This is a genomic window from Ottowia flava, from assembly GCF_008017535.1.
Classification (GTDB): domain Bacteria; phylum Pseudomonadota; class Gammaproteobacteria; order Burkholderiales; family Burkholderiaceae_C; genus Ottowia; species Ottowia flava.
In genome coordinates, this window is the sequence record NZ_VRUA01000003.1 from 277,137 (window position 1) to 332,407 (window position 55,271).

Here is a 55,271-nt window from a genome sequence, read left to right on the forward strand (position 1 = left end):
GTGGCCACCTACAACATCCACAAGGGCGTGCAGGGCATGGGCCCCACGCGCCGCCTGGAAATCCACAACCTGGCCCTGGCGGTCGAAACGCTCGACGCCGACATCGTGTGCCTGCAGGAAGTGCGCCGCATGAACCGGCGCGAAGCGACCTATTTCACCGGCTGGCCCGAGCAGCCGCAGGCCGAGTTTCTGGCGCCTGAAGGCTACGAAGCGGTCTACCACACCAACGCCATCACGCGCGACGGCGAACACGGCAACGCGCTGCTGTCGCGCTGGCCGATCGTGCGGCACTGCCACGAGGACATGTCCGACCACCGCTTCGAGCAGCGCGGCCTGCTGCACGTTGAGCTGCAGGTGGCCGGGGTCAACGTGCACGCCATCGTGGTGCACTTCGGCCTGCTGCCGGCCAGCCGCGTGCGTCAGGCGGTGCACCTGCGCCGCTACATCGCGCGCGAGGTGCCGCTGGGCGCGCCGCTGGTGGTGGCGGGCGACTTCAACGACTGGGGCACGCGCGTGCGCAAGTTGCTGCGTGTTGACTCGCTGCACGCCTTCGAGGGTCCGCGCACGCTGACCTACCCCTCGCGCTTTCCGGTGGCGCAGCTCGACCACATCTACGCGCGCGATCTGCAGCCGCTCAGCCTGGCGGCGCCGCGCGGGCGGGTGTGGAGCCGCATGTCCGACCACCTGCCGCTGATCGCCGAGTTCAAGATGCACGGCGCGCTCTCTGAATCGCGCTTCTGATGCTATTTAAATCGTAGCTGATTGCGCAGGTGGCTGTAGCGCCAGTGCCTTTTTTGTTTGTAAACAATGCTGCTACCATCGCGGGACACCATGAAGCCCGAACCCGACTTGCCCCCACCCGACGCCGCTGACGAAGGCACGCCCGTGTCCGTGAAGATCCGCGAGCGCCTGCAGGCGGCCAAGCGGCGCTTCAATGCCAACGACAACATCGCCGAATTCATCCAGCCGGGCGAGCTGGAGGCGCTGCTGGACGAAGTCACGGACAAGATGCAGGGCGTGCTCGACAGCATGGTGATCGACACCGAGGGCGACCACAACACCGCCAACACCGCGCGGCGCGTGGCCAAGATGTACGTCAACGAGGTGTTCAACGGCCGCTACGTGCAAAGCCCGACGATCACCGAATTCCCCAACGCCGAACGCCTGAACGAGCTGATGATCGTCGGCCCGATCACCGTGCGTTCGGCCTGCAGCCACCATTTCTGCCCCGTGATGGGCAAGCTGTGGATCGGCGTGCTGCCCAACGAGCACACCAACGTCATCGGCCTGTCGAAGTACGCGCGCCTGGCCGAATGGATCATGGGCCGCCCCCAGATCCAGGAAGAGGCGGTGGTGCAGCTGGCCGACCTGATCCAGTCCAAGACCAAGCCCGACGGCCTGGCCATCGTCATGGAAGCCACGCACTTCTGCATGGCTTGGCGCGGCGTGAAGGACGTGGACAGCAAGATGATCAACTCGGTCATGCGCGGCGTGTTCCTGAAGGACATGAACCTGCGCCGCGAGTTTCTTTCCCTGATCCCGCAGAAGAACTGACCATGCTCGTCCGCCTGCTCTACGCCAGCCGCGCCGTCGACCCTTCACCGGCGGTGGTCAACAGCATCCTGGCCTCCGCGCGCCAGCACAACCAGCAGACCGGCATCACCGGCGTGCTGGCCTACGGCGGTGGCGTGTTCATGCAGGCCATCGAAGGTGGCCGCCAGGCCGTGAGCGACCTGTACGGCACCATCCAGCGCGACCCGCGCCACAAGGACGTGGCGCTGCTGCACTTCGAGGAAATCCAGGAGCGCCGTTTTGGCGGCTGGACCATGGGCCTCGTCGACGTCGGTCGCGTCAACGCCAGCGTGCTGCTGAAATACTCTGAGCGCGCCGTGCTCGACCCCTACGCGGTGTCGGGCAAGGTGTCTCTGGCGTTGCTCGACGAACTGGCGGCCACCGCCAGCATCGCCTGCCATCCCTGATCGGCGCCTGGGTCATCGGCGGCCGTGCCAGGCTGTGCCGCATCAAATTGGCCTTTGACCCTACAGCAGTCTGCGCGACCAGCTCCTGATTTGATAGTTGTCAGCCGTCAGATCGCCGCGGCAGCCAAGTCTGCCGGCTCGCGCCGCGCGGCCAGCTCGATGGCGCGCAGGGCGGCCAGCCCTTCGTTTTCCGTGCGGTAGACCTGCACCTTCGGGTGGGGCGCCAACGCGCCCGCGGCCAGCAGCACCTTTTCGACCGGCAGCTTGATGCCCACCAGGTGCAGCACCACGTCGCGCTGCTGCAGTTGCGACATCAAGCGCAAGAAGACCTCGACCCCGGTCGCGTCGATGCGGTTGATCGACTGCGCGAACAGGAACACGTGGCGCGTGTGCGGGTGCTCGGTCAAATACTCGATCACGTTGCGCTCGAACTGGCCGGCGGCGGCGAAGTCCAGCGCGGCGTCCATGCGCAACGCGTAGGACTGGGGCGCCAGCGGTGGCAGCTGCCACAGGTGGCGGTCGCGCAGGCTGCCGTCGGGGTGCATGCCCAATTCGATGATGCGCGGGTGCAGGCGCTGGTACAGAAACAGCGACAGCGACATCACCACGCCGGTCAGCACGCCCCAGTACAGCGCTGGCGCGGCCAGGATCGTGACCCCGAACGTGACCGCGGCGATCACCGATTCCACGCGCGACAGCCGCCACAGCCGGCGGAATTCGCGCGGCTTGAGCAGGCCGATGACCGCCGCCACCACGATCGCCGCCAGCACGGACTGCGGCACCGGGCGCAGCACCGGCGTGAAGAACAGCAGCGCCAGCAGCACCACCAGGGTCGAGAAGATCGTCGCCCAGCCGGTCTGCGCACCCGCGTACAGGTTGAGCGCCGAGCGCGAGAACGACGAGCTGGTGGCGAAAGCGCCGGAAAAGCCTGAGGCGATCTTGGCCAGGCCCTGGCCGACCAGGTCCTGGTCCTGGTCCCAGCGCTCGCCCTTGCGTTCGCTGTCGACCTTGGCGGACGAGGCGGTCTCGAGGAAGCTGACCAGCGTGATCACCAGCACCGGCAGGACCAGCTGGCCCAGCGTGTCCCAGCCGATCCAGCCCGGCACGTACAGGCTGGGCAGGCCGCTGGGCAGCGTGCCTACCACCTTGCCGCCATGCGCTTCAAAGCCCGCGAAGTGGCTAATGGCGGCCGTGGCCAGAACGATCACCAACACCGTCGGGAAACCGGGTCGCCAGCGCCGCGCGCCCATCAGCAGCGCCAGCGTGGCCACACCGAACACGGCCGATGCCCAGTCGAACGATGGCGTGTGTAGCATGAAGCGCCAGCCGCCGCCGAAGCCCAACAGCGACGGGATCTGCGAGGTGATGATCAGCACCGCCGCGGCCTGGGTGAAAGCCATCAGCACCGGCGCGTTGACCAGGTTCAGCAGCCAGCCAAAGCGCGCCCAACCCAGCACGACCTGCAGCAGGCCGGTCAGCAGCGCCAGCCACACGGCCAGTTGGATCCACTCGGCGCTGCCGGGCTGCGCCATGCCGGTCAGCGAGGCGCTGATCAGCAGCGCCGTGAGGGCCGTCGGCCCGACCGACAGGCGCTGCGACGACGAGAAGAACACCGCCACCAGCGCTGGCACGATGGACGCGTAGATGCCCGTCACCGGTGGCATGCCCGCGAGGTGGGCGTAGGCCACGCTCTGCGGGATCATCATCAGCCCGACGGTGAGGCCGGCCAGCGCCTCGCTGCGCAGCAGCGGGCCGGAAGGGCGAGGATGCGCGAGAAACGGGATGGCGCGGGTGAGTCGGGCAGGCAGCATCAGCGTCCGATGGTAAGCGAGTGCACCGCCTGGCGCGTTAAGGGGGGTGGGTAGCGCCATCGCTCGCTCATCAGTACCATCGCTTGATTCATATGGAGAGGCCTTTTATGCGTACCGTGGCTATCGCTCTGCTGCTGACTCTGCCGGCGCTGGTCAGCGCCCAGGCCATCCGTTGCAAGGACCCGGCCACCGGCCGCACCGTGTACACCGACCAGCCTTGCCATGGTGGGGAACTGGTGGTGCCGGCGCGCACGCCGGCAGAACGTGAGGCCGACGATCTGGCCGCCGAACAGGCGCGCAGCCGTGCTGCCGAACGCCAACTGCAGGCCCAGGACGAACAGCGCCTGCGCCAGGAAGCTGCCCGCCAGGAAGTCGCCAACCGCGCGGCCAACGCCGCCGCCGTGCCGCCGTCGCAGACGCCGCAGTGCCAGCGCGCTATGGCCGACGCCGATTTCCGCGCTCGCAGCAATTCGTCCACGCCCGAGCAGATCCGCACCGCACGCTACAACGCAGCGCTGGCCTGCGGCCAACAGCCGCCGGCGGACGTGGTCGTCGTTCAACCCGAACCTTGGGGTGCCTTCCCGCCGGGGCACAGGCCGCCACACGGGCACCCGGGCGGCTGGGGCCCCGGCAGCGCTTACCCGCCTCCGCCCATCGAGCCACCGCGACCGAGACCGCCCAGCTATGGCGGCGGTACGCTGGACAACCGCCCGATTCCGGTCGCACCGGCCCGCCCGCCTGCAGCGCAGACGCGGACGACGTCCAGTTCGAGCGGTATCGCCGTGCCGCGCGGCGGTGCCGCGGCGCAGCGGGACGAGTAGTCGAGTCAGCGCGCGGTCCATGGCGCTGCGCAGTGGCGCTGAGCGGGAGCGCGGCCGGGTCAGACGGCTCACCGCAGGGCGTCAGCGCTGCGGCATGTCCTTGTAGGAATAGCCCAGGCTGATCGTCGCGTCGGCGGGAATCGGCGGCATGGTCGCTTCCCAGGCTTCCCAGGCGGCGCGCATGGCGGCCAGGCGGTCGGGCTCGCGCGCGGCCAGGTTGGCGCGCTCGCGCTCGTCCTGTGGGATGTTGAACAGGTAGTCGTTGCCGTCCACGCGCAGGTATTTCCAGGGGCCGTCGCGCAGCGCGCGCTGCCCGCGGTGGTTCATGCGCCAGTGCAGCGGGCGGGCGAAGGTGTCGTCTGCGTCGCGCAGCACAGGCAGGAGGGAGACCCCGTCGAGCGGGTAATCGGCATGCGGCTGGCCACCAGCGGCGTCCAGCATAGTGGCGGACCAGTCCATGCTCATGCAGACCTGCTCAGTCACGCCGCCGGGCGGGATAACGGCCGGCCAGTGGGCGATCCACGGCACGCGGATGCCGCCTTCGGTCAGGTCCATCTTGCCGCCGACCAGCGGCCAGTTGTCGGAAAAGCGCTCGCCGCCGTTGTCGCTGGTGAAGACGATCAGGGTGTCGTCCAGCAGGCCATTCGCTTCCAGCGCTTCCACCATCTGGCCAATGCCTTCGTCCATGTGGTGGATCATGCGGTGGTAGGTGTGGATGTTGCCGCCGTGCAGGTGGAACAGGTTGTTCTTGACCTCCTCGGCCAGCGCGGCGTCGTCGCGCGTTTCCCACGGCCAGTGCGGCGCGGTGTAGTGCACGCTCAGAAAAAACGGCGTGCCGGCTTGCGCGCCGGGGGCCATGCGCTGGATGTAGTCGACCGAGCGCTGGCTGATCAGGTCGGTGAGGTAGCCCTCTTCGTGGTGCTCGCCATCGCCCAGGTACAGGTCGTGCGTGCCGTTGTTGCTGCAGTGGGTGAAGTAGTCCACGCCCCCCGAGATCGGGCCGAAGAACTCCTCGTAGCCCGATTTGAGCGGCCCGAACACGGGCGGGTAGCCCAAGTGCCATTTGCCCATCAGCGCCGTGCGGTAGCCCGCGTCTTTCAGCAGCGAAGGCAGCGTGGGGTGCTCGGGCGGCAGGCCCAGCGTGGTGCTGCCCTTGCTCTTGCTGTTGATCGGCTCTTCGGCCGCGCCGCGCAGGCGGTACTGGTAGCGCATGGTGATCAACCCGAACCGCGTGGGCGAGCACACGGGCGAATTGCTGTAGCCCTGCGTCATGCGCAAGCCCTTGGCGGCCAGCCGGTCGAGCACGGGCGAAACGGGACCGAAGCGCGCATCGCGGCCGCCGTAGCAGCCAAGGTCGGCAAAGCCCAGGTCGTCGGCGACGATGTAGATGATGTTCGGTCGTTTGGGATTTTTAGACATTTTTGGCATCTAGCCCTACAGCCATCTGCGTGAGAAGCTATAAAAACAGGAGTAAGTGTTTTACTCGACCTTCATGCCCGTGGCCTTGATGATGCGGCCATAGCGCTCCGACAGGTCGGCCAGGCGCTTGCTGGCGGCGGCGCCGGTCAGGCCCTCGTAGTGCAGGTCCAGCCCTTCCAGGCGCTTGCGCACTTCGGGGCGAGCCAGCGCGTCGCTGAAGGCTTTCTGCAGCGCCTGCACGACCGGCTCGGGCGTGGCGGCCGGCACCATGGCGATGTAGACCACTTCCTGCTCCAGGCCCTTGTGGCCCGCTTCGGCCACGGTCGGCACGTTGGGCGCGAGGGTGGAGCGCTGGCGGCTGGTGACGGCCAGCGCATTGATCTTGCCCGACTTGACGTGCGGCAGCATGCCCGGCGTGGCCAGCACGCCGGCGTCCACTTCACCGGACAGCACCGCCGTGACGGCCGGCGTGTTGCCCTTGTAGGGCACGTGCGTGATCTTCATGCCGGTGGCTTCGTGAAACACCTCGGCCGCCAGATGACCCGGGCTGCCGGAGCCGGCGGAACTGAACGTCACGCCCTTGGTCTTGCCCGCGTTGATCAGGTCGGCCATGGTCTTGAAACCGGTCGACGGGTGCGCGCCCACCAGCAGGCCCGACGAGGCCATGATCAGCAGCGGCTTGAAATCCGCTGGCTTGAACGGCATGCTTTTGTAGATGTGCGGGTTGACCGTGAAGATCGTGTCGATGCCGATCAGCACGGTGTAGCCGTCCGCAGGCGCCTTGGCCACCTGGTCTGTGCCGATGTTGCCCGCGGCGCCCGCCTTGTTCTCGACGATGAAGGGCTGCTTGAGCGTCTGCTGCAGCACATCGGACATCGAGCGCGCGATCATGTCCGACGGACCGCCGGGCGGGAAGCTGTTGACCAGCTTGACGGGCTTGCTGGGGTAGGTCTGCGCGGCGGCGCTCAGGGCAAGCAAGCCGGTGAAGGCGGCGGCGAGCGCGGGGCGAAGCAGGACGCGGGGCGTGATCATGAGAGAGGCTCCGGTGCGAGCGGCACGCGGCCGCTCAAGGGGAAGGGCGAAGCTAAGGCTTCAGGCGGGCGTCAGGGCTGATAGCCCGACTTCTGCACCACCGGGGCCCATTGGGCACGGTAGCGCTTGAGCATGTCGGCGGTCTGGGCTGGACTGCTGACGATCGGCGTGACCTTGGCGTCCATGAACTTGCGCTGCGTGTCCGCGTCCTTCATCACGTCCTGGATGGCGGCGCCCAGGTTTGCGACCCTGTCCTTGGGCATGCTGGCGGGCGCGAACAGGGCGTTCCAGCCGGTGGCGACCAGATCCAGCCCGGCTTCCTTGTAGGTCGGGATGTCCTTGGCGAAGGGCGAACGCTTAGCGCCCGAGGAGGCCAGGATGCGCAGCTTGCCGCCTTCGTGCTGCGGCAGCAGGGTGTCGAGCGTGTCGAAGGCGACCGGCACCTGGCCACCCATAAGGTCGCTGATCAGCGGGCCGGAGCCGCGGTAGCCCACGACTTCACCCTTGATCTGGGCCTTTTCGCCGGTCATGAGAGCGAAGAAGTGCGGCAGGCTGCCGGTCGCGGGAACGCCAAAGTTGGCTTGCTTGGGGTTGCTGCGCAGCCAGGCCAGCAGGTGCTTGAGTTCCTTGACGGGTACGGCGGTTGCCACCGCGAGACCAAATTCGTAGTCGCTGACCTGAGACACCGGCTGGAAGTCCTTGTCGGGGTCGTAACCGTTGTCCTTGAACACCAGCGGGGCCACCACCATGATGGCCGGGTTCGCCAGCAGCAGCACGTTCTGGTCGGCGCCCGCCCCGCGCAACTGCTGCGCGGCCAGGCGGCCGCCGGCGCCGGTCTTGTTCTCGACGATCACGGACTGGCCTAGCTTGGGACCGAGTTTCTCTGCCACGATGCGTGCGGCGCGGTCGCTTGAGCCGCCCGGCGCGTAGGGCACCACGATGCGCAGCGGCCCTTCAGGCTGGGCCTGCACTGCAGGGGTGAGGCCGACGGCCAGGCCGACGGTCAATAGGGCTCGTACGAAGTGGCGTTTTTGCACGGCTTGTTCTCCAATGTTGTATGGGCTCAGAATGGCCAACTGTAGGCATACTGATCGCAATTGACGTTATCAACCGTTCTCCGTACTTACCCTGATGCGTGAACCCTCCTTGAGGCAGCCCAAGACGCTGGACGACATGGTGTTGTATCGGCTCTGGCACCTCAACGCGCGCGCAGGCCGGCTCGTGATGCGCATGTGCGAAGCCGATTTCGGTGTGACGCGACGCGAATGGCGCCTCATGTCCTATCTGGCGCGGCACGATGGCGTGCTGCCCTCTGAACTGGCGGACTACGCTGCCCTGGATCGCGCGCGGACATCGCGCGCCGTGAGCAGCCTGGTGGACAAACACCTTGTGCGGCGCCAGCCGCGGCCGCACAACCGCCGCGAGGTCGTGCTCACGCTGACGGAAACGGGGCGCGATTTGCACGACCGACTCTTGCCGCGTGTCGCGGCGATCAACGGGCAACTCATGTCGGCGCTGAGCGCCCAGGAAGCAGCCACACTGGCCGAACTGCTGCAGCGCCTCAAGAACCAGGCCGACAACATGGCTTCAGAGGCGTTGGGCGCCGCAGCGCACGGACCGGGTCCGGACCGCGCGGTGGATTGAAAGCTTCGTGCCACTCGTCCTTCGGCGCATGAAAAAGCCCCGCCTCGGCGGGGCTTGGCGACCGCGCGATGCGGCCACTCAGGCAGTCGGCATCAGCGACGGCGGCCCAGCAGCATTGCGACCAGCGCACCGGCAGCAGCGGCGATCGCCATGGACTTGAGCGGCTGCTCAGACACGTAGGCGCTGGTGCGATCCGCGTATTCGTTGACTTTGTCGCGCGTCTGATCGGCGGTCTGGGCGCAAGCGGCCTTGCCTCGCGCGGCCATGTCCTGCACACGCGAGGACACGGCGTCAATCGCCGGCTTGATGTCTTCGCGCAGCGTGCGAACCTTGGCATCTGCCTTGTCCAACGCATCGTTGGCGAAGCTGCGCGCCGATTCAACGCCGCGCTCTGCCTTGTCGGCCATGCGTTCGGTCGCATCGACGGCGTCATCCGCCAGTTTGTGGATCGTGTGTTCGGCCTTGCTGGAAGTGGTGTTCATGAGCATTCCTAGGATGGATGGGTCGGGTCGGGGTGCTGGCGCGCGTTTGCCATGAAAGCCGCGCCGCACACCAGCGCTGTCAAGCAGGTTAGCCGAAAAACAGCCGTGCCGCATCGTCCTCAGGCGGGCGTGGATGTCCGCGTTTGGTTGTCGTCGGTGTAGGAATCGGATGACAGGTGCATCTCGTCCATGGCGCTGGCCAGTTCTTCCTGTGGCTTGCGCTGCTGGCGCGGGATGGTTGCAGTAATCCGCGTGCCGCGGCCCGGCGCTGAAGACACATCCAGCCGGCCGCCACAGGCCTCAATACGGTGGCGCATGCCAACCAGGCCATGCGATGCTTGTGGCACGATGGCCGGGTCGAAACCGGTGCCGTCGTCAGACACAGAGACTTCCACGTGGTAGACGTAGTTCTTGAGTGTGACCGACACCCGAGAAGCTTGAGCGTATTTTCCGATGTTCGTCAACGATTCCTGCACCATGCGGTAGATCGTGAGATCGCTCGCCTCGTTGAGGTCGACAGGCTCCAACGCGCTGTCAACCTCGAGGCGCGAGCGTTCTCCGAACTCGCGCAGCAGGATGTCGAGCGAAGCCACCAGGCCCAGGTTGGACAAGGATGAGGGCCGCAGGTCTTCGATGATCCGGCGCTTGAGGGCAATGCCCTGATTCAGCGTTTCAGTCAGGTGCTTGAGGCGGTTGATCAATTCCGGCGCATCGGGTGGCAGGCGCGACTTGAGGCGCGCCACATCCAGTTTGGCCGCCGTCAGCAGCGCCCCCAGTTCGTCGTGCAGTTCACGTGCCAGGTGAGCACGTTCGTCTTCCACCGCCTGCTGGAGGTGGGTGGCCAACTCTGTCAGGCGGGCTGTGCGTTCCTGCACCTGCGATTCCAGTGCATCGCGCTCGGCCTCCAGTGATCGGTTGTATTCCTCGTCGTTGCGCTGCATCTGGCGTGTCTGCTGCGTGTAGAGCACGAAGGCGAACAGCGCGGCCAGAATGCCGGCCGCCAGGCCAAATCGGGTCACGTTCAGGAGCCGGAAGACTTCCTGGCGGCTGCGCTCCACCTGCGACGTCGCAGAGGCGACCAAGCTGGTGCCCAAGGCGCGCGTGCGCTCCATCTCCTCAAGGCCCACGTTGGTGCTGATCACGAAATTGACCGCATCCAGCTTGTTCTGCTCATGCAGGCGAATGGTCAATTCCATTTCGCCAAACTTCTGCGACACCGTCTTGGTCAGCTCAGCTGCCTGCTGCCGCACGCCTTTGTCCAGCGCCACCGCGGCATCGAGTCGACGCACCAGCGACTCGACCTCCTGCTTGGAGCGCCGGTAAGGTCCGAGATAGGCCTTGTCGGAAGTGAGCACGTAGCCGCGTTGCGCCGACTCGGCGAGCGCGAGTTCGCGCAGAAGTGTGTTGACCGTGGTCAACGTCTCGTTGGCAAGGCGCACGGACTGCAATGCGGATGCCGTCTGCACGTGGGCACTCTCGTTGACCAGCAACATGGCGCCCGCGCAGGAGAAGCCCACCACCAAGGCGACCCGCATGCGGCGGCTAAGTTGCGCGAAGGGCGACCCCGTAGGGCGCTTGAAAAGTGTTTTCAATGACATGACAGGTGCGACTAAGATACCCGAACAACGAATACCGTCGCAGCGTTCGCGACACAGTCCATTTCCGGAGGCGTGATGATCAGAGTCGGCATTGTGGATGACCATGCCATTGTTAGATCGGGGCTCAAGCAGTTTTTTTCAGAGCACGTGGATTTGCGCGTCGTCGGCGAAGCCGCCAGCGGGCGTGAGGCGATTGATCTGGTGCGCACGACCGAGATGGATGTGCTTGTCATGGATTTGTCCATGCCCGGCCAGAGCGGCATCGATGCCTTGGCCATGATCAGGGCCAAGGCCCCGGACGTGGGCATATTGATACTTTCTGGGTATCCGGAAGAACATTACGCCATGAACCTGATTCGTCAGGGCGCGAGCGGATACTTGAACAAGGAATGCGACCCCGGCGAAATCGTCGAGGCCATCCGCACCATCGCGCTTGGCAAGCGCTACATCACGCCCACCGTTGCCGAGTTGCTGGCGCAACAACTCAATCGCAAGAACGACGCCTTGCCGCATGAGCATCTGTCGGAGCGCGAGTTTCAGGTGTTCTTGAAACTCGCCAAGGGTCAGACAGCGGGCGACATTGCCGAAGCGTTGTCGCTGTCCGTGAAGACGGTCAGCACTTACCGAACTCGACTGATGGAGAAGATGGCACTGAGCTCCAACAGCGATCTGACCTATTACGCGCTGAAGAACAATCTCATCGACTAAGTTTTGGCGGCGATGCAAGGAAAGATACCGCCGATGACAAGCAAAAAAAAGACGCCCACGGCGTCTTCGTTTAGCTGAAGTCACTTGGCGCGTCAGTGCGATTTGCCCTGAAGCTCGATACAGAAATCGATCAAGGCATCGATGTCGGTCGACTTGTCGAAAACGGCGTCCACGCCCAACTGGTTGCACCGGCTGCGGATGTCAGGGGTTGCGTAATTGGTCAGCACCACGACCTTCTGCTCGGCCTTGCGGTCACGGCAAGCTTGTAGCACGCCCAACCCGCTGCCCTGCTTGAGAAACAGATCCACGATGGCCAGATCCCACTGACCATCATGGCTGGTCAACCAGCCACTACCTTGCTCTTCGGTTTCAGCGAAACCGACTGGGGCGATACCCCCGAGTTCTTCGAGTGTTGCGACAAGGTTCTCGCGGATCGTCGGGTTGTCTTCAACAATGTAGGTTCGCACAGATCGGTTGCCAGGCATTGGGCTCAGTCACAAAGAGTGTCGTGATTGGCCAATGCCCACGACGAGAGTTCTTTGGTGAGAAGTTTAGTTTCCATACCCCGGCGGGCGTGACAGCAAGCGCGGAGCCTGACTGTAGGAATTTGCTTACATCGCGCCCCGGTGCGCTGCGCACACTTCGCATGCCGGCTGCCGAGCAATGCGAACTTCAGTGAACTCGGTGCGGCGTGTGTCGACCATGAGAAGTCGCCCCACCATCGAAGCGCCCATGCCGCTCAACAATTTGAGCGCCTCGGTGGCCTCAAGTGTGCCAACAATGCCCACCAGCGGCGCGAAAACGCCCATCGTCGCGCAACGAACCTCTTCCACCGCCTGCGACGGGGGAAACAGGCAGGCGTAACAGGGCGACGCTGGATGGGTCGGGTCGAAGACGGTCAGCTGTCCATCGAAGCCGATCGCCGAGCCCGACACCAGCGGTGTCCCAGTGCGCACGCAAGCCAGGTTAAGGGCCTGGCGTGCGGCAAAGTTGTCGCTGCAGTCGATCGCCACATCGGCGTCGGCTGCCAGGACCTGCAGCAAGGCGCTGTCGGCGCGATACTGCACGATGTCAACGGTGATCTCCGGATTGATGGCCGCCATGGCCGTGCGGGCGGATTCGACTTTCAGCATCCCCACGCGCGCTTGGGTATGCATGATCTGACGCTGCAGGTTGGTGAGGTCGACGGTGTCGTCGTCCACCAGCGTGATCCGCCCAACACCGGCACTGGCGAGATACAGCGCGACCGGGGAGCCTAGGCCGCCAGCACCCAGAATCAACGCATGTGAGCCCAGCAAGCGTTGCTGGCCCTCGACCCCGAGGTCGTCGAGCAGCACATGCCGAGAGTAGCGAAGCAGTTGCTGGTCGTCCATGGCGTCGGGCCGCCGGGCGCGTTCGGCCACCCGGCTTTCGAAGGCTTACTCGTCTTCTTTCGGCGGTTCCTTGCGCTCGACCAGCGTCGTGCTCGCCTTGACCGGCTGGCCCTTGAGCTTGTTCAGCGCCTGCTGCAACTGGAAGTCCTTGTCGCTGCCGTATTCGGGCAGGCGGCGCTCCGACGCGGGTTTGCGCGACTCTTCTTCCAACCGCTTCAGCGCAGCCTCGCGTTCCTTCTCCAGCGCAGGATCCTTCTTGTCCGGCTCGCTGCCTGCCAGGTGTTTTTCCAGATCTGCCTCGCGCATGCGGAGCACGGCATAGGGGCTGCCCTCGGCGGTGTCGTCGATCATGATGTCGGGCACGATGCCCTTGGCCTGGATCGTCTTGCCGCTGGGCGTGTAGTAGCGCGCGGTGGTGATCTTCAGCGCCGTATCGGGGCCGAGCGGGCGCACGGTCTGCACCGAGCCCTTGCCGAACGTCTGGCTACCCATGACGACGGCACGCTTATGGTCCTGCAGCGCGCCGGCGACGATTTCGCTGGCAGAGGCAGAGCCTTCGTTCACCAGCACGACCATCGGCACGGTCTTGAGGGCAGCCGGCAATCGCTTGAGCGGATCGGCGCCGCGGCGGCGCATGTAATCGTCGGGGCGCGCCTTGTAGATCGCCTTGCTTTCCTCGATCTGGCCGTTGGTCGACACCACGGTCACGCCTTCGGGCAGGAACGCTGCCGATACCGCCACGGCCGCATCCAACAAACCGCCCGGGTCGTTGCGCAGGTCCAGCACGATGCCCTTCACGTTGGGGTTGCGCTTGTAGACGTCTTCCAGCTTGGTGACGAAGTCGTCCACCGTGCGCTCCTGGAACTGCGACAGGCGCAGCCAGACGTAGCCAGGTTCCACCACCTTGACCTTCACCGACTGCGTGCGGATCTCTTCGCGCGTGATGCTGACCGGGAAGGTGCGGTTCTCGTCGCGGCGCAGGATCGTCAGGCGCACCGAAGTACCAGGCTCGCCGCGCATGCGCTTGACGGCTTCATTCAGCGTCAGCCCCTTCACCGGGGTGTCGTCCACACGGGTGATGAGATCGCCCGGCTTCAGGCCGGCGCGGTCGGCGGGCGAGCCTTCAATGGGCGAGACCACGCGCACCAGCCCGTCTTCCTGCGTAATCTCGATGCCTACCCCGACGAATCGACCGGTCGTGCCTTCGCGGAATTCCTTGAAGCTTTTCTTGTCGAAGTACTGCGAATGCGGATCGAGGCTGGACACCATGCCGGAGATGGCGTCGGTGATCAGCTTCTTCTCATCCACCGGCTCGACGTAATCAGACTTGACCATGCCGAACACCGCCGCCAACTGCTGCAACTCTTCCAGAGGCAAGGGCGCCACTGCGCCTCGCGCCACGGTTTGCAGCGACACGGTGGTCAACGCGCCGGCCAGGGCGCCTACAGCTATCCAACCGGCAATTTTGGTTTTTTGACTCATGGTGAAGACTACGTGGGGTCCGAACGCCCAATATACAGGGCGGAGAGCTTTCGGTTGTGCGCAGCGACGGAAGTTCCTTCGGGTAAACGTGGGATGCGACCGTCAGGCTCGGGGCGCGTCAGCCCTTGCCCTGGCTGGCCACAGCCGCTGCCGCCGCGGCGGCGGCAGCGGCGTCGCCCAGGTAATAGTGGCGGATCGGCTTCAGGCTGGCGTCCAGCTCGTACACCAGCGGGATGCCGTTGGGGATGTTCAGGCCGACGATGTCGTCGTCCGAGATGTTGTCTAGGTACTTTACCAGCGCGCGGATGGAATTGCCGTGCGCCGATACGACCAGGCGTTTGCCGGCCAAGATGGCGGGCGCCATCGATTCGTTCCACAGCGGCATCACGCGCGCCACGGTGTCTTTCAGGCATTCGGTCAGCGGCACGTCGGACGGGGTCAGTTTCGCGTAGCGCGGGTCGCCGCGTTCGCTGCGCGGGTCGTTGGGCTCCAGCGGCGGCGGCGGGGTGTCGTAGCTGCGGCGCCAGACCAGCACCTGCTCGTCGCCGTACTGCTTAGCGGTTTCCGCCTTGTTCAGGCCCTGCAGGGCGCCATAGTGGCGCTCGTTCAGGCGCCAGTGCTTGACCACGGGCAGCCACAGGCGGTCCATTTCGTCCAGGGCCAGGTGCAGGGTGCGGATGGCGCGGGTCAGCACGCTGGTGTAGGCGACGTCGAATTCGTAGCCGCCTTCTTTCAGCAGGCGACCGGCCGCGGCGGCTTGGGCGATGCCGGTGGGCGTCAGGTCCACGTCGGTCCAGCCGGTGAAGCGGTTTTCAAGGTTCCACGTGGATTCACCGTGGCGGATCAGGACAAGCTTGTGCATGAAAGGCAGAACTAAAGAGCGAAAGAGCGGGGCGGCGCAGCCGCTGCCGGAAAGGCCATTCGCACCCCCTGGGCGGGACGCAAACCATCCATTTTAGAATCCTTCCCTGTCCTGCGGCCGCCACGGCCGCGTTTGAAGGACCATTCCATCTGTTGAGAGGACGTGTGACGTGAGTTTTCTGTTGGCGAACTGGATGCTGATCCTGGTGGCCCTGGCCTCCGGCAGCATGCTGCTGTGGCCCAAGCTGACGGGGGGCGGCGGCGCCGGCCTGTCGCCGGCGGCGGCGGTGCAACTGATCAACCGCGAGCGCGCGGTGGTGATTGATGTGTGTGAGCCCGCCGAATACGCGGCCGGCCACGTGAACGGGGCGAAGAACATTCCCCTGGGCGAGCTGGAGGCCAAGCTGCCGGGCGCCGTCAAGAATAAGGCCACGCCGGTGGTGCTGGTGTGCGCGTCCGGCATGCGCTCGGGCCGCGCCGTGGCGATCGCGCGCAAGCTGGGCTACGACAAGGCCGAATCCCTGGCCGGCGGCCTGAAAAGCTGGCGCGCAGCCGACCTGCCGGTGGCCAAGGCCTGAGCGGCGCACCGCCGCCGAGCCCCATTAAAGGATGCCCATGCAAACCGTCAAGATGTACGCCACCGGCACCTGCCCTTACTGCATCCGCGCTAAACAGGTGCTGCGCAGCAAGGGCGTGACCGACATTGAAGAGATCCGCGTCGACCTTGACCCCGACCAGCGGGTGAAGATGATGGAAATCACCGGCCGTCGCACCGTGCCGCAGATCTTCATCGGCGCCACCCACGTGGGCGGCCATGACGATCTGGTTGAGCTGGATCAGCAAGGCGGGCTCGATCCGCTGCTGGCCGGCACCGCCTGACATAATCTCCCGCCATCGCCCCGCGACGGCCGCGCCCATTGGCGCCGGCCGCAGTGGCGAACCGCTTTTCCCTCCCTTTTCCCTGAATCGAGAAACCCATGGCTGACCAGGATCCCGTCTTCAACATCCAGCGCGTTTACCTCAAAGGCGCTTCGCTGGAGCAACCCAATTCCCCCGCCATCCTGCTCGAGCAGGAGCAGCCCGCGGTCGACATCAACCTGGGCGTGAACGCCGAGAACGTGGCCGAAGGCGTGTTTGAAGTCACCGTCACCGCCACCGTGCAGACCAAGATCCAGGACAAGACCGTGTTCCTGGTCGAATGCCAGCAAGCCGGCATCTTCGAGATCCGCAACATCCCCGAAGACCAGATGGGCGGCATCATCGGCGTGGCCTGCCCGCAGATCGTCTACCCCTACCTGCGCGGCAACGTGGCCGATTTGATCCAGCGCGGCGGTTTCCCGCCCGTGCATCTGGCCGAAATCAACTTCCAGGCCATGTACCAGCAGCAGCAGGAAGCCGCGGCGCAAGAAGGCGGCGCCGCCCAGCTGACACAATAAATTTAAGCCAAATCGGCCTCTGGCCCTACGCTGATCTGCGCAGGCAGCTATGAAAATCATAGTCATTGGCGCCGGCGCGTGGGGCACGGCAGTGGCCGTTAGCGCCGCGCGCAACCCGGCCGGCCACCAGGTCGTGCTGTGGGCGCGCGACGCCGCCCAGGCCGAAGCCATGGACAGCGCGCGCGAGAACGCGCGCTACCTGCCGGGCATCCCGCTGCCGCGCGAGCTGCAACTGCGTGGCGGCGCGCCCGATCAGGGATTGCAGGACGCCGTGCCGCAGGCCGACCTGGTCATCGTCGCCACACCGGTGGCTGGCCTGCGCGCCACCCTGGAATTGCTGCGCGGCAGCGAAGTGCCCGTCGCCTGGTTGTGCAAGGGCTTTGAAGCCGTGCGCGACACCGGCGCCGCGCACGCCTTTGGCCTGATGCCGCATGAAGTGCAGCGCCAAGCCGCGCCGCACCTGCGCTCGGGCGCCCTGAGCGGCCCCAGCTTCGCGCAGGAAGTGGCGCGCGGCCAGCCCACGGCGCTGGTCGCCGCCAGCCGCGACACCGATGTGCGCCACGCCATGGTCGAGGCGCTGCACGGCCCCACGCTGCGCGTGTATGGCAACGACGACCTGGTCGGCGTGGAAGTCGGCGGGGCCGTCAAGAACGTGCTGGCCATCGCCACCGGCCTGGCCGACGGCCTGAACCTGGGGCTGAACGCCCGCGCCGCCCTCATCACCCGCGGCCTGGCCGAAACCGCACGCCTCGGCGTGGCCCTGGGCGCGCGGCCGGAGACGTTCACCGGCCTATCGGGCCTGGGCGATTTGGTGCTGACGGCGACGGGCGACCTCAGCCGCAACCGCAAGGTCGGCCTGTTGCTGGCGGACGGCCTGTCGCTGGAGCAGGCGGTGCAATCGCTCGGCCACGTCGCCGAAGGCGTGTACTGCGCGCAAACCGTGTGGCAGCGCGCCCAGCACCTGGGCATCGACATGCCGATCACCGAATGCGTGGTCGGCCTGCTGGCGGGCGAACTTAAACCCGTCGAAGCCGTCGCCGCGCTGATGGGGCGCGATCCGAAAGGCGAGTTGCTCTGAAGCCAAGCGGGCAGGGCGGTGGCGCTGCGCTCGGACAGCAAGGGGCAAGTCGACTGCAACTGGGGGCTCCGGCGGCATGAGCAGCCTGGCTCGCAGCGCCATCTGGCCGCCAGCTTAGGTACTGTCTTGTTGAAGTTGAATTGACCAGTCGATGGGTGTCGATTGACGCCGCGACCGCGCGCGCCGCATACTCGTGCTGGGATCAGCGGTTCACCCGCGTGGCGGACCTGCCCCGTTCACAGGAGACACCTCATGCGCTTTCAGCGACTGCTTGCCCTCACCGCCTGCGCCGCAGCCACCCTGCTGGCCGGTTGCGCGGCGTCCTCGTCCGGCGGCGGGGCAGGCAACCCGATGACGTATTTCGTCACTAGCAGCAACCCCGGTCAGGGCGGCAACCTGGGCGGGCTGGCGGGTGCCGACGCGTATTGCCAGAAGTTGGCCAGCAACGCGGGCGCGGGCGGCAAGGCCTGGCGCGCCTACCTCAGCACGCAAGGGCCTCAGGCGGTGAACGCGCGCGACCGCATCGGCAAGGGCCCATGGCTGAACGCCAAGGGCGAGGCGATTGCCACCAGCGTCGATAACCTGCACAGCCCCGGCAACAACCTGAACAAGAAGACCGCGATCACGGAAAAAGGCGACGTGGTCGCCGGCCGCGGCGATGCGGTGAACATGCACGACATCCTGACCGGCTCCACCGCCGAAGGCCGCACCGTGCCGGGATCGGCCGATGCCACCTGCGGCAACTGGACCAGCGCCACCACCGGCTCGGCCATTGTCGGCCACCACGACCGCATCGGCCTGAACGAATCGGCGCCGATGAAGTCGTGGAACCACTCGCACCCCAGCAAGGCCTGCGACATGGCGGCGCTGAAATCGACCGGCGGTGACGGACGCTTTTACTGCTTCGCCGCCAACTGACGGCCAACCGAGTCTGCAAGTAAAAAGAGCTGCCTGCGCACGCCAGATGTGCGCAGGCAGCTCTTGTCTTGGTAGCGGCTTACGCGGCCGATCAGCGCCCCAGCATGCGCGTGAGCGCGCCCATGATGTCGCTTTCGCTGCCCAGGCCGGCCTGCGGGGCCTGGCCGTGCGGGGTCAGCTTGTCGATCAGCTCGGGCAGCACCTGGGCGATGCCGCCGGCGGCTTCACCCTGGCCCACGCCCAGCTTGGCGGCGATGTCGCCGATCACGTTGGGGCCCAGGGCCTGCGTCACCACGTCCGGGCTGACCGGCTGGTTGGCGCCGGCGCCGACCCAGGACTGCGCCGCATTACCGGCGCCGGCCTGCGTGAACTTGTCCAGCAGGCCGCCCAGGCCGCCGTGCTGGCTGTTGTTGGCCAGCATGCCCATCAGCACCGGCGCCAGCGCGGCAACCAGGCCCATGTTGATGCCGCCGCTTTGGCCCGGTTGTTGTTGCTGGCCACCGCCGAGCACGCTGCCCAGCACATTGCCCAGGCCACCCAGACCACCGCCGGGTGCGTTGTTCTGACCTGCCAGTACCGAACCGAGAACCGAATCGAGCAAACCCATGGTGTTGTCCTTTCAGGCGAAAGTGGTTGCGAAACGCGGCGCATTGTGCTGCCGCCGTGCGGCGCGCGACGGGCGAGCCGGCCCAAGGCGGACTTTTGTCGCAAGTGCGTCGGCGCGCAGCGACAGTGGGTGTCGCCGGGCGGCGCGTCGCCGCTCAACCAAGGTGGCGTTCGCGCACCGGTGCCAGCGCCGGGCACGGTTGTCGATTTCAAAGGTTTTTGGGGCTCAGGCCTTACAACGATCTGCGCGGCAAGCTATCAATATCGCAGCAAAAATCGATCGGAATGCCAGGAGGCGTCACCGCGGCCCAGCGGGCCGCCACAGGCCGCGCGTCGCTCACAGCTCCAGGTTGTCGATCAACCGCGTCTGCCCCAGCCGCGCCGCGCCTAGGGCGACCAGCGAGCCGGCACCGTCGCCCGCCTGGGGCGTCAGCAGGTCGGCACGGCGGCGCACGGTGAGGTAGTCCGCCTGCCAGCCGTGCGCGGCCAGCGCCTGCACGGCCGTGGCTTCCAGTGCGGGCAGGTTTTCCGGCAAGGGGCCGCCGGCGGCCAGTGCGTCGTCGGCCAGGCGGCGCAAGGCCTGGGCCAGTTGCAGGGCCTGGGCGCGCTCGGGGGCGCTCAGGTACCCGTTGCGCGACGACAAGGCCAGGCCGTCGGCGGCCCGCAAGGTGTCGATGCCGACCACGTCGATCGGCAGGGCGAACTGGCGGACCATGCGCTGCACCACCATCCACTGCTGGTAGTCCTTCTTGCCGAACATGGCCACGCCCTCGGCCTTGCCGGCGAACACGGCCTGAAACAGCTTCATCACCACCGTGCACACGCCGGTGAAGAAGCCGGGGCGGAATTCGCCCTCCAGCAGGTCGGCCAGGGCCGGGTCGGCCTGCACCTTGAAGGTCTGGGGTTCGGGGTAGAGGTCGCGCTCGCGCGGAGCGAACAGCACGTCGCAGCCGGCCGCTTCGAGCTTGGCCCGGTCGTCGTCGAGGGTGCGCGGGTAGCTGTCGAAGTCTTCGTGCGGCAGGAACTGCAGGCGGTTGACGAAGATGCTGGCGACCGTGACGTCGCCCCGCGCCTTGGCCTGTTCCAGCAGCGCCAGGTGCCCCGCGTGCAGGTTGCCCATGGTGGCAACGAACGCCGGGCGTTGGGTGTGGCGCAGGGCGTGGCGCAGTTCAGCGAGGGTGTGGACCAGTTGCATGAGGGGGTATCAGTCGGTTGTCAGCCAGGGGCTTGATGATGCTTAAAGAAATGGAAGTGGCGGCTCACTAAACTCTGCCCAGTTCCGTTTGATTTCGCGGCCGTCATGGCCGCGGCTGGACCTTGGGGTGCTGCGCGCCCGCGGCGGTGAAGACACCCCGCCATCTTGTCATCTTTCCCGAGTACTTTTGGAGGTCGTTTGAGTACCCTGGCCATTGTCCTTTCCCTCGCGCTGCTGATGTACCTGGCGTACCGCGGCTACACGGTGCTGCTGCTGGCGCCGATCATGGCCGCGCTGGCCGTCATCCTGTCCGGTGATGTGACGCAGATGCTGCCCATCTACACCGAGACCTTCATGCGCGCCCTGGGCAACTACATGTTGGCCTTCTTCCCGATCTTCCTGCTGGGCGCGCTGTTCGGCCAGCTGATGGCCGATTCCGGCGCCGCCACGGCGATCGCCCAGTGGATCGAACGCACCCTGGGCAGCAAGCACGCCATCCTGACGGTGGTGCTGGCCTGCGGCATCTTGACGTACGGCGGCGTGTCGCTGTTCGTGGTGGCGTTTGCCATCTACCCGATCGCGCGTTCGCTCTTTCGCGACGCAGACATCCCCAAGCGCCTGGTGGCGCCGGCCATCGCGCTCGGCTCGTTCACCTTCACCATGACGGCGCTGCCTGGCACGCCGGCGATCCAGAACGCCATTCCCATCCCCTACTTCGGCACCAACACCTTCGCCGCGCCGGGCCTGGGCCTGATCGGCGCCGCGATCATGTTCGCGCTGGGCATCCTGTGGCTGCGTTCGCGCGAGAAGGCGGCGCGCGCGCGCGGCGAGGGCTACGGCCAGCACGACGACGTCGACACCGGCCCGCGCGGCCAGGTGGGCGAGGCCGACATGAGCGGCGACGCCGCCCGCACCATGCCGCTGATGCTGGCGCTGCTGCCGCTGGTGCTGGTGATCGGCATCAACGCCCTGTTCACCTACGGCGTGTTCCCGGGCATGGACTGGGAATTCCTGAAGACGCGCTTTCCCAACCTCGACGCCACCAAGCAGACCGGCATGTGGGCGCTGATCATCGCGCTGGTGATCTCGTGCATCGTGCTGCTGCTGATCAGCATCGGCCGCTGGGCCAACCTGCAGCAGACCATCAACAAGGGTGTGCTGGGCTCGATGCTGCCGATCTTCAACACCGCGTCGGAAGTGGGCTACGGCGCCGTCATCGCCAGCCTGGCCGGCTTTGCCATCATCCGCGACGCGGTGCTGAACGTGTCCAGCAACCCGCTGGTCAGCGAAGCCGTGGCCATGAACGTGCTGGCCGGCATCACCGGCTCGTCCTCGGGCGGTTTGTCGATCGCGCTGCAGACGCTGGGCGCGGACTACCTGCGCATGGCCAACGCCGCCGGCATCAGCCCCGACCTGCTGCACCGCGTGGCCGTCATGTCGGCCGGCGTGTTCGATTCGCTGCCGCACTGCGGCGCCATCATCACGCTGCTGTCGATCTGCAAGCTGACGCACCGCGAGTCCTACGGCAACATCGCCGCCATGACCATCGTCGTGCCGCTGATCGCGCTGTCGGTGGTGATTGCGCTGGGGACGATGTTCGGCTCTTTCTGAGCGTGAAAGCTCGCCGCCGCGGCAATGGCGAATTTCAAGCCAAAACGGACTGAAAGCGGCTTACCGCAGGCGCGGCCAGCTATCAGGTCGATAGTGAATAGGGGCCCGATCGCGCTGCCGGTGCGGGTCTACACAGGTTGAAGCGCCCGCACCAGGTGCACGAGTTCGCTCTGGCGGTGGCAGCCGGTCTTGCGCATCGCGTTGCGCAGGTGCGAGCGCGCGGTGTGCCAGCTCGTGGCTTCCAGGGCGGCGAAATCCTTGACCGTCTTGCCGGCCGCCAGCAGGAGCACCAGGCGCACTTCCGCGGGTGACAGGCCGAGCACGTCGCTCACCAGAGACGCGTCGAGCTTGACGCCGGTGCCGGGCACGGCCACCACGACCAGGGCCATGGGCACCGTCTGGCCGCTCGCCCATGCGTGGCTGGCCTGCAGCGGCAGCACGCTCACGCCGCGCCGCCACGCGCCTTCTGCCACCGTCAAGGCGCCCGCGACCGGAGGCGAGGCGCAGGTGCACCGGATCAGGTGCTCCAGCCGGTCCTGCGTCGGGCGATCGCCACACCGCAGGCGCCCCTGCCGCACGAGCAGGGGACCAAGTTGGTTGAACAACTGCTCCGCTGCGGCGTTGCTGAGGTGAATGCGAGCTTGCGCATCGACGACGGCGACTGCCTGGCGCAAGGTGTCGAGCGCGGCCAGGCCCAGGCTGGCGGTGCGCGACAAGGTGTTCGCCCGCGCCCGCAGCCTGGCCGCGCGGGCGATGTCGGGCATCAACTGCTGAATGACGCGCTTGTCGTCCGCCGAATAGGGCTGGGCATCGCGCGGGCGCATGAAGCTGAGAACGTCGCGTGCGCTGCCTTCGTCGCGCACCACCACGCCTGCGGTGTGCTTGAGGCCGAGCGGCATCAACCAGTCCGCGTAGACGGGGTTGCGCAAGGCCTCCTGCGCAGAGAAATGCTCATGGTCCAGCATGACCCCGTAAGGGGCAACGCGCATCACGGCGGCCAGACGCGGGTCGTTTCCGGCGTGCTGGGTTTCGTACTCGACCATGTGCTGGGCACGCAGACCGAAGTGTTCCAGGTTGCCAAAGCTGTCCGGCGTGGGCGCGCCGCTGACGTCCAGCGTGAAGCCATGAAAGATCTCCGGCCTGCAGGCGTGTGCACATGGCGTCCATGCCCGCATGCCAGGCCTCGGGAGCCATCACCCCGTCGTAGAGCAGGCCGGCGATCGTTTCAGCGTTGTGCGGCATGGGGTTCAGCCGGCGCGAGCCGCGCAGCGCACGGTGGGGGTCAGGTGCCATGGCCGGGCGGCCCGGGGCGACGGTTGTGCGGCGCGGCTCCGTGGCCTGCCGTCGCAGGCCGAACCACCCACCCTGCGTATGCGCATCGTGCCCCCTTATATGTTGTTGGTCTTATTTTAGTAACGATATGTAGATGAATGCACCCAGGGGTAATCCCGATTCGGTTGTGGCGATGAGCCTGCTGCGTGCTGCGAAAGGTGTCCGAAGGCTTGACAGGCGAGGCGCGCAGCCAGAAATCGAAGAAACGGAAGGCAGGGCGGGAGCGGTCAGCTATCAATTTCGTAGTTCTGACGGCAAGCAGGTGCGCGTGGCGCGCACCCCTACGCTGTCAGGAGCGCCCGCACCAGTTGCACCAATTCGGCTTGCCGGTGGCAGCCGGTCTTGCGCAGGGCGTTCTTCAGATGCGTGCGCGCGGTGTGCCAGCTCGTCGCTTCCAGGGTGGCGAAATCCTTGACCGTTTTGCCGGTCGCCAACATCCGTACGAGGCGCGCTTCGGTGAGCGACAGGCCCAGCAGGTCGGCCAGTTGGGCCGCGCTCAGGTGAAGCGCGTCACCCGGCGCGGCGACCGCCACCAGCACCATCGGCATCTGGCGTAGGCTTGCGCAGGCGTGGCTGCCTCGCAGAGGCAACACGCTGACGACGTGGCGCACCGCGCCACCCACGAGCAGGGCGCCCCCCGCCGGCGGCGACGTGCAGGCTGCCTGCACCAGTGCGGCGAGTCGTTCCTGTTCTGCAGGCTCGGGGCACCGAAGCACGCCATGGCGCGTCGATAGGGCGCCGGGTTGCGACAACAAGCGCTCGCCAGCGGCATTGGCGTGGTGGATGCGGCGCTGGCCGTCGACCACGAACACGGCTTGGGGCAGCGTCTGCAGCGCGGCCAGGCCCAGGGCGGCACGGGCACTCAACTCTCCGGCCTGCATGCGCAGCCGCGTTGCGCGGCTCAGGTCGCCCATCAGCCGGTCCATGAGCGCCTTGTCCTGCACGCCGTAGGTTCGCCGGTCCGTAGTGCGAAGAAACCCCAGAAAATCGCTCGTCGCGCCGTTGTTGCGGATCTGCGCCCCGAGCGTATGCCGAAATCCGGACGTACCCAGGTAGTCGCAATAGAAGGCGTTGCGCGACATCGTTCGCGCGGTGATGTGCTCGTGGTCGAGCATGACGCTGCCCACCGGCAGGTGGTTCAAGATACCCATGCGGATGTCGCTGGCGATGAAATGGGCTTCGTACTCGCGCAGCTTGCGCTCGTTCATTTCGCAGCTGGCCTGGTTGTCCACGCTTTGAAGGACGGCGCCAGATGCGTGATCCAGCGTGAAGAAGTGAAAGACAGATGCGCCCAGTTCGCCCCTCAGGGCGTCCAGGGCGGCGTACCAGTCGCCGGGCGAAAGGATGCCGTCGTAGAGCAGCCCGGCAACGTGACCTGATTCCGCTGGCATCTCCTTCTCCCTGAAGTACAGGTGCTATTGGTAACGAAATGCAGGGGCGTGCGAGTAGGTGGATTCCCGGATGTGCCGCGCGCTGATGCCAGGCGAGCGCGCCGCGGATGCACCGGCGGACAGGGGTTTCGGCGTCAGGGAGCGGTCACCACGCGTGCAACGCATCGTCGGGAAAGCTGCCGTCCTTCACGGCGCGCACGTAGGCTTCGATCGCGCCGCGCACGCTGCTCGCGTCCTGCATGAAATTGCGCACGAACTTCGGGTTCTTGCCCAGATTCACGCCCAGCATGTCGTGCATCACCAGCACTTGCCCGGCCGTGCCCTTGCCGGCGCCGATGCCGATGGTGGCGCAGTGCGCCAGCTCGCCCGTCAGTTGCGCCGACAGCGCGGCGGGCACCATCTCCAGCACCAGCATGGCGGCGCCCGCGTCCTGCAATTCCAGCGCGTGGCGGCGCAGCGTATCGGCGGCGGCATCACCGCGGCCTTGCACGCGGTAACCACCCAGCGCGTGCACGGTCTGCGGCGTCAGGCCCAGGTGCGCGCAGACCGGAATGCCGCGCTCGACCAGAAAGCGCACCGTGGGCGCCGTCCAGCCGCCGCCTTCCAACTTGACCATGTGCGCGCCGGCCTGCATCAGCACGGTGGCGGAGCGCAGCGCCTGCTCGGGCGATTCGTGGTAGCTGCCAAAGGGCAGATCGGCGATCAGCCAGGCGGTCCCCTGCACGCGGTGCAGCCCGCGTGCCACGCTTTCGGTGTGGTAGCGCATGGTCTCCAGCGCCACGCCCACCGTGGACGGCAAACCCTGGCACACCATGCCCAGCGAGTCGCCCACCAGCAGGCATTCGACGCCTGCCGCGTCGGCCACGGCGGCGAAGGTGGCGTCGTAAGCCGTCAGCATCGCGATCTTCTCGCCCTCGGCGCGCAACTGTGCCAGCCGCGGCAGGCTGACCGGCTTGCGCTGCGGCAAGGGCGACGCGGGCGGCAAAGTGCCGTAGGGGGAGCCGGGGTTGGCAGGCGTGCTTGAGGTGCTCATCGTGTCTCCTATACGCATTGGGGCGCTAAGCGTTGCGGCTGAGTCTAGGCGGCAAGCGCGGTTGGCGTGGCGCGCGCAGGCGATGTCAAGGCTGTGCAGGCCGGCTTTTTAAGCAAAACTGGCCGCTGGCCCTACAGCAGTATGCGCAGGCGGCTTCTCAAAAGATAGCGCGGGCTACAGTGAGTCGATGTTGTCACGGTGCCCCTGCGGGCCCTACTTCAATGCCAGCAAGGTGCGGATCACGTCGCTGCGCGTGATCACCCCGACCAGCACGTCGCCGCGCAGCACGGCGATGAACTGCACGCTGTGCTGCGCCAGTTCGTGCAGCAGATCGCCCATCGGCGTCGATTCCTGCACGCGCATTTCGGGCTCGCGCATCAGGCTTTCGGCGACCGGCTCGGTTGGCAGCTTGCGGGGGCGCACGCGGCGCCACAGGGACTGGCGCCGGTGCGCTCGGTGGCCTTCCCACAGCCAGTCGAACAGGTCAGCACGCTGCACGCGGCCGATCAGCTCGCCGCGCGCGCCGACCACCGGCAGGCTCTTGACCAAGTGCTCGTGGAAGATGTCGGCCACTTCCTCAAGCGGCGTGTCGCGCCGCACGGTCAGCAATTGGGGCGACATCACCTCGCCACAGCTCACGGCAGCGAAGCGGCGCTTGATGGCTTGTTCCTCAGCTGCAGCCAGCAGTTCGCCCAGGTCTTCGGGGCCCATGTTGTAGGTTTGATCGAAGCGCTCCAGCAGTTGCTCGAGGTCGGCATTCGACAGCGCCAACGCGCCGGCTGATGGCGGCGCCTGTGCAGGGCTGGGCGGGTGCGCCTGGTGCAGGTAGCTGCGGCCCCAGGCCCAGTGGTAGGCGACGCCCGCCAGGACCAGTACCGCCGTCAACACCGCCATGGGCACCAGCAAGTGCCAACCCAGGGGCAGCAACTGCGCGGATGCCAGCACCGTGAGCAAGGCCACTGCGCCGCCTGGCGGATGCAGGGCGCGGCAGGCCAACATGAGCGCAATGGCACCTCCCACCGCCAGCGCGGCCAGCGCTGGCTGCGGCCACTCGGGCAGGCTGCGCAGCAGCACCAGCGTGTAAAGCGCAGACACCGTGTTGCCGACCACGCAGTTCCACGGCTGCGCCAGCGGGCTGTTGGGGACGGCAAACACCAGCACCGCCGTCGCGCCCAGCGGGGCGAACAAAAACAGCGCATGCGGGTAGAGCTGATCAACTGCCACCACCAGCATGCCGGCCAGCGCCAAGCCCAAGGCCGCACCCAATCCGGGCCGCAGCAAGTCGCGCCAAGTAGGGTGCGCTGAAACGGGGCCGAGGCGTTGCCAGAGGGTGAGCACGCGAGACATGTTGGAGCGCGAAGAGGCTGAGTTTTGACTAAGTTGATAGCTGCTTGCGCAGATTCATCAAGGGCTACAAGCCGATTTTTGCTGTAAATCGTCTGGCGTGTTTGAACGCTTCGATCACGTGCGGCTCATCAGGCTTCGGTGCTGGCGCGCGTGTCTATCCACCAAGCCCCGATTGCGTCGATCAGGGGCAATACGCGCTGTCCGGCAGCCGTCAGCGTGTATTCAACATGCGACGGATAGCCAGCGAACGCCGTGCGTTTCACCACGCCCGCCCCTTCCAGCTTACGCAGCTCCAGCGCCAGCATGCGGTGCGAAATGGTGGGGTTGTCGCGCTGTAAGTCGCCAAATCGCTTCGTGCCATTTTTTAGGTAGTACAGCAATAAGGTCGGCCAGCGGCCGCTGAGCAGCACCATCGCTTCTTCGATGGGGCATTCTGATACGGTAGTTTTCACGCGTGGCCTTGTTGGGTTACACAAAAGTGCGTCATTCACAGCAGCGTCGCTTTCGCGCAAAGTCTCGCCGCAACGCCATGTGGCGGTGAATGAAGGAGCATGGATGGAACCGATTTTGATCTATGGTGTGCCGGCGGGCAGCTCAATGGGGCTGGTGGCTGCGTTGGAGTGGCTTGGCCAGCCCTACCGCTTGTCGCGGGTGGACATGCTCGGCGAGATGCGCGAACCCTCCTACGCTCGCGTGAACGCGCGCCACGAAACGCCAGTGCTCATCACCGATGAGGGGCGCTGCCTCACCGAAACCATGGCCATCGCCGCCTGGCTGGAAGCGCGCGATAGCGATCGGCGCATCAGCTACCCTCTCGGCACCGCGGCGGCCGACCGCATGCACCAGATGGCGGCATTCATTAACACCAGCTTCACGGGCGCGTTCGGTCCGCTGTGGGCCGCGCTGGAGATGCAGCCGCCCGAGCCGGCCACGCAGACAGCGCTGCGCCAGTTTGGGCGGGACGCGGTGATCAAGCACCACGACCAGCTCGAGGCGATGCTGACGCCGGGCGACAGATACGTAGCTGGTGACCGCCCCTCGCTGGCGGACGCGCTGCTCATCGGCGTCGCGCGCTGGCTGGAGGTGTTGCAGGTCGCTGAGCGAACCCGCTGGCCACGGCTGAACGCTTTGCGATCACGGCTGAAGGACGACGCGGCGGTACGCTTTGCGCTGGCAGTCGAAAACGGCGAAACCGCTGACGGGAACGGCGCCTTCCAAGGCCATGTACCGCTGGAGGACGTGATCACGCAATTCGGGGCTGCCTCAGGTGTCAATCCATCCGCTTCAAAGCCCTAGAAACCCGGTGTCTGAGGCGCCGCCTCGCGCCGGATGCCCACCTGGGCGGGCGTGGGCTCAATTCGGCGTAAACGCCAGCCGCACGTAAATCGGCGCAAACGCCTCGGCCTGCACGATCTCCACCAGGGTTTCCTTGGCCAGCTCCAGCAGGGCGATCAGCGTCACCACCAGCACGGGCGCGCCCTTGGCCGGATCGAACAGCTCTTCAAACGGGGCGAAGCGGCGGCCTTGCAGCTTTTTCAGCACGATCGACATGTGTTCGCGCACGCTCAGCTCTTCTCGGCTGATCTTGTGGTGCTGCACCAGCTTGGCGCGCTTCAGGATGTCGGCCCAGGCCTGCTGGATGTCGGCCAGCTCCACGTCGGGGAAGCGCGGCTGCAGCGACTGCTCGACGTAGATCTGCGCCTTCAAAAAGTCGCGGCCAAACTGCGGCACGTCGGCCAACTGGCGCGCTGCCAGCTTCATCTGCTCGTATTCCAGCAGCCGGCGCACCAGTTCGGCGCGCGGGTCTTCGGGTTCTTCGCCCTCCGCCGTCTTCTTGGGCGGCAGCAGCATGCGCGACTTGATTTCGATCAGCATCGCCGCCATCAGCAGGTATTCGGCTGCTAACTCCAGGTTTCTGCTGCGAATTTCGTCCACATAGCTCAAATACTGCCGGGTCACGGCGGCCATGGGGATGTCGAGGATGTTGAAGTTCTGCTTGCGGATCAGGTACAGCAGCAGATCGAGCGGTCCCTCGAAGGCCTCCAGGAAGATCTCCAGCGCGTCCGGCGGGATGTACAGGTCCTGCGGCATGGCGAACAGCGGTTCGCCGTACAGGCGCGCGACGGCCACGTGGTCCACGACCTCGGGCTGCGGCGCCTGCTCGGGCGGGGCGGCCAGCAGGGAATCGGTATCGGGTGCCGACACGGTCGAGATGCTATGAAATCAGAAGCTGCTTGCGCAGGTGGCTGTAGCGCCAGAGGCCGATTTCATTCAAAAACCAGGTGTCAGAGGCTGGGCGCCGTCTGGTACACGTAGGGCTTTTGCGGCACTTTGGCTTCGCTGAATTCGGCTTGCAGGTCGCGGTCGATCTGCTTGTCCCACAGCAGGGCGCGGCCCTGGCGCTGCTGCTGGTCGAGTTCGGGTTTGGCCTGCTTGAGCTGTTCGATGAACTGCGTGACTGCAGAGGTGTAGTGCGGGCGGCGGAAGATGTTGGCGATGGACATAAACTTGGAACGAAATGTCGGTCGGGTCTGACGGCGCCACGCGGGCGTGGCACGTTACAAGACGGTTGTAGCCATTTTACCGGTGCGTACCTCGTATGAACTTACTTACCCGGCGCCTTCGCGCGCTCAGCCTGTGTGGACTGCTCGGCGCCGCGCTGGGCCTGGCGGCGTGTGACCCGCAGGCCATCAAGGAGCTGGAAGAGGGCGTCTCGACCGAGGCCGACGTGGTGCAGCGCTTCGGCCATCCCGAGCGCGTGTGGCCGGAGGCTGGCGGCGCCAAGACTTTCGAGTACAACCGCCAGCCCGAAGGCATGCGCAACTACATGATCACCATCGGCCCGGACGGCCGGATGAGCGCGTTGCGGCAGGTGCTCACGCCAGACAACTTCCGCCGTGTGCAGGCCGGCATGGGCGTCGAAGACGTGCGCCGCATGCTGGGCAAGCCGGCCAAGCAGGTGCCCTACCAGCTCAAGAACGAGATCGTCTGGACCTGGAAGTTTCTGGAGCCGCCCAGCGAAAAGAAGGCGTTCAACGTGGTTTTCACGCCGGATTACCGCGTGATCCGCACCGAGATCGGCCCCGATCCGGACGGCCCGGACATGCGCGGCGGGGGCTGAGCGCGTGCCCTGGCGCGCGCCGCGCTGCCCCGCGTGCGCGGCGCGGCTGTGGGGGCGCGACGTGCACCCCCGGTTTCACTGTCCGCATTGCCGGGCGCCGCTTCAGTCGAATGCCGACACCGCGACCTGGGCAGGCTGGGCCTCCGGGCTGGCCGCAGCCGTGGGCGGGGTGCTCCTGATCCAGCGGCTGACCGGCAATTGGGGCGTGACACTCGCTTTTTCTGAGGTGGCCGTGGTCGTGGCCTATCTGGTCGGTCTGGCTGTCTATGGCCGGGTGTTGCAGCTGGTGCAGGACATGGGTGTGGTGCCAGCGCCGTCAGTGCTTCAGGCCGCTGACGCGGGCCAGGACGCGCCCGCGGCGATGTCGCCCGCGCAGAAGGCCGACGCCGCGGCCAGCGCCTGAGCCAGATCGGGCTGCACGCTGCCCGCGCCCTGCGCCTGCCAGGCGCTCAGCAGGCCGGTGCGCCGGGCGATGTCGGCCGGTTGCGCCTCCAGGCCCGAGACGATCAGGCGAACGTGGGCTTCGCGCGCACGGTGCAGCAATTGTTCCAGCGCTTCGGCGCCGGTCGAATCGATGTAGAGCACGTGCGCCAGGTCGATGACGAGCACGCGTGCGGGCAGCGCGGATCCGATGCGCTCAAGCACGGGCGTGGCGCCGAAGAACAGCGCGCCGTGCAGGCGCCAGGCGGTGACCTGGCCTGCCAGCGACGCCAGCATCGGGAACTCGGCGGCCTGCACGGGCTCGGCGCGCGACAGGCCGGCCAGCCGGTAGATGAAGGTCAGGCAGGCCGCGGCGATGCCGACTTGCACCGCCACCGTCAGGTCGAACACCACGGTCAGCACGAAAACAGCCAGCAGCGTGCCTCGGTACGGCAGGCGGTAGCTTCGCAGCCGCCCGAACGCGCGCCAATCGCCCATGTTCCACGCCACGGCCAGCAGGATGGCGGCGAGAGTGGCCAGCGGGATCGCCCCGGCCAGCGGCGCGGCGACCAGCACGACGACCAGCAGCGCCAGCGCGTGCACCATGCCCGCGACGGGGCTGGTCGCGCCGCTCTTCACATTGGTCACGGTGCGCGCGATGGTGCCTGTGGCCGGCATGCCGCCCAGCAGCGGCGTGACGAAGTTGGCGATGCCCTGCGCCATCAGCTCCTGGTTGGGGTCGTGCCGACCGCCGGTCATGCCGTCGGCCACGCGGGCGCACAGCAGCGACTCGATCGCGCCCAGCAGCGCCAGGGTGATGGCCGGTACCAGCAGAAACTGCGCCGACGCCCAACTGAACGTGGGCAGGGCCAGATCCGGCCAGCGCGCTGGAATGCCGCCAAAGCGCGTGCCGATGGTCTCGACAGGCAGGCGCAGCAGCGCGACCACGGCGGTGGCCAGCACCAGCGCGACGATCGGGCCCGGCACGCGCGCGATCCACGCGCGCTGGGGCCAGCGCCGGGCCAGCCGCGCCGTGGTGCGTGGCCAGCCCAGCACCAGCGCCAGCGACACCACCGCCACCCCCAGCGCCCACGGATTGGCGCTGGCGCGGTGCGTCCACAGCGCACCGATCACGCCGAAGAAATCGGCCGGCATGCGCGGCACCTGCAAGCCAAAAAAGTCCTTGAGCTGTGACAGCGCGATCAGCACCGCGATGCCGTTGGTAAAGCCGATCACCACGGCGATCGGGATGAAGCGCACCAGCGTGCCCAGCCGGAACAGGCCCATGGCGAACAGCAGCACGCCCGAAAACGCGGTGGCCAGCACGAGGTTGGCGACGCCGTAGCGTTCGACGATGCCGTACACGATGACGATGAACGCGCCGGCCGGCCCGCCTATCTGCACGCGGCTGCCGCCCAGGGCCGAGATCAGAAAGCCCGCGACGATGGCCGTGAGCAGGCCCGCCGACGGCGCCAGCCCCGACGCGACTGCGAACGCCATGGCCAGCGGCAGCGCCACGGCCGCCACCGTCAGCCCGGCGCCCAGGTCCTGCGCCCAGCGCGCCCGGTCGTAGCCACGCAGCGCATCGAACAAGGCAGGGCGAAAGCGGGCGAGCGGCAGTGACATGGAGGTGTCGTCGGGGCGAACGGCGAATGTTGATAACTAAATGATCATCATATGGTAATGATCTGAGTTTCTGACACCCCTTGAATGTGCGGTTGTCAGTGTGCGCCTAACGCCGTCCTTTGGGGTGCCGCGCGCAAGAAAAAAGGGCCGATCGATGTCGGCCCTTGCACAGTTGGTGTGGATGGACTCAGCGTACGCGCATGCCGGGTTGGGCGCCAGGCGTTGGCTCCAGCACGAAGATGCAGGGGTTCGCCTTCTCGTCGCCGTGGCTCGCAGCCAGCACCATGCCTTCGGACACGCCGAACTTCATCTTGCGCGGCGCGAGGTTGGCCACCATCACCGTCAGCTTGCCTTGCAGCTGCTCAGGCTGGTAGGCGCTGGCGATGCCGCTGAACACGTTGCGCAGCTTGGGGCTGCCGTCGGCGTTTTTCTCGCCCGCGTCCAGCGTCAGGCGCAGCAGCTTGGTGGAGCCCTCGACCGCCTCGCAGCGCTCGATTTTCGCGATGCGCAGGTCGATCTTGGCGAAGTCGTCGATGGGGATGGTGTCGGCCAAGGCTTCGCCGCCCGGGGCGAAGGCCTCGGCATTTGCTTCTGCTTCGATAGCTGCCTGCGCTTGCTGGGCGCCGGCTGGAGGCTCAAACAATGCCTCAAGCTGCTTGGCGTCCACGCGCTGCATCAGATGGCTGTATTCGCCGATCTGCGAGCCCGCGCCCAGCGGCTTGTCCACGTCGGCCATGGTTTCGGGCGGCACCATCAGGAACAGCGCCACGTCGGCCGCGAGCTTGGGCAAGATGGGCTTCAGGTAGATCGCCAGGATGCGGAAGGTCTCGATGCACGCGGTGCACACGTCGTGCAGGCGCTCGTTCTGGCCCGGCAGCTTGGCCAGCTCCCAGGGCTTGTGCAGATCGACGAAGCTGTTCACCTGGTCGGCCAGCGCCATCACTTCGCGCACCACCTTGCCATACTCGCGCTGCTCGTACAGGGACTCGATGCCAGGGCGGGCGGCGCGCAGCTTGTTCACCAGCTCCAGCCCATCGGGGGCGATCACCGACAGGCGCCCGTCGAAGCGCTTGCTGATGAAGCCTGCCGCGCGCGAGGCGATGTTGACGAACTTGCCGATCAGGTCGGCGTTCACGCGCGCCTGGAAATCGTCGGCGTTGAAGTCGATGTCCTCGTTGCGGCCCGACAGCTTGGCCGCCAGGTAGTAGCGCAGCCATTCGGGGTTCATGCCGAGTTGCAGGTACTTCAGCGGGTCCAGGCCCGTGCCGCGGCTCTTGCTCATCTTCTCGCCGTTGTTCACGGTGAGGAAGCCGTGCACGAACACCTTGTTCGGCACCTTGCGACCGCTGAAATGCAGCATGGCCGGCCAGAACAGGGTGTGGAAGGTGATGATGTCCTTACCGATGAAGTGGTACTGCTCAGTGGCCGGGTCGGCGATGAAGGCGTCGTAGTCCATGGGCTGGCCGCTCGCGGTCTTGCCCAGGCCCTTGTCGAAGTAGTTCTTCAGGCTGGCGAGGTAGCCGACGGGTGCGTCCAGCCAGACGTAAAAGTACTTGCCCGGCTGGTCGGGGATCTCGATGCCGAAGTAGGGCGCGTCGCGGCTGATGTCCCAGTCGCCCATCTTCGGCTTGCCGTCCTCACCCGGCGCGATCCATTCGGTGATCTTGTTCAGCACCTCGGGCTGCACGGCGCCGCTGGTGGTCCACTGGTTCAGAAATTCGATGCAGCGCGGATCGCTCAGCTTGAAGAAGAAGTGCTCGCTGGTGCGCAGCTCCGGCTTCGCGCCCGACAGGGCCGAATACGGGTTGATCAGCTCGGTGGGCGCGTACACGGCGCTGCACACCTCGCAGTTGTCGCCGTACTGGTCCTTGGCGTGGCAGTTGGGGCACTCGCCCTTGATGAAGCGGTCGGGCAGAAACATGCCCTTTTCCGGGTCGAAGAACTGCTCGATCGTGCGCGTCTCGATCAGGCCATTGGCTTTCAGGTCCTTGTAAATGGCCTGCGCCAGCGCGGTGTTTTCGGGGCTGTGCGTGCTGTACCAGTTGTCGTGGCTGATCAAAAAGCCGTCGAGGTACTGCTTGCGGCCCGCGGCGATGTCGTCCACAAACTGCTCGGGCGTCTTGCCGGCCTTTTCGGCCGCGATCATGATCGGCGCGCCATGCGCGTCGTCCGCCCCCACGAAGTTCACCGCGTGGCCCTGCATGCGTTGAAAGCGCACCCAGATGTCGGCCTGGATGTATTCCATGATGTGGCCGATGTGGAAGGTGCCATTAGCGTACGGCAGCGCGGTGGTGATGAAGAGTTGGCGAACAGGCATGGCAAGGCGCGCCGGGGCGCGGACAGCAGGCAAAACGGCGATTCTACGGACGCGGGCGGTGGCGCGTGGCGCGGTAGCAGGTGGGCGAGTACTGCGTCGCTGCACACCGGGCGACACAAGGGTTGCGCGGCCTCATTTTCCCGTGAGTCTGGCTGCCTAAGCTGGGGCATGGCAACTGAAGAAGGAAACCCCAATGAATATGCACACTGCTTCGACCGATACTGCGCGTGAGCCCACGCCGGGCCGTCGCCACCTGCTGGGCTGGGCACTGGCTGGCGCCGCGGCCGCCGGTGCCGCTGGCTTGGGCACGCCGCAGCCGGTGCAGGCGCAGACCGCGGCCCCGGCGCCCGCGCGGCGGCGCTATGCCGGCCAGGTGGTCATGGTCACCGGCGCCACCTCCGGCATCGGCCGCGCCGCGGCCCTGCAATTTGCCGAAGAGGGCGCCAAAGTGGTGTTCTGCGGTCGCCGCGAAGCGCTGGGCCGGGAGGTGGAGCAACTGATCCGCAGCCGCCAGGGCGAGGCGACCTACGTGCGCGCAGACGTGCGGCAGGAAAAAGACGTCGAAGCCTTCGTGGCCGCGGCCATGCGCCTGTACGGGCGGCTTGATGTAGCCTTCAACAATGCAGGGATCACGGTCGAAAAGCCCTTGCACGAGTACACCAGCGCTGAATGGGACGACGTGCAGCACACCAACGTGCGCGGCGTGTTCCTGGCGATGAAGTACCAACTGCCGCACATGATTCAGGCGAAGAAGGGCAGCATCGTAGTCACCTCGTCCACCGCAGCGCTGTCGTCGGGCGCCAAAAAGTCGGCGTATTCCGCCAGCAAGCGCGCGCTGATCGGCCTGGTCCAGGCGGCTGCCTTTGATTACGCCGACAGCGGCATCCGCGTCAACGCTTTGCTGCCAGGCACGACCAAAACCGATTTCGTACGGCGTCTGGCTGGCATGACCAGCCTGCCGGACAAGGTGTGGGACGTCGCCATCACGCAGTGGGCCAGGGCCAAGTTGCCGGGCGACAAGCGCCTGGCCACGCCAGAGGAAGTCGCGGCCTTCGCGCTGATGCTGGCGTCCAGTGACCACCCGCACCTGACCGGCGGCACCTACGTCATCGACGGCGGCCAGTCGGCGTACAGCGCCTGAGGCCCTTGCGCGCATGAAGATCCTCCTGCTGGAAGACGACGTCATGATCGGCTCGGCCGTGCAGGCGGCGTTGATGCGCGAGGGCTTCGCGGTCGACTGGGCTCAACGCCTGGGCGACGCGCTGGCCATGCCGACCGAGCATGGCTATGTGCTGGCGGTGCTGGACCTTGGCCTGCCGGACGGCGACGGCCTTAGCCTGGTGCGGCGTCTGCGCGCGCGCCAGGACGAGATGCCGCTACTGCTGATGACCGCGCGCGATGCGCTCGCAGACCGCGTGGCCGGCCTAGACCAAGGCGCGGACGACTACCTGATCAAACCCTTCGAGGTGGACGAGCTGCTGGCGCGCGTGCGTGCACTGGTGCGCCGGCGCCAGGGCGGCAGCAAGCAACGCGCAGGCGCGGGCGATGTGCAGCTGGACCTGGCCACGCGCGAACTGCTGCTGCGCGGCGAGCGCGTGGCGCTGACGGCGCGCGAATACGCGTTGCTGCACGCGCTGCTGGACCGCCCGGGCGCCGTGCTGTCGCGCAGCGAGCTGGAAGAGCGCATCTACGCGTGGGGCGAAGAGGTCAGCAGCAACGCCGTAGATACGCTGATCTACACCTTGCGCAAGAAGCTGCCGGACGAGCTGATCTTGAACGTGCGCGGCTTAGGCTGGCGCATTGCGCCCGCCTGGTTGCGGACCGTGGCGGACGCGCGGTGATGCGCCTGAGCTCGCTGCGCGCCCGCCTGCTGGTGCTGCTGACGGCCTTTCACGTCGGCGCAGCCTTGGCGATGGCGGTGCTGACCTACGTCACGGCCGACTACCTGGACAGCACCTTCATGGACGGGCAGATGCGCGCGCTGGCCGATGCCTACCTGCACGTGGACGAGCCGGTGGTGCCCCCCGCGGTGGAGCCCGAGCGCAACGTGCACGACTGGGGCGCGCTGATTGCGCAGATGTGGTCGCCGGAGCGGGTGCTGCAGCAATCGTCTTGGCCCAGCGTGCGCGTGCCGCTGCAACCGACGGATGGTTTTCACGACCTCAGCGTTGAAACGGAAAAATGGCGAGTCCTGACGGCGCACTCGACGGACCGCACCGTGCAGATCGTGCAAAGCGGGCGCTTTCGCGCGGCCGAGCTGCGCAGCCGCGCCTGGACGGCGGCGTTGGCGGTCCTGGCCTTAACGCCGCTGTCGGTCCTGTTGGCCATGCTGGCGGTGCGCTGGGCGCTGCGGCCGATGGAGCGGTTGCGCATGCGCGTACAGGACCAGGACCCTGGTCGCCTCGTCCCGCTGGACGAGCAGGCGGCTCCGGACGAGCTTCGCCCCTTCGTCGGCTCGATCAACGCCTTGCTGACGCGTTTGGCCACCGCTTTTGAACAGCAGCGTCATTTCATTCAGGATGCGGCGCACGAGCTGCGCACGCCCGTCGCGGCGCTGTCGCTGCAAACCCATGAAATGGCCGAAGCGGCGCGTAGCTCGACCCTGCTGCCGGCCGCCCAGACTGTGCACGCGGCCGCCGGGCGGCTGACGCGGCTTGTGGCGCAGCTGCTGGCGCTGGCGCGGCTGGATCGGCCGGTGGAGGTCGTGGAGCACGTATCACTGAGCGCACTCGCTCAGCAGGTGGTCAAGGAGCTGCTGCCGCTGGCCGACGCGCGGCAGATAGACATGGGCGTGGAAGACGACGGGGCGGGGCTGCCCGGCGTCGACTCGGAAGCAACCCACACCTTGCTGGTCAACCTCCTGGACAACGCCTTGCGCCACAGCTCGGCGGGCGGTCGGGTGACGGTGCGGTTGTGCGCGCAACCGACATGCGCCGTGCTGGAAGTCCTCGATGAAGGCCCGGGTATCCCGGATGCGCATCTGGAGCGCGTATTTGATCGCTTCTACCGCGTCCCGGGGCAGCAGGGCGCCGGCAGCGGCTTGGGTCTGGCGATATGTCAGGTGGCAGCTGCGCGCTTGGGTGGCACGTTGACCCTGGCCAACCGGACCGACATGCTCGGCCTGGTGGCGCGCTTTGTTCTCGACATGGTGGAGAGACCGGCTTAAACCAATCGCGCCAGTTCAGGCGGCCTGCGCGCCTTGCCAGCCGAAAAAGCGCTCGGCGTCGTCTCTCTGGCGCAGCGCGTCGCTCCAGCCCAGCTGCATCAGCGCGCGGGTGTAGCCGGGCTCGAACAGCAGGTAGCTGGCCAGCGCCCCGCTGGCGCGGTCTTTCGGCCTGACGCCCAGAATGCCCAGCAGCGTGCGCACCGTGCCGGGCAACTCGCCGACGTGCTGCAGCGCCAGATCGTCGAGGCGCTGGGACGGTGAGATCACCAGCAGATCGATGGACCGCAGCGCGCTGTGCGACCGCGCCTGTGGCGCGATGAGCGAAAGCGTGTGGTTGATGCGCTGCGTGCGCTCGATATCGGCGGCCAGGGTGTCCAGAAAGATGCTGGACAGGGCGTGCCCGGCTACCTGGGCCAGGGTGGGGTACGCGGGCGCTTTGGCCGGCGTGGGCGTGCGCGGTTCGTTGGCGCGACCGGCGCCGATGACCAGTACGCGGTCGGCGCCCAGGTGGATCGCCGGCGACATGGGGGCGACCTGGCGCATGGTGCCGTCGCCGTACCAGCTGTCTTGACCGTCGACCGCCACTTCGCCCGCCGGAAAGATGAACGGGATGGCCGACGAGGCCAGCAGATGCGGCACGCCGATGCGCGCCGACACGGCGTTGCGTTGGGCGCGCGACCACGGGGCAACCGCGTGCGCTGATTCGTAGAAGGTGACGTGCTCGCCGGTGGCATAGCTCGACGCCGCGATCGACAGCGCCTGCAGATGCCCATTGGCGAGCATCAGCGGGATGCGCCCCAGCGGGATCTGTGTGCGCAGCAGCGTGCCCAGCGGCGCGTTGTCGAGCAGCGAGCGCGGGCGCGCGTGCCGCAATTGCGTCAGCGCCCAGCCCAGCGACAGCAGCGACACCCAGCGCGTGCCGGCGCGCAGTGCGTCCCAGGCGTCGGCGCGGTACACGTCCTGGGCGTGGATGTGGGTCCACACGCGCGTCAGGCGGCGCACGGCCGTGTCGAAATGGTCGGCCCCCGCGGCCAGCGCGGCCGCGTTGATCGCGCCGGCCGAGGTGCCGCAGACGATCGGGAACGGGTTGGGCGCCTGCGCCATGCCCGCCTCGCGCCGGATGGCGCGGATCGCGCGCAGCACGCCCACCTGGTAGGCGGCGCGGGCGCCACCGCCGCTCAGCACCAGCCCGGTGTGCGGGCGAGAGGGATCGGCGGGCGGCCGGGCAGATGGCAAGGTCATAACAACCATCTTAAGGAGGTGTTACCAGGGGTTCGATAGACTTGGCGGCTTATTCACGCAGATAAGAAAAGATTCCCATGTCCGTGGACCAAGGCGCGCTGCTGGCGGCGCTGCAAACCGTGACCGACCCGAACACCGGCAAGGATTTCGTGTCGACCAAGCAACTGAAGCACCTGCAGGTGAACGGCGGCGACGTTGCCTTCGACGTCGAGCTGGGCTACCCCGCCAAGAGCCAGGTGCCGGCGCTGCGCCAGGCGCTGGTGGCGGCCGCGCGCGGCGTGCCGGGCGTGACCAACGTGTCGGTCAACGTCACCACGCAGATCGTGGCCCACGCCGTGCAGCGCGGCGTGCAGCTGCTGCCGCAGGTCAAGAACATCGTGGCCGTGGCGTCCGGCAAGGGCGGGGTGGGCAAGAGCACCACCGCCGTCAATCTGGCGCTGGCTCTGGCGGCCGAAGGCGCGCAGGTCGGTATTCTGGACGCCGACATCTACGGCCCCAGCGTGCCGCTGATGATGGGCGTGAACGGCCGCCCCGAAAGCCTGGACGGCCAGAGCATGGAGCCGCTGGAAAACTACGGCGTGCAAATCATGTCGATCGGTTTTCTGGTCGACCCGGACGAAGCCATGATCTGGCGCGGCCCCATGGCCACGCAGGCGCTGGACCAGCTGCTGCGCCAGACCAACTGGAAGGCGCTGGACTACCTGATCGTCGACATGCCGCCCGGCACCGGCGACATCCAGCTCAGCCTGAGCCAACGCGTGCCGATGACCGGCGCCGTCATCGTCACCACGCCGCAGGACATCGCCCTGGCGGACGCGCGCAAGGGCGTGGCCATGTTCGAGAAGGTGGGCGTGCCCATCCTGGGGCTGGTGGAAAACATGGCGGTACACGTGTGCACGAACTGCGGCCATGTCGACCACATCTTCGGCGCCGAGGGCGGCAAGCGCTACGCGGCTGAGAAGGGCATCGACTACCTGGGCGCGCTGCCGCTGTCGCGCAGCATCCGGGAGCAGGCGGACTCCGGCCGCCCGACCGTGATCGCCGATCCGGATGGCGAGGCCGCGGGCATCTACAAATCGGTGGCGCGCCAGGTCGCGATCGAGATCGCGCAGAAGGCCAAGGACTTTTCCAGCAAATTCCCGAGCATCACGATCTCCAAGGACACCTGAGGCCGCGCGGCGTCAACCACCCATCCGCTATCGAATGAGTAGCTGGTCGCGCAGGTGGCTGTAGGGCCAGAGGCCGAAAAGGATTGAAAATGGCAGAAAGCCCGTCACCAGATTGGTGATGGGCTTTTTTACTATGAAATCCGGAGCTGCCTGCGTAGGTGGTTGTAGAGCTGGGGGCCCAAATGGCTTGAAATTTTCCGCTTGTGTGGGCTAGCGCTGGGGGCCCGGCCGCGCGGCCACTGCCGCTCAATCCACCGCTTGCTGGCGCAGCTTGAAGCGCTGGATCTTGCCCGTCGCCGTCTTGGGCAGCTCGTCCACGAACTCGATGCTGCGCGGGTACTTGTAGGGCGCCAGGCGGTCCTTGACGAAGGCTTTCAGCTCGTCTTCGGTTACGCGTCAGCGCTGCAGCGTATCGACCCACTTCCACCTCGTGAGATTACCAGTATCGATTGCAGCCATTGCCGTGCATGGGACGGAGGCCGGATGGCACTCACTTTTGCCTCACATGGTCGGTGTCATATGCCTTAGTCAGCCCTCTCGCCATAGGCCTTGGTTTGCATCGGGCGCCTCGGGTGGAAGGCAGCAGCCAGCGCGAAACGGCCCGAAGCCTATGCCGAACGCACATGGTCGCTCAAGCGTTTGACTCACACGATCGCTCGGACAGCTTGGATTGGGAATGAACCGCAAGGGGATCAAACGTCATGCGAGCAAATTTCTAATGCATTTTTCGGCGAAATCATAAAAAATGCTAGGAAAATTTGCAAATCCATGTCCAATGCCATGGAAATTTGCGAGATAACGGATTTTTTTCACCGATGTCGATATCAAGCGTTGAAGATTTGCGCTCAATTTTGAGTGTCGAGCGAGCTCAGGGTGACCGTGGGCAGTTGGGTGGAAAGGCGCGGGCTGTGCTGACTGATATGTTGAACCGTCCGGGGCCTGCTGCCGTAGACAGCATTTCGGAGCTGGCTGCCAAAAACGGCGTTGATCCTTCAACCCTGACTCGGTTGGGGAAGAAGCTCGGGTTCGCTGGTTTTGCAGAGTTGCAGGACATCTTCCGTCGCCATGTGGCGCAGACACAGGCTTTCTACAGCACTCGCGTTCAGGAGCGAGTAGCTGAACCGCTGGTCATTGATGACCCACGGGATCTGATACGCGTCCATGCACAGTCGGAGTGCCAACGCGTACTTGATATCGCGGACGCCCTTGATGTGCACGCTATCACTCACGCTGTCGATGCCGTCGTCGCGGCCAAACGTGTGTGTGTGCTGGCCATGCGCGCCACCTACGCCCTAAGTTATTTTCTCGGCACCTACTTGGGAACGCTTCGCGAGAACGTGATCATTTTGGGCGGTCCTGGACAGGCGCTCACCTCGGACCTCGCAAGCCTCACTCCAGACGATCTTTTGGTGGCGGTGACATTTCGGCCCTATACCCGTGCCGTCATTACTGCCGTGGAGGTCATGAAGGAAAACAGCGTTCCGATTCTCGCGATTACAGACGCGAACTCAGCACTTTCAGTGGGGCGTGAGCACGGTACCACCGTGGTCATTGACGAGCCCTTCTACTTCGATTCAGCGACGTCTCAGTTCTTTGTCATACAGACGATCTTGCTGGCAGCCGCCCGGCGCATCGGACCTGCTGCTGTGGACATGACCAAGCGGCGAGAGCGCCTAGACAAAGCGCTGAACGTGGAGATTTCTTGAATCCGTTTACAGGCGCCGTCGGCGCACTTTGACCTTTTGCAGATGACACGTCAATTCCCGAACACCGCTGTGCTGGAGCACCTACTTGGCGAAGCCAGGGCTTCTTATCGTGCAAACAATCCAAAGAGTTTGGAACAACACCAGAAGGCAGCTCGTGTGCTGCCTGGAGGCAATACGCGCACAGTTTTGTTCTCGGATCCTTTCCCCATCACGCTGTCCTCCGCTGAAGGTTGCCGTGTGACTTCGCTCGACGGGCGAACTTACGTCGATTTTCTGGGTGAATTCACAGCCGGTCTGTACGGCCATTCCGACCCTGTTCTCAGGCAAGCGGTGCTCGAGGCGTTGAACAGTGGCTGGGTGCGCGGCGGCCATATTCAGCAAGAAGAAGCGCTTGCGAACCTGATCTGCGAGCGTTTTCCCTCCATAGCGCAGGTGCGCTTCGCCAACTCTGGCACTGAAGCCAATCTTTACGCGATATCCGTCGCGCGGGCTGTGAGCAAAAAGTCCAAGGTGATGGTGTTCGAAGGTGCCTATCACGGCGGTGTTTTTGTGTTTGGCGCGGCTCGCAGCCCGTTGACCGCGCCTTTTGACTTTGTGCGAGCGCCCTACAACGATTGGGAGGCCGTTCACGCGCTGCTGGAGGCCAATCAAAAAGATCTCGCTTGCGTGATCATTGAGCCGATGCAGGGTTCAGGTGGTTGTATTCCGGCGGAGCCAGCCTTCCTGCGCGCCCTGCGCGCATGGACGCAGGAAAACGGTGTCATTCTGATCTTCGACGAAGTGATGACATCCCGTTTGAATGGCGGTGGCCTCCAGGGTGTGCTTGATATCGCGCCCGACATGACCACGTTGGGCAAATATATTGGGGCTGGTTTCAGCTTCGGCGCGTTCGGCGGCCGTGCGGACATCATGGCGCGATTTAACCCACTGCTGCCCGGCTATATCGCGCACGCGGGTACGTTCAATAACAACGTGTTCACTATGTCCGCGGGGGCAGTGGGTTTGGCCCAAATTTTTACGCCGCAAACGGCCGTAGCTCTGACTCAACGTGGTGACAGACTTCGATCTGAGCTGAACGAGATCGCCAATACCGCAGTCTTCCCGATGCAATTCACCGGCATCGGATCGATGATGAACGTGCATATGTGCGAGGGGCCGGTGCGCAGTATCCGAGATCTGGTGCGGAGCTGTCAGATGCTGCGTGACCTGTTCTATTTCGACATGCTCGATCAAGGCATTTGGGCCGCGCGACGCGGCATGTTCAATCTTTCACTGCCCATGGGAGAGGTTGAAACACAACAGCTTATCGACGCCGTTTCCCATTTTGTGCGGCGACTGAGGGTGTGAAGTGGTCGGCATGCGCCACAACACGCGCACTGTCCACACACAAAACGACTAACGAAGGATAAATATGTTGACTCAATTTGACGCAGAAATTGATGAGCTTGATAATTTAGCGGAGGAGTTATTCGCCAGGATCGCCGATAAATCGCGTGATGGGGAGGGCATTACGCGACCAGCCTACTGCGACCAAGAGACGGCAGCGGGCAGCGTCTTGTGTGAATTTTTCGAAGCCGAAGGGCTACATTGCGGTCAGGATGCTGTCGGCAACTTTGAGTATGAACTTGAGGGAATGGATAACGAGAAAGTTGTCCTGATGGGATCTCATCTCGATTCGGTTCCCATGGGTGGCAACTATGATGGTCTCGCCGGCGTGGTCGCGGGCGTTCTTCTCCAGGTTGCATGCAAACGTCGTGGCATTGTGCCCAAGTACAAGCTAAAAACAATAGGGTTCAGAGGGGAGGAGAGTCCATGGTTTGGTACCGCGTACATAGGAAGCCGACTGCTTCTCGGTGAATTCAATGGAGACCAACTGACCTCGCTTAAGCATCGGATTACTGGTAAGACGTTGGCCCAACACCTTATTGACTTGGGGGTGGATATCGATATCCAAGCACTGGGGAAGGGTCAGATTGATGTGCAACAGGTCAAAGCCTATTTGGAGCTCCATATCGAGCAAGGCCCACTACTCGAGGCTGAAGGCATTCCCATCGGGGCCGCGACAGCGATTCGTGGAAACATCCGTCATCCCTTCGCATCCTGTCGTGGCGAATACGCACACTCCGCTGGGGTGCCGCGTCACTTGCGCAAGGACGCAGTAACTGCAACAGCGCATCTGGTGGCCGCCGCAGACCGATTCTGGCAAGAGCTTCTTAGTGCGGGAGGCAACGATGATCTGGTGCTCAATATCGGCATTTTTTCGACCAACCCTACCGAACATGCACTGACCAAAGTGCCGGGTGAAGTCACCTTTAGCCTCAATGTTGGAGGCACCAATAATGCCGTTCGAGATCAGTTGTACGAGAACATCCTTACCGAAGCCGCACGGATCGAGAACGAGTTCGGAGTGTCATTCGATCTCGGAACTCGAGTAGGCACTGATGCAGTTCAACTTGATGACGATTTGATGTCTAAGATCGAAAAAACGGCTTGCGAGCTCGGTTTCGGTGTGCGCCGCATACCCACAGTCGGTCACGACGCTGCGCTATTTGCTCGAGCTGGGGTGCCTTCTGGGATGGTCATCGTGCGAAACCAGAACGGAAGTCACAATATACATGAAGCCATGAAAACTAAGGATTTTCTCAGTGGAATCAAAGTCTTGGCTCGGTGTGCGTTAGAGCCAAATTAATTCGATTCAATAGCTCGTTCGTCAACACTTCATCGATCCATCATGAACACATCATTACTCTTCCCGACGACTAAGCGATTGATTTCGAGTTTCATAGTTGCTACAGCATGCGCCATACCTGCTTTTGCTGCCTATCCAGATCGTCCAGTCCGTGTGGTCGTCGGGTTCTCTCCGGGGGGCACGACGGACATTGCAGCACGGATCGTAGCCGCTGAGATCAGCAAAACGTTGGGTCAGTCGTTCGTCGTGGAAAATAAAGCAGGGGCTAGCAGTAACCTCGCGACCGCTTTTGTCAACGCGGCTGCACCTGATGGTTACACATTGCTGGTTTTTGCTGTAACCTCAGCAATTAATCAGACCTTATTCAAGAATCTCAAATTCGATATCGCAAAAGATTTTGAGCATGTGGGCGGCTTTGTGTCTTCTCCCAACCTGTTGGTCGTTAATCCCTCTTTGCCAATCCATAGTGTGAAAGAGCTGGTCGATTACGCGAAGAAAAATCCGGGCAAGCTTGCATTCGCATCCGCTGGGACCGGTGGGTCAACCCATATGGCCGGTGAACTCTTCAATATTCAAGCGGGCATCGATATGCTCCATGTGCCATACAAGGGAAGCGCCCCCGCCATGCAGGATCTGATCGCTGGCCAAGTGCAACTTAGTTTTGACAATATGCCTTCCGCGTTGCCGTTTGCTCGCTCGGGCAAGCTGAGAGCGTTGGCGGTCACAAGCAAGGAGCGGTCGCCGAGTGCGCCAGACATTCCTACTGTTGCGGAATCGGGCTACCCGGACTATGCCGTCTCAGCATGGTTCGGAATGGCCGCACCAAAGGGTACGCCTGCTGACATAGTTACGAAGCTGAATGCCGCGATCAACAAGGCGCTAGAGGAGCCGGCGGTCCGAGAGAAATTCAAGCAGTTGGGCGCTGTTCCCTCACCCATGTCGCCAGCTGAGTTTGGCCGCTTCGTCAAGAGCGAGACAGAGATGTGGGGTAGGGCCGTTCGGGCTTCCGGTGCGACGCCCGAGTAGTTTTGGACATGCCTGACAGAAGGGCTGCGGGGCAATTCTTCCCTCGGCCTGAGCATCCAGTCATCTTGTTTGCGGTATTTGCATGAACGGAGACTACAGAGATGAATGAACATCGCACTTCCTGGAGGAGCCTGGGCCGTGTGGCCGTCGGCTTGGTATTGACCTGCGCCGGCGCCGCATTTGCCCAAGCAAACTATCCGGCCCGACCGATCCGCGTGGTAGTGCCCTATTCGGCGGGCGGCAATACCGACATCGTTGCACGCGATGTCATGAAAGAGGTGTCGGCCCAGATGGGGCAGCCGATAGTGATTGACAACAAACCGGGAGCCAACAGTATTCTTGGCACCGACATTGTCGCCAAGGCTTCCCCCGATGGCTATACCCTGGGTTTGGTCATTGGCGCCTACGCCAACAACGCTACGCTCTACCGCAAACTGCCGTATGGTCCAGATGATCTCACGCCTGTTTCCCAGTTGACCAAGACTTTGCTGTTGCTGGTGACTGCGCGCCCAGATGCGACGTCCTATTCACATCTAGTAAAGACGGCCAATAGTGCCTCCACCCCCTTGACCTACGCGACAAGCGGTGTCGGCTCGCAAGTCCACTTGTTCAGCGAGCGCATGGCGCACGTGACAGGCATGAAGCATATTCTGCACGTCCCTTACAAGGGAACGGCTGACACGATGGCCGACGTGGTGAGTGGCAGGGTTGGTTTCATGATTGATTCTCTGTCCACTCTGGGCCCACACATTCAGACCGGTAAAGTTCGAGCGCTTGTCGTGACAGGTCAGGAGCGTTCGCCATTGTTGCCGGAAGTTCCGACGCTGAAGGAGCTAGGCTACCCTGAACTTGTGAACTACTCGTGGAATGGCGTTGTCGCGCCAGCAGGTACTCCGGTTGCCATTGTCGAGAGATTGTCGCGAGAGATTGCCATCGCACTGAAAAAGCCTGCTCTGCGTTCGAAGCTCGCCGCGGTGGGCGCTGAAGCAGTGGGCAATACGCCGACGGAGTTTGGCAGCTTCATTGCCCAGGAGCGCAAGGTAAATGGCAATCTGATTCGGCAGCTTGGCCTGACTTTGGAATAAGAACGTTTTTTGGAAATCATGATGACTCAAGCTTTATCGAAGGACACGAAAGCCGTGTCGAGAAATCAGCTTCGAGGAAAAGTCCAAACCGTGTGTGGTCTGATCGAGCCTGATGCGCTCGGCAAGACGTTAATGCACGAGCATTTGCTGTGGGACATACGTACGGCGGAAATGAAGGCCGCTGTTGATCAGGGCCCTGAAATCTCGCTGTGCAACTGCTTTAGGATCAACTACGATCGCGTGAAATATCCTCGAAACCGGATTTTTCGGAACTGGGAAACCGCCACCAGTGAGGTCAAGATGATGCTGGAGGTTGGTGGCCAGTCCATCGTCGAACTCAGCAGCGGCGGCTTGGCGCCGGATCCGTTCGGCCTCCGCACCATCTCGGAAAATACTGGCGCCCATGTGGTGATGGGTTGCGGGCATTACGTTGACTCCTATCAGGACCAAAGCAACCACGAACGCTCCGTCGATAGTTTCGCCAAGGAAGTCATTGCGCAAGTCTTGGAAGGCGCTTGGGGTACCGACGTGCGCGCCGGCATCATCGGAGAAATCGGATGCCAGTCACCCTGGACCGACTTGGAGAAGCGGGTGATGCGCGGAGCGCTGATCGCGCAAGCCGAAACCGGCGCCGCGCTGAATGTACATCCGGGACGCCATCCCGACCAACCGCAAGAAGTGGTGGACTTCGTGGCCAAGCATGGCTACCCGCTGGAGAGGGTCATCATCAGCCACATCGACCGCACCATCTTCGATCACGAGCGTCTCCTTCGTCTCGCTGACACGGGATGCGTCCTAGAGTTCGATCTGTTCGGACAGGAGTATGCGTACTATTCCCTAGGGGACATCGACGGGCTCAACGATGCCCAACGCCTGAAGTACATCCGCATGCTCATCAAGCATGGGCATCTTTCGCAGATTTTGATCAGCCACGACATCTGTCACCAAACGCGCCTAGTTAACTATGGTGGTCATGGTTACGGGCACATCTATGAGAACGTGATCCCAATCATGCGGCGCCATGGATTCACCGAGCAAGAGATTTCGACCATACTTGTCGAAAATCCGAAGCGCCTGCTAACATTTTTGTAGTCAGCGAATTCCGAACTCGGCACCAGAGCCAATCAACGAGCTCTGAGAGTGTGGATACGCCTCGTTTATGTGAATTCGTCGCTTCGCCGCGAAGCTTCCCTGTGGCGCGTCGTGGGCATCGGGCGTTTATTCTACGGCTCATGTTCCGCCTTAGCTGAGCCTGCGGCGCGCGCAATTTACCCCCCAACCTGCTGGCGCAGCTTGAAGCGCTGGATCTTGCCCGTGGCCGTCTTGGGCAGTTCGTCCACGAACTCGATGCTGCGCGGGTACTTGTAGGGCGCCAGGCGGTCCTTGACGAAGGCTTTCAGCTCGTCTTCCCCCACGCTGGCGCCGGGCTTGCAGACCACGTAGGCGCAGGTCTTGGTCAGGCCGTTGGCGTCTTCCTTGCCGACCACGGCGGCTTCCAGCACGGCGGGGTGCTGCACCAGTGTGGCTTCCACCTCAAACGGGCTGACGTAGATGCCGCTGACCTTCAGCATGTCGTCGCTGCGGCCGCTGTAGGTGTAGCTGCCGTCGGCGTTGCGCACGTACTTGTCGCCGCTCTTGGTCCAGCCGCCCTGGAAGGTGTCGCGCGTCTTGGTGCGGTTGCCCCAGTACATCATGGCGGCGCTGGGGCCGGCGATGTACAAGTCGCCCGGCTCGCCGTCGGGCACGGGGCCGCCGTCGTCGCCGCGCAGTTCGATCTCGTAGCCTGGCACGGGCCATCCGGTGCTGCCGTAGCGCACGCGCTCGGGCCGGTTGGAGATGAAGATGTGCAGCATCTCGGTCGAGCCGATGCCGTCCACGATGTCCACGCCAAAGTGCGCCTTGAAGCGCTCGCCCAACTCGGCCGGCAGCGCTTCACCGGCGGACGACACCAGGCGCATGGCCACGTCTTCGCGTTTCGGCAGGGCGGGGTGGGCCAGCATGCCGGCAAAGCCGGTGGGCGCGCCAAAGAACACGGTCGGCTTGCGGCCATTCAGGCCGGGCGACGTTCCCGTCCAGCGGGCGAAGGTGGCGTCGGGCGTGGGGCGCTCGCCCATCAGCACCGTGGTGGCGCCCACGCTCATCGGGAACGTCAGGCCATTGCCCAGGCCGTAGGCGAAGAACAGCTTGGCGGCGGAAAAGCAGATGTCGTCGGGCGTCAGCCGCAGCACCGCCTTGGCGTACAGCTCGCAAGTCCAGTACGGGTTGCCGTGCGAATGCACGGTGCCCTTGGGCCGACCGGTGGAGCCGCTGGAATACAGCCAGAACGCGGGGTCGTCCGGGCTGGTCGGCGCGGGCTTGTCCAGCGGCGACTGCGCGGCCAGGAAGGCGCTGAATTCGACCTCGCCGGGCTCCAGCGGCGCCTGCGGACGCGACACGATGACCTTCTGCACCTCGTGGTCGCTGCGGGTCATGGCGCTTTTCAGCACCGGCAGCAGTGCGCCCGACACGAACACCGCCTGCGCACGCGAGTGTTCGAGCATGTAGGCGTAGTCGTCGGCCGTCAGCAGCGTGTTCACCGCGACGGGCACCATGCCGCCGTACAGGCTGCCCAGGAACGCGACCGGCCAGTCGATCGAATCCTGCATCAGCACCAGCACCCGCTCCTCGCGCCGCAGGTACAGCGCCTTCAACCCGGCCGCCAGGCGCTGCACGCGTTCGGCCAACTGGCCGTAGGTGATCTGGCCGGTGTCGTCGATGAAGGCGGGCTTGTCGGCGCGCTGCGTGTTGGCGCCGAGCAGGTGGTCGGCGATGTTGAACCGCTCGGGTGGCGGGGTCACGGGCGTGGGCGTCGTCATGGTGTTGTCTCCGGAAGAACGCGGTCGATGGCCATGTGTTTCACCCCAGAAGCAGCGTCCCTCCGAGGACGCGTGGCATTTGCGTCCGAGCGGCGTGCGTGGTGAAATGCACTATTGTGCGTACGATGGTACATGCATTAAAGTGCATGTCAAGAGGTGGGTTCTCCGGACGGCCCGCTGCGCACTGGAGCACCCAACCCATGAACGCGACGATCGAAGAACTGGCCCGAACCCCGTCCCCTCCCGCCGCTGAAGGGGTGCGGCACCCTTTTCTGATGGCGCTGGGTGAGCGTGTACGCACTTTGCGTTCGCGCCGCGGGCTGACGCGCAAGGCGGTGGCGCAGGCGGCCGAGGTGTCCGAGCGGCACCTGGCCAATCTGGAATACGGCACCGGCAATGCGTCCATCCTCGTGCTGCTGCAGGTGGCGCAGGCGCTGCATTGCGACCTGAGCGAGTTGCTGGGCGACGTGACGACCTCGTCGCCCGAATGGCTGATGATCCGCGAACTGCTCGAGCACCGCAACGAAGCCGATCTGCGCCGCGCGCGCCAGTCGCTGTCGGAACTGTTCCACGCGCCGGGCGATGCCGACCGCATCCGCACCACGCGCATCGCGCTGATTGGCCTGCGCGGCGCCGGCAAGTCCACGCTGGGCCAGCGTCTGGCGGACGAGTTGGGCTACGCCTTCATCGAACTGAGCCGCGAGATCGAGCAGTTCGCCGGCTGCAGCATCAACGAGATCCACAACCTGTACGGCACCAACGCCTACCGCCGCTACGAGCGCCGGGCGCTCGAAGAGGCCATCCAGATCTACCCCGAAGTGGTGATCGCCACCCCGGGCGGTCTGGTGTCCGACGCGGCCAACTTCAACCTGCTGTTGCAGCACTGTTACACGATCTGGCTGCAGGCCGACCCGGCCGACCACATGGGCCGCGTGGCGGCGCAGGGCGACATGCGGCCCATGGCGGCCAGCGCCGAGGCGATGGAAGACCTCAAGCGCATCCTGGTCGGGCGGGCGCCGTTCTACGCCAAGGCCGACCTGCGCATCGACACCAGCGCGGGCGACGAAGAAACCACCTACGGCGAACTGCGCAAGCAGGTGAAGAAGGTGGTCGCGCACGGTGGTTGAATCAAAAGATGCATTAAAATGCATTGACGGGTGCGGAAACTTGCACTATTATTCATCTCATGCCGGTTGAAGAAGTCGGCAAAGACGAGCACCCCACCCCATCCGCCCCCTTTCAGACCCGCAGGAGACAACACATGAGCGCACAGCCCCAAGTCGACTACCGCACCGACCCGAGCCAGTACCGCCACCTCCAACTCAGCTTCGACGGCCCGGTCGCCAAACTGGCCATCGACATCGATGAAGACGCGGGCATCCGCCCGGGCTACAAGCTCAAGCTCAACAGCTACGACCTGGGCGTCGACATCGAATTGCACGATGCGCTGCAGCGCATCCGCTTCGAGCATCCCGAAGTGCGCACCGTGGTCGTGACCAGCGGCAAGGACCGCGTGTTCTGCTCCGGCGCCAACATCTTCATGCTGGGCCTGTCGAGCCACGCCTGGAAGGTGAACTTCTGCAAGTTCACCAACGAAACCCGCAACGGCATTGAGGATTCCTCCCAGCACAGCGGCCTGAAGTTCCTGGCCGCGCTGAACGGCGCCTGCGCCGGCGGTGGCTACGAATTGGCCCTGGCCTGCGACGACATCGTGCTGGTCGACGACCGCTCGTCCTCCGTCAGCCTGCCCGAAGTGCCGCTGCTGGGCGTGCTACCCGGCACCGGCGGCCTGACCCGCGTGACCGACAAGCGCCACGTGCGCCACGACCGCGCCGACATCTTCTGCACGACCAGCGAAGGCGTGCGCGGCCAGAAGGCCGTGGAATGGCGCCTGGTCGACGCGGTGGTCAAGCCCGCACAGTTCGACGCCTTCGTCGCCGAGCGCGCCGGCCAACTGGCCGCTGGCAGCGACCGGCCGGCCGCTGGCAAGGGCGTGGCGCTGCCGAAAGTGGAGCGCACCGAGTCCGAAGCCGGTGTGGTGTACACCTACGTCAAGGTCGACATCGACCGTGCCAAGCGCGTGGCCACCTTTACCGTGAAGGCGCCCAACGGCGCGCAGCCGACCGACATCGCCGGCATCGAAGCCGCCGGCGCCGCCTGGTACCCGCTGCAGATGGCGCGCGAGCTGGACGACGCCATCCTGTGCATGCGCACCAACGAGCTGGACATCGGCGCCTGGGTGCTGAAGACCGAAGGCGACGCCGCCGCCGTGCTGACCAACGATGCGCTGATGCTGGCCCACAAGGACCACTGGTTCGTGCGCGAAACCCTGGGCATGCTGCGCCGCACGCTGGCGCGCCTGGATGTGTCCTCGCGCAGCCTGTTCGCTTTGATCGAATCCGGCAGCTGCTTTGCCGGCACGCTGGCCGAGCTGGCCTTCTGCGCCGACCGCGCCTACATGCTGATCCTGCCCGACGAGCCGGCCAAGGCCCCGACGCTGGAATTGAACGAACTCAACTTCGGCACCTACCCCATGGTCAACGGCCAGTCGCGCCTGGCGCGCCGCTTCTACGAAGAAGACGCACCGCTGTCTGCCGCCAAGGCCGCGATCGGCCAGAAGCTGGACGGCGAAGCGGCCGAAAAACTGGGCCTGATCACCGCCGCGCTGGACGACATCGACTGGAACGACGAGATCCGCATCGCCCTGGAAGAGCGCGCCGCCATGAGCCCCGACGCGCTCACGGGCCTGGAAGCCAACCTGCGCTTTGCCCAGCAAGAGAACATGTTCACCCGCATCTTCGGGCGCCTCTCGGCCTGGCAGAACTGGATCTTCCAGCGCCCCAACGCTGTGGGCGAGAAGGGCGCGCTGAAGGTTTACGGCAAGGGCGACAAGGCCCAGTTCGACATGAACCGCGTGTGATGGCGCTGCGCCGCTATTGGTAAGGAAATCGGCTGCCAGCGCTACAACCACCTACGCAGACAGCTACTGAATTCATAGTATTCGTTCATCGCTTCCATCCTTCAGGAGACTCCCATGAGCAGCATCGATTACAGCCAGAAGATCCCCAACAACGTCAACCTGTCGGACGACCGCACGCTGCAGCGCGCGCTGGAAAGCTGGCAGCCGAACTTCATCAACTGGTGGGACGACGTGGGCCCCGAAGGCTCGACCAACTTCGATGTCTACCTGCGCACCGCCGTCAGCGTGGACCCGAACGGCTGGGCGCAGTTTGGCCACGTCAAGATGCGCGACTACCGCTGGGGCATCTTCCTGAACCCGGGCGACGCCGAACGCAAGATCCACTTCGGTGACCACCTGGGCGAAAAGGCCTGGCAGGACGTGCCGGGCGAGCACCGCGCCAACCTGCGCCGCATCATCGTGACGCAGGGCGACACCGAGCCGGCGTCGGTCGAGCAGCAGCGCCACCTCGGCCTGACCTGCCCGAGCCAGTACGACCTGCGCAACCTGTTCCAGGTCAACGTCGAAGAAGGCCGCCACCTGTGGGCCATGGTCTACCTGCTGCACAAGCACTTCGGCCGCGACGGCCGTGAAGAAGCCGAAGCCCTGCTGCAGCGCCAGTCGGGTGACCAGGACAACCCCCGCATCCTGGGCGCTTTCAACGAGAAGACGCCGGACTGGCTGGCCTTCTTCATGTTCACCTACTTCACCGACCGCGACGGCAAGTTCCAGCTGTCGGCCTTGGCTGAAAGTGCCTTCGACCCGCTGGCGCGCACCACCAAGTTCATGCTGACCGAAGAGGCGCACCACATGTTTGTCGGCGAATCCGGCGTGTCGCGCGTGATCCAGCGCACCGCGCAGCTGATGAACGAGCTGAAGACCGACGACCCGCAGAAGATCCGTGCCGCCGGCGCGATCGACCTGGGTACCATCCAGCGCTACCTGAACTTCCACTACTCGGTGACGATCGACCTGTTCGGCGCGGACCAGTCCAGCAACGCCGCCATCTTCTACAGCTCGGGCCTGAAGGGCCGCTACGAAGAAGGCAAGCGCGACGACGACCACCTGCTCAAGGGCCAGACCTACAAGGTGCTGGAAGTGCAGAACGGCCAGCTGGTCGAGAAGGAAGTGCCGATGCTCAACGCGCTGAATGAAGTGCTGCGCGACGACTTCATCAAGGACTCCGTCGCCGGCGTCGGCCGCTGGAACAAGGTGCTGGAAAAAGCCGGCATCCCCACCCGCCTCACCGTGCCGCACAAGGCGTTCAACCGCCAGATCGGCGCGCTGGCCGGCATCCGCATGTCGCCCGAAGGCCGCATCGTGAACGACGCCGAATGGGCCGCCAAGAAGGACGAGTGGCTGCCCAGCCCGGAAGACTTCGCCTTCGTCGCCAGCCTGATGGGCCGCGTGGTTGAGCCCGGCCAGTTCGCCAACTGGATCGCACCGCCGGTCATGGGCATCAACCGCCAGCCGGTGGACTACGAGTACGTGCGCTTCAACTGATCGCACGGCGCAGCCGCCGCCCCGGCGGCGGCCCAGCAGCCTGGCAAGGCCACGCGCGGCGCCCCGTCGCCGTGGCCTTGTTGCATACTGACCTTGTCAATTCTCAGATTCCCGCGGAGACCACGATGAGCGACACCGCCACAGCCGACACCGCCATCCTCAAGCAGCACCTGATCGACCCCGAGATCTGCATCCGCTGCAACACCTGCGAATCCGTCTGCCCACAACTGGCGGTCACGCACGACAGCAACAACTACGTGGTCGACGCCAGCAAGTGCAACTTCTGCATGGCCTGCATCTCGCCATGCCCCACCGGCAGCATCGACAACTGGCGCCTGGTGCCCAAGGCCCAGCCCTACACGCTGGAAGAACAGTTCAGCTGGGAAGAGCTGCCGCCGGAGAAAACCCCGGAAGAGCTGGCCGCGCTCGGCGTGGCCGATGGCGCGTCCGACGCCGCGGCCGACCTGCAGCCGCAAGCGCAGGCTGCACCGGCCGCCGACCCGACGGGCGAAGCGCCCTTCAACTCGGCCGCCTACGGCGCCACCATCCCGCCCTGGTCGGCCGCCGCCGCCTTCGCCAACCTGTACGGCCCCAAGGCGGCCGAAAAATTCGTCACCGCCACCGTGGTGGGCACGGTGCGTGTGACCGAAGTCGGCACCCAGTACGACACCCACCACATCATGCTGGACTTCGGCAGCATGCCGTTTCCGGTGCTGGAAGGGCAGTCCATCGGCATCATCCCGCCCGGCGTGGACGAGCGCGGCAAGCCGCACCACCCGCGCCAGTACAGCATCGCCAGCCCGCGCAACGGCGAACGGCCCGGCTACAACAACATCAGCCTGACCATCAAGCGCGTGCTGGAAGACTACGACGGCAAGCCCGTGCGCGGCGTCGCCAGCAACTACATGTGCGATCTGAAGGTGGGCGACAAAGTGCAGGTCACCGGCCCGTTCGGTACCAGCTTCCTGATGCCCAACCACCCGCGCAGCCACATCGTCATGATCTGCACCGGCACCGGCTCGGCGCCCATGCGCGCCATGACCGAGTGGCGCCGGCGTCTGCGCAAGTCGGGCAAGTTCGAGGGCGGCAAGCTGATGCTGTTCTTCGGCGCCCGCACCAAGGAAGAGCTGCCGTACTTCGGCCCGCTGCTCGGCCTGCCCAAGGACTTCATCGACATCAACTTCGCCTTCAGCCGTACGCAGGGCGCGCCCAAGAAGTACGTGCAGGACC

The 55,271-nt window shown here is 65.1% G+C and carries 52 protein-coding genes and 1 pseudogene (2 of these 53 cut by a window edge); 29 read left to right on the forward strand and 24 right to left on the reverse strand.

Annotated features, from left to right (window positions below; translation table 11 throughout):
- From FVQ98_RS05500 to FVQ98_RS05510, 3 genes are all read left to right on the forward strand, one after another.
- On the forward strand, nucleotides 1-741 hold the 3' portion of the coding sequence (locus tag FVQ98_RS05500) for an endonuclease/exonuclease/phosphatase family protein (RefSeq protein WP_147912421.1). 45 nt of this gene lie to the left of the window's left edge; the window shows 741 of its 786 coding nt (coding positions 46-786); its start codon lies beyond the left edge, outside the window; its stop codon occupies nucleotides 739-741.
- 90 nt (nucleotides 742-831) lie between these two features.
- Nucleotides 832-1,554, forward strand: a complete 723-nt coding sequence (gene folE / locus FVQ98_RS05505; protein WP_147912422.1) for a GTP cyclohydrolase I — start codon at nucleotides 832-834, stop codon at nucleotides 1,552-1,554.
- Between the two features lie 2 nt (nucleotides 1,555-1,556).
- Nucleotides 1,557-1,979, forward strand: a complete 423-nt coding sequence (locus FVQ98_RS05510) for a BLUF domain-containing protein (RefSeq protein ID WP_147912423.1) — start codon at nucleotides 1,557-1,559, stop codon at nucleotides 1,977-1,979.
- Nucleotides 1,980-2,086: 107 nt separating this feature from the next.
- Here FVQ98_RS05510 and FVQ98_RS05515 read toward each other — a convergent pair whose 3' ends face one another.
- A complete protein-coding gene (locus FVQ98_RS05515; protein WP_187265634.1) occupies nucleotides 2,087-3,790 on the reverse strand; it encodes a SulP family inorganic anion transporter in 1,704 nt (567 codons plus the stop codon).
- A gap of 107 nt (nucleotides 3,791-3,897) precedes the next feature.
- Between FVQ98_RS05515 and FVQ98_RS05520 the strand changes: the two genes are divergently transcribed.
- Entirely contained in the window at nucleotides 3,898-4,611 is a 714-nt protein-coding gene (locus FVQ98_RS05520; RefSeq protein ID WP_147912424.1) for a DUF4124 domain-containing protein, read from the forward strand.
- Between the two features lie 81 nt (nucleotides 4,612-4,692).
- Here FVQ98_RS05520 and FVQ98_RS05525 read toward each other — a convergent pair whose 3' ends face one another.
- From FVQ98_RS05525 to FVQ98_RS05535, 3 genes are all read right to left on the reverse strand, one after another.
- Entirely contained in the window at nucleotides 4,693-6,030 is a 1,338-nt protein-coding gene (locus tag FVQ98_RS05525) for a sulfatase family protein (RefSeq protein ID WP_147912425.1), read from the reverse strand.
- Between the two features lie 60 nt (nucleotides 6,031-6,090).
- A complete protein-coding gene (locus FVQ98_RS05530; protein WP_147912426.1) occupies nucleotides 6,091-7,062 on the reverse strand; it encodes a Bug family tripartite tricarboxylate transporter substrate binding protein in 972 nt (323 codons plus the stop codon).
- Between the two features lie 71 nt (nucleotides 7,063-7,133).
- Entirely contained in the window at nucleotides 7,134-8,099 is a 966-nt protein-coding gene (locus tag FVQ98_RS05535) for a Bug family tripartite tricarboxylate transporter substrate binding protein (RefSeq protein WP_147912427.1), read from the reverse strand.
- 94 nt (nucleotides 8,100-8,193) lie between these two features.
- On the opposite strand from FVQ98_RS05535, the gene FVQ98_RS05540 reads away from it, so the two are divergent.
- Nucleotides 8,194-8,706, forward strand: a complete 513-nt coding sequence (locus FVQ98_RS05540) for a MarR family winged helix-turn-helix transcriptional regulator (RefSeq protein ID WP_147912428.1) — start codon at nucleotides 8,194-8,196, stop codon at nucleotides 8,704-8,706.
- A gap of 92 nt (nucleotides 8,707-8,798) precedes the next feature.
- Here the strand turns inward: FVQ98_RS05540 and FVQ98_RS05545 are convergent, their stop codons facing one another.
- Nucleotides 8,799-9,188, reverse strand: coding sequence for a glycine zipper domain-containing protein (locus FVQ98_RS05545; protein ID WP_187265635.1), 390 nt, complete (start codon nucleotides 9,186-9,188; stop codon nucleotides 8,799-8,801).
- A gap of 119 nt (nucleotides 9,189-9,307) precedes the next feature.
- On the reverse strand, nucleotides 9,308-10,891 hold the full coding sequence (locus FVQ98_RS05550; RefSeq protein ID WP_255507637.1) for a CHASE3 domain-containing protein: 1,584 nt from the start codon (nucleotides 10,889-10,891) through the stop codon (nucleotides 9,308-9,310).
- On the opposite strand from FVQ98_RS05550, the gene FVQ98_RS05555 reads away from it, so the two are divergent.
- Nucleotides 10,862-11,494, forward strand: coding sequence for a response regulator (locus tag FVQ98_RS05555; RefSeq protein WP_147912430.1), 633 nt, complete (start codon nucleotides 10,862-10,864; stop codon nucleotides 11,492-11,494). The two genes, FVQ98_RS05550 and FVQ98_RS05555, sit on opposite strands and share 30 nt — an antisense overlap.
- 92 nt (nucleotides 11,495-11,586) lie before the next feature.
- On the opposite strand, the gene FVQ98_RS05560 is transcribed toward FVQ98_RS05555, so the two are convergent.
- The 4 genes from FVQ98_RS05560 to gpmA all read right to left on the reverse strand — a co-directional run bounded on the left by FVQ98_RS05560 (nucleotide 11,587) and on the right by gpmA (nucleotide 15,211).
- Complete coding sequence (locus tag FVQ98_RS05560; protein ID WP_147912431.1) at nucleotides 11,587-11,979, reverse strand: response regulator; 393 nt, start codon at nucleotides 11,977-11,979, stop codon at nucleotides 11,587-11,589.
- A 126-nt stretch (nucleotides 11,980-12,105) separates the two neighbouring features.
- Nucleotides 12,106-12,867 (reverse strand): HesA/MoeB/ThiF family protein, encoded by a 762-nt coding sequence (locus tag FVQ98_RS05565; protein WP_147912432.1) that lies wholly within the window; start codon nucleotides 12,865-12,867, stop codon nucleotides 12,106-12,108.
- A gap of 45 nt (nucleotides 12,868-12,912) precedes the next feature.
- Entirely contained in the window at nucleotides 12,913-14,349 is a 1,437-nt protein-coding gene (locus FVQ98_RS05570) for a S41 family peptidase (protein ID WP_147912433.1), read from the reverse strand.
- Between the two features lie 118 nt (nucleotides 14,350-14,467).
- A complete protein-coding gene (gene gpmA, locus FVQ98_RS05575; RefSeq protein WP_147912434.1) occupies nucleotides 14,468-15,211 on the reverse strand; it encodes a 2,3-diphosphoglycerate-dependent phosphoglycerate mutase in 744 nt (247 codons plus the stop codon).
- 193 nt (nucleotides 15,212-15,404) lie between these two features.
- On the opposite strand from gpmA, the gene FVQ98_RS05580 reads away from it, so the two are divergent.
- The 5 genes from FVQ98_RS05580 (at nucleotide 15,405) to FVQ98_RS05600 (ending at nucleotide 18,642) form a co-directional block, all read left to right on the forward strand.
- On the forward strand, nucleotides 15,405-15,788 hold the full coding sequence (locus FVQ98_RS05580; protein ID WP_370512928.1) for a rhodanese-like domain-containing protein: 384 nt from the start codon (nucleotides 15,405-15,407) through the stop codon (nucleotides 15,786-15,788).
- Nucleotides 15,789-15,825: 37 nt separating this feature from the next.
- Nucleotides 15,826-16,089, forward strand: a complete 264-nt coding sequence (gene grxC, locus FVQ98_RS05585; protein ID WP_147912436.1) for a glutaredoxin 3 — start codon at nucleotides 15,826-15,828, stop codon at nucleotides 16,087-16,089.
- Nucleotides 16,090-16,187: 98 nt separating this feature from the next.
- On the forward strand, nucleotides 16,188-16,646 hold the full coding sequence (gene secB / locus FVQ98_RS05590) for a protein-export chaperone SecB (protein WP_147912437.1): 459 nt from the start codon (nucleotides 16,188-16,190) through the stop codon (nucleotides 16,644-16,646).
- Nucleotides 16,647-16,695: 49 nt separating this feature from the next.
- Complete coding sequence (locus tag FVQ98_RS05595) at nucleotides 16,696-17,724, forward strand: NAD(P)H-dependent glycerol-3-phosphate dehydrogenase (protein WP_147912438.1); 1,029 nt, start codon at nucleotides 16,696-16,698, stop codon at nucleotides 17,722-17,724.
- A gap of 252 nt (nucleotides 17,725-17,976) precedes the next feature.
- Complete coding sequence (locus FVQ98_RS05600) at nucleotides 17,977-18,642, forward strand: hypothetical protein (RefSeq protein ID WP_147912439.1); 666 nt, start codon at nucleotides 17,977-17,979, stop codon at nucleotides 18,640-18,642.
- 91 nt (nucleotides 18,643-18,733) lie between these two features.
- Here FVQ98_RS05600 and FVQ98_RS05605 read toward each other — a convergent pair whose 3' ends face one another.
- On the reverse strand, nucleotides 18,734-19,249 hold the full coding sequence (locus FVQ98_RS05605; RefSeq protein WP_147912440.1) for a YidB family protein: 516 nt from the start codon (nucleotides 19,247-19,249) through the stop codon (nucleotides 18,734-18,736).
- Nucleotides 19,250-19,585: 336 nt separating this feature from the next.
- Nucleotides 19,586-20,443, reverse strand: a complete 858-nt coding sequence (gene panC / locus FVQ98_RS05610) for a pantoate--beta-alanine ligase (protein ID WP_147912441.1) — start codon at nucleotides 20,441-20,443, stop codon at nucleotides 19,586-19,588.
- Between the two features lie 198 nt (nucleotides 20,444-20,641).
- Between panC and FVQ98_RS05615 the strand changes: the two genes are divergently transcribed.
- Nucleotides 20,642-22,054 (forward strand): GntP family permease, encoded by a 1,413-nt coding sequence (locus FVQ98_RS05615; RefSeq protein WP_147912442.1) that lies wholly within the window; start codon nucleotides 20,642-20,644, stop codon nucleotides 22,052-22,054.
- Between the two features lie 128 nt (nucleotides 22,055-22,182).
- On the opposite strand, the gene FVQ98_RS05620 is transcribed toward FVQ98_RS05615, so the two are convergent.
- The 5 genes from FVQ98_RS05620 to FVQ98_RS05640 form a co-directional block, all read right to left on the reverse strand.
- Nucleotides 22,183-23,229: a helix-turn-helix transcriptional regulator gene (locus FVQ98_RS05620; RefSeq protein ID WP_255507638.1), complete on the reverse strand. Its 1,047-nt coding sequence runs from the start codon at nucleotides 23,227-23,229 to the stop codon at nucleotides 22,183-22,185.
- 438 nt (nucleotides 23,230-23,667) lie between these two features.
- A complete protein-coding gene (locus FVQ98_RS05625) occupies nucleotides 23,668-24,777 on the reverse strand; it encodes a helix-turn-helix transcriptional regulator (RefSeq protein WP_147912443.1) in 1,110 nt (369 codons plus the stop codon).
- Between the two features lie 145 nt (nucleotides 24,778-24,922).
- Complete coding sequence (gene panB, locus FVQ98_RS05630) at nucleotides 24,923-25,810, reverse strand: 3-methyl-2-oxobutanoate hydroxymethyltransferase (protein WP_147912444.1); 888 nt, start codon at nucleotides 25,808-25,810, stop codon at nucleotides 24,923-24,925.
- Nucleotides 25,811-26,023: 213 nt separating this feature from the next.
- Nucleotides 26,024-27,157: an HPP family protein gene (locus FVQ98_RS05635; protein ID WP_147912445.1), complete on the reverse strand. Its 1,134-nt coding sequence runs from the start codon at nucleotides 27,155-27,157 to the stop codon at nucleotides 26,024-26,026.
- 128 nt (nucleotides 27,158-27,285) lie between these two features.
- Entirely contained in the window at nucleotides 27,286-27,609 is a 324-nt protein-coding gene (locus FVQ98_RS05640) for a winged helix-turn-helix transcriptional regulator (protein ID WP_147912446.1), read from the reverse strand.
- A gap of 103 nt (nucleotides 27,610-27,712) precedes the next feature.
- Between FVQ98_RS05640 and FVQ98_RS05645 the strand changes: the two genes are divergently transcribed.
- Nucleotides 27,713-28,453, forward strand: a complete 741-nt coding sequence (locus FVQ98_RS05645; protein ID WP_147912447.1) for a glutathione S-transferase family protein — start codon at nucleotides 27,713-27,715, stop codon at nucleotides 28,451-28,453.
- A gap of 57 nt (nucleotides 28,454-28,510) precedes the next feature.
- On the opposite strand, the gene FVQ98_RS05650 is transcribed toward FVQ98_RS05645, so the two are convergent.
- Nucleotides 28,511-29,362 (reverse strand): segregation and condensation protein A, encoded by an 852-nt coding sequence (locus tag FVQ98_RS05650; protein WP_370512922.1) that lies wholly within the window; start codon nucleotides 29,360-29,362, stop codon nucleotides 28,511-28,513.
- 80 nt (nucleotides 29,363-29,442) lie between these two features.
- Entirely contained in the window at nucleotides 29,443-29,661 is a 219-nt protein-coding gene (locus tag FVQ98_RS05655) for a DUF3460 family protein (protein WP_147912448.1), read from the reverse strand.
- Nucleotides 29,662-29,756: 95 nt separating this feature from the next.
- Here FVQ98_RS05655 and FVQ98_RS05660 point away from each other — a divergent pair, with 95 nt between their 5' ends.
- Together FVQ98_RS05660 and FVQ98_RS05665 are read left to right on the forward strand one after the other, a co-directional pair.
- Complete coding sequence (locus FVQ98_RS05660) at nucleotides 29,757-30,278, forward strand: outer membrane protein assembly factor BamE (RefSeq protein ID WP_147912449.1); 522 nt, start codon at nucleotides 29,757-29,759, stop codon at nucleotides 30,276-30,278.
- 160 nt (nucleotides 30,279-30,438) lie between these two features.
- Nucleotides 30,439-30,681 carry a hypothetical protein gene (locus FVQ98_RS05665; RefSeq protein ID WP_187265636.1) on the forward strand — a complete coding sequence of 81 codons (243 nt, stop codon included), beginning with the start codon at nucleotides 30,439-30,441 and terminating at the stop codon, nucleotides 30,679-30,681.
- On the opposite strand, the gene FVQ98_RS05670 is transcribed toward FVQ98_RS05665, so the two are convergent.
- Both FVQ98_RS05670 and metG read right to left on the reverse strand, forming a co-directional pair.
- Complete coding sequence (locus FVQ98_RS05670; RefSeq protein WP_147912451.1) at nucleotides 30,603-32,324, reverse strand: SulP family inorganic anion transporter; 1,722 nt, start codon at nucleotides 32,322-32,324, stop codon at nucleotides 30,603-30,605. The genes FVQ98_RS05665 and FVQ98_RS05670 overlap by 79 nt on opposite strands.
- A gap of 187 nt (nucleotides 32,325-32,511) precedes the next feature.
- Nucleotides 32,512-34,641, reverse strand: a complete 2,130-nt coding sequence (gene metG / locus FVQ98_RS05675; protein WP_147912452.1) for a methionine--tRNA ligase — start codon at nucleotides 34,639-34,641, stop codon at nucleotides 32,512-32,514.
- A 193-nt stretch (nucleotides 34,642-34,834) separates the two neighbouring features.
- Between metG and FVQ98_RS05680 the strand changes: the two genes are divergently transcribed.
- Genes FVQ98_RS05680 through FVQ98_RS05690 form a run of 3 tightly spaced genes read left to right on the forward strand, consistent with a single transcriptional unit; the run spans nucleotide 34,835 to nucleotide 37,807 of the window.
- Nucleotides 34,835-35,782: an SDR family NAD(P)-dependent oxidoreductase gene (locus tag FVQ98_RS05680; RefSeq protein WP_222707560.1), complete on the forward strand. Its 948-nt coding sequence runs from the start codon at nucleotides 34,835-34,837 to the stop codon at nucleotides 35,780-35,782.
- A 13-nt stretch (nucleotides 35,783-35,795) separates the two neighbouring features.
- A complete protein-coding gene (locus FVQ98_RS05685; RefSeq protein ID WP_147912453.1) occupies nucleotides 35,796-36,482 on the forward strand; it encodes a response regulator in 687 nt (228 codons plus the stop codon).
- Complete coding sequence (locus FVQ98_RS05690) at nucleotides 36,482-37,807, forward strand: ATP-binding protein (RefSeq protein ID WP_147912454.1); 1,326 nt, start codon at nucleotides 36,482-36,484, stop codon at nucleotides 37,805-37,807. Before FVQ98_RS05685 ends, FVQ98_RS05690 begins: the two co-directional genes overlap by 1 nt.
- 15 nt (nucleotides 37,808-37,822) lie before the next feature.
- Here FVQ98_RS05690 and FVQ98_RS05695 read toward each other — a convergent pair whose 3' ends face one another.
- Nucleotides 37,823-39,049, reverse strand: a complete 1,227-nt coding sequence (locus FVQ98_RS05695; protein WP_147912455.1) for a patatin-like phospholipase family protein — start codon at nucleotides 39,047-39,049, stop codon at nucleotides 37,823-37,825.
- A gap of 77 nt (nucleotides 39,050-39,126) precedes the next feature.
- On the opposite strand from FVQ98_RS05695, the gene apbC reads away from it, so the two are divergent.
- Entirely contained in the window at nucleotides 39,127-40,218 is a 1,092-nt protein-coding gene (gene apbC, locus FVQ98_RS05700; RefSeq protein ID WP_147912456.1) for an iron-sulfur cluster carrier protein ApbC, read from the forward strand.
- 246 nt (nucleotides 40,219-40,464) lie between these two features.
- On the opposite strand, the pseudogene FVQ98_RS05705 reads toward apbC, so the two are convergent.
- Nucleotides 40,465-40,599: pseudogene (locus FVQ98_RS05705) on the reverse strand (AMP-binding enzyme); the annotation flags it as partial.
- Between the two features lie 377 nt (nucleotides 40,600-40,976).
- Between FVQ98_RS05705 and FVQ98_RS05710 the strand changes: the two are divergent.
- The 6 genes from FVQ98_RS05710 (at nucleotide 40,977) to FVQ98_RS05735 (ending at nucleotide 47,816) form a co-directional block, all read left to right on the forward strand.
- Nucleotides 40,977-41,924, forward strand: a complete 948-nt coding sequence (locus FVQ98_RS05710) for a MurR/RpiR family transcriptional regulator (RefSeq protein ID WP_147912457.1) — start codon at nucleotides 40,977-40,979, stop codon at nucleotides 41,922-41,924.
- A gap of 42 nt (nucleotides 41,925-41,966) precedes the next feature.
- Nucleotides 41,967-43,271: an aspartate aminotransferase family protein gene (locus tag FVQ98_RS05715; RefSeq protein ID WP_147912458.1), complete on the forward strand. Its 1,305-nt coding sequence runs from the start codon at nucleotides 41,967-41,969 to the stop codon at nucleotides 43,269-43,271.
- Nucleotides 43,272-43,335: 64 nt separating this feature from the next.
- Nucleotides 43,336-44,613 (forward strand): Zn-dependent hydrolase, encoded by a 1,278-nt coding sequence (locus tag FVQ98_RS05720; protein WP_147912459.1) that lies wholly within the window; start codon nucleotides 43,336-43,338, stop codon nucleotides 44,611-44,613.
- A 42-nt stretch (nucleotides 44,614-44,655) separates the two neighbouring features.
- On the forward strand, nucleotides 44,656-45,639 hold the full coding sequence (locus tag FVQ98_RS05725) for a Bug family tripartite tricarboxylate transporter substrate binding protein (protein WP_147912460.1): 984 nt from the start codon (nucleotides 44,656-44,658) through the stop codon (nucleotides 45,637-45,639).
- Between the two features lie 101 nt (nucleotides 45,640-45,740).
- On the forward strand, nucleotides 45,741-46,724 hold the full coding sequence (locus FVQ98_RS05730) for a Bug family tripartite tricarboxylate transporter substrate binding protein (RefSeq protein WP_147912461.1): 984 nt from the start codon (nucleotides 45,741-45,743) through the stop codon (nucleotides 46,722-46,724).
- Between the two features lie 18 nt (nucleotides 46,725-46,742).
- A complete protein-coding gene (locus tag FVQ98_RS05735; RefSeq protein WP_255507652.1) occupies nucleotides 46,743-47,816 on the forward strand; it encodes a phosphotriesterase family protein in 1,074 nt (357 codons plus the stop codon).
- Between the two features lie 176 nt (nucleotides 47,817-47,992).
- Here FVQ98_RS05735 and FVQ98_RS05740 read toward each other — a convergent pair whose 3' ends face one another.
- The gene (locus FVQ98_RS05740) at nucleotides 47,993-49,579 is read right to left on the reverse strand and encodes a benzoate-CoA ligase family protein (RefSeq protein ID WP_147912462.1); all 1,587 of its coding nucleotides are present in this window, start codon (nucleotides 49,577-49,579) and stop codon (nucleotides 47,993-47,995) included.
- Between the two features lie 200 nt (nucleotides 49,580-49,779).
- Between FVQ98_RS05740 and FVQ98_RS05745 the strand changes: the two genes are divergently transcribed.
- The 4 genes from FVQ98_RS05745 to boxA all read left to right on the forward strand — a co-directional run.
- The gene (locus FVQ98_RS05745; RefSeq protein ID WP_147912463.1) at nucleotides 49,780-50,706 is read left to right on the forward strand and encodes a helix-turn-helix transcriptional regulator; all 927 of its coding nucleotides are present in this window, start codon (nucleotides 49,780-49,782) and stop codon (nucleotides 50,704-50,706) included.
- A gap of 134 nt (nucleotides 50,707-50,840) precedes the next feature.
- On the forward strand, nucleotides 50,841-52,499 hold the full coding sequence (gene boxC, locus FVQ98_RS05750; RefSeq protein WP_147912464.1) for a 2,3-epoxybenzoyl-CoA dihydrolase: 1,659 nt from the start codon (nucleotides 50,841-50,843) through the stop codon (nucleotides 52,497-52,499).
- Between the two features lie 114 nt (nucleotides 52,500-52,613).
- The gene (gene boxB, locus FVQ98_RS05755; protein ID WP_147912465.1) at nucleotides 52,614-54,041 is read left to right on the forward strand and encodes a benzoyl-CoA 2,3-epoxidase subunit BoxB; all 1,428 of its coding nucleotides are present in this window, start codon (nucleotides 52,614-52,616) and stop codon (nucleotides 54,039-54,041) included.
- 125 nt (nucleotides 54,042-54,166) lie between these two features.
- Nucleotides 54,167-55,271 carry the 5' portion of a benzoyl-CoA 2,3-epoxidase subunit BoxA gene (gene boxA / locus FVQ98_RS05760; protein ID WP_147912466.1) on the forward strand. It continues 197 nt past the right edge of the window, so the window shows 1,105 of its 1,302 coding nt (coding positions 1-1,105); its start codon is at nucleotides 54,167-54,169; its stop codon lies off the right edge, out of view.

What these genes read in the sequence shown, in the direction of transcription:
- folE (WP_147912422.1), top strand. Translation starts at nt 832, where the DNA reads ATGAAGCCCGAACCCGACTTGCCCCCACCCGACGCCGCTGACGAAGGC.
- FVQ98_RS05510 (WP_147912423.1), top strand. Translation starts at nt 1,557, where the DNA reads ATGCTCGTCCGCCTGCTCTACGCCAGCCGCGCCGTCGACCCTTCACCG.
- FVQ98_RS05515 (WP_187265634.1), bottom strand. Translation starts at nt 3,790, where the DNA reads ATGCTGCCTGCCCGACTCACCCGCGCCATCCCGTTTCTCGCGCATCCT.
- FVQ98_RS05520 (WP_147912424.1), top strand. Translation starts at nt 3,898, where the DNA reads ATGCGTACCGTGGCTATCGCTCTGCTGCTGACTCTGCCGGCGCTGGTC.
- FVQ98_RS05525 (WP_147912425.1), bottom strand. Translation starts at nt 6,030, where the DNA reads ATGTCTAAAAATCCCAAACGACCGAACATCATCTACATCGTCGCCGAC.
- FVQ98_RS05530 (WP_147912426.1), bottom strand. Translation starts at nt 7,062, where the DNA reads ATGATCACGCCCCGCGTCCTGCTTCGCCCCGCGCTCGCCGCCGCCTTC.
- FVQ98_RS05540 (WP_147912428.1), top strand. Translation starts at nt 8,194, where the DNA reads ATGCGTGAACCCTCCTTGAGGCAGCCCAAGACGCTGGACGACATGGTG.
- FVQ98_RS05545 (WP_187265635.1), bottom strand. Translation starts at nt 9,188, where the DNA reads ATGAACACCACTTCCAGCAAGGCCGAACACACGATCCACAAACTGGCG.
- FVQ98_RS05555 (WP_147912430.1), top strand. Translation starts at nt 10,862, where the DNA reads ATGATCAGAGTCGGCATTGTGGATGACCATGCCATTGTTAGATCGGGG.
- FVQ98_RS05550 (WP_255507637.1), bottom strand. Translation starts at nt 10,891, where the DNA reads ATGGTCATCCACAATGCCGACTCTGATCATCACGCCTCCGGAAATGGA.
- FVQ98_RS05560 (WP_147912431.1), bottom strand. Translation starts at nt 11,979, where the DNA reads ATGCCTGGCAACCGATCTGTGCGAACCTACATTGTTGAAGACAACCCG.
- FVQ98_RS05565 (WP_147912432.1), bottom strand. Translation starts at nt 12,867, where the DNA reads ATGGACGACCAGCAACTGCTTCGCTACTCTCGGCATGTGCTGCTCGAC.
- FVQ98_RS05570 (WP_147912433.1), bottom strand. Translation starts at nt 14,349, where the DNA reads ATGAGTCAAAAAACCAAAATTGCCGGTTGGATAGCTGTAGGCGCCCTG.
- gpmA (WP_147912434.1), bottom strand. Translation starts at nt 15,211, where the DNA reads ATGCACAAGCTTGTCCTGATCCGCCACGGTGAATCCACGTGGAACCTT.
- FVQ98_RS05580 (WP_370512928.1), top strand. Translation starts at nt 15,405, where the DNA reads ATGCTGATCCTGGTGGCCCTGGCCTCCGGCAGCATGCTGCTGTGGCCC.
- grxC (WP_147912436.1), top strand. Translation starts at nt 15,826, where the DNA reads ATGCAAACCGTCAAGATGTACGCCACCGGCACCTGCCCTTACTGCATC.
- secB (WP_147912437.1), top strand. Translation starts at nt 16,188, where the DNA reads ATGGCTGACCAGGATCCCGTCTTCAACATCCAGCGCGTTTACCTCAAA.
- FVQ98_RS05595 (WP_147912438.1), top strand. Translation starts at nt 16,696, where the DNA reads ATGAAAATCATAGTCATTGGCGCCGGCGCGTGGGGCACGGCAGTGGCC.
- FVQ98_RS05600 (WP_147912439.1), top strand. Translation starts at nt 17,977, where the DNA reads ATGCGCTTTCAGCGACTGCTTGCCCTCACCGCCTGCGCCGCAGCCACC.
- FVQ98_RS05605 (WP_147912440.1), bottom strand. Translation starts at nt 19,249, where the DNA reads ATGGGTTTGCTCGATTCGGTTCTCGGTTCGGTACTGGCAGGTCAGAAC.
- panC (WP_147912441.1), bottom strand. Translation starts at nt 20,443, where the DNA reads ATGCAACTGGTCCACACCCTCGCTGAACTGCGCCACGCCCTGCGCCAC.
- FVQ98_RS05620 (WP_255507638.1), bottom strand. Translation starts at nt 23,229, where the DNA reads ATGCGGGCATGGACGCCATGTGCACACGCCTGCAGGCCGGAGATCTTT.
- FVQ98_RS05625 (WP_147912443.1), bottom strand. Translation starts at nt 24,777, where the DNA reads ATGCCAGCGGAATCAGGTCACGTTGCCGGGCTGCTCTACGACGGCATC.
- panB (WP_147912444.1), bottom strand. Translation starts at nt 25,810, where the DNA reads ATGAGCACCTCAAGCACGCCTGCCAACCCCGGCTCCCCCTACGGCACT.
- FVQ98_RS05635 (WP_147912445.1), bottom strand. Translation starts at nt 27,157, where the DNA reads ATGTCTCGCGTGCTCACCCTCTGGCAACGCCTCGGCCCCGTTTCAGCG.
- FVQ98_RS05645 (WP_147912447.1), top strand. Translation starts at nt 27,713, where the DNA reads ATGGAACCGATTTTGATCTATGGTGTGCCGGCGGGCAGCTCAATGGGG.
- FVQ98_RS05655 (WP_147912448.1), bottom strand. Translation starts at nt 29,661, where the DNA reads ATGTCCATCGCCAACATCTTCCGCCGCCCGCACTACACCTCTGCAGTC.
- FVQ98_RS05660 (WP_147912449.1), top strand. Translation starts at nt 29,757, where the DNA reads ATGAACTTACTTACCCGGCGCCTTCGCGCGCTCAGCCTGTGTGGACTG.
- FVQ98_RS05670 (WP_147912451.1), bottom strand. Translation starts at nt 32,324, where the DNA reads ATGTCACTGCCGCTCGCCCGCTTTCGCCCTGCCTTGTTCGATGCGCTG.
- metG (WP_147912452.1), bottom strand. Translation starts at nt 34,641, where the DNA reads ATGCCTGTTCGCCAACTCTTCATCACCACCGCGCTGCCGTACGCTAAT.
- FVQ98_RS05680 (WP_222707560.1), top strand. Translation starts at nt 34,835, where the DNA reads ATGAATATGCACACTGCTTCGACCGATACTGCGCGTGAGCCCACGCCG.
- FVQ98_RS05685 (WP_147912453.1), top strand. Translation starts at nt 35,796, where the DNA reads ATGAAGATCCTCCTGCTGGAAGACGACGTCATGATCGGCTCGGCCGTG.
- FVQ98_RS05690 (WP_147912454.1), top strand. Translation starts at nt 36,482, where the DNA reads ATGCGCCTGAGCTCGCTGCGCGCCCGCCTGCTGGTGCTGCTGACGGCC.
- FVQ98_RS05695 (WP_147912455.1), bottom strand. Translation starts at nt 39,049, where the DNA reads ATGACCTTGCCATCTGCCCGGCCGCCCGCCGATCCCTCTCGCCCGCAC.
- apbC (WP_147912456.1), top strand. Translation starts at nt 39,127, where the DNA reads ATGTCCGTGGACCAAGGCGCGCTGCTGGCGGCGCTGCAAACCGTGACC.
- FVQ98_RS05715 (WP_147912458.1), top strand. Translation starts at nt 41,967, where the DNA reads ATGACACGTCAATTCCCGAACACCGCTGTGCTGGAGCACCTACTTGGC.
- FVQ98_RS05720 (WP_147912459.1), top strand. Translation starts at nt 43,336, where the DNA reads ATGTTGACTCAATTTGACGCAGAAATTGATGAGCTTGATAATTTAGCG.
- FVQ98_RS05725 (WP_147912460.1), top strand. Translation starts at nt 44,656, where the DNA reads ATGAACACATCATTACTCTTCCCGACGACTAAGCGATTGATTTCGAGT.
- FVQ98_RS05730 (WP_147912461.1), top strand. Translation starts at nt 45,741, where the DNA reads ATGAATGAACATCGCACTTCCTGGAGGAGCCTGGGCCGTGTGGCCGTC.
- FVQ98_RS05735 (WP_255507652.1), top strand. Translation starts at nt 46,743, where the DNA reads ATGATGACTCAAGCTTTATCGAAGGACACGAAAGCCGTGTCGAGAAAT.
- FVQ98_RS05740 (WP_147912462.1), bottom strand. Translation starts at nt 49,579, where the DNA reads ATGACGACGCCCACGCCCGTGACCCCGCCACCCGAGCGGTTCAACATC.
- FVQ98_RS05745 (WP_147912463.1), top strand. Translation starts at nt 49,780, where the DNA reads ATGAACGCGACGATCGAAGAACTGGCCCGAACCCCGTCCCCTCCCGCC.
- boxC (WP_147912464.1), top strand. Translation starts at nt 50,841, where the DNA reads ATGAGCGCACAGCCCCAAGTCGACTACCGCACCGACCCGAGCCAGTAC.
- boxB (WP_147912465.1), top strand. Translation starts at nt 52,614, where the DNA reads ATGAGCAGCATCGATTACAGCCAGAAGATCCCCAACAACGTCAACCTG.